General features: G+C 40.7%; 54 protein-coding genes, 3 tRNA genes, 2 rRNA genes, 1 other RNA gene and 2 other annotated features. Of the genes, 46 read left to right on the top strand and 14 right to left on the bottom strand.

The genetic code is table 11. The annotated features are described in order from the left end of the window. The first annotated feature begins 137 nt into the window (after window positions 1-137). Window positions 138-253 (top strand): 5S ribosomal RNA (gene rrf, locus N8M93_RS22140). A gap of 80 nt (window positions 254-333) precedes the next feature. Then, window positions 334-504 carry a hypothetical protein gene (locus N8M93_RS22135; protein WP_261134803.1) on the top strand — a complete coding sequence of 57 codons (171 nt, stop codon included), beginning with the start codon at window positions 334-336 and terminating at the stop codon, window positions 502-504. Window positions 505-828: 324 nt separating this feature from the next. On the opposite strand, the gene N8M93_RS22130 is transcribed toward N8M93_RS22135, so the two are convergent. After that, complete coding sequence (locus N8M93_RS22130; protein WP_261134802.1) at window positions 829-1,791, bottom strand: YaaC family protein; 963 nt, start codon at window positions 1,789-1,791, stop codon at window positions 829-831. 124 nt (window positions 1,792-1,915) lie between these two features. On the opposite strand from N8M93_RS22130, the gene guaB reads away from it, so the two are divergent. The 5 genes from guaB (at window position 1,916) to serS (ending at window position 8,525) form a co-directional block, all read left to right on the top strand. Then, window positions 1,916-3,373 (top strand): IMP dehydrogenase, encoded by a 1,458-nt coding sequence (guaB, locus tag N8M93_RS22125; RefSeq protein WP_261134801.1) that lies wholly within the window; start codon window positions 1,916-1,918, stop codon window positions 3,371-3,373. Window positions 3,374-3,544: 171 nt separating this feature from the next. Beyond that, window positions 3,545-4,891, top strand: coding sequence for a D-alanyl-D-alanine carboxypeptidase family protein (locus tag N8M93_RS22120; protein ID WP_261134800.1), 1,347 nt, complete (start codon window positions 3,545-3,547; stop codon window positions 4,889-4,891). A 271-nt stretch (window positions 4,892-5,162) separates the two neighbouring features. Beyond that, a complete protein-coding gene (pdxS, locus tag N8M93_RS22115; protein WP_261134799.1) occupies window positions 5,163-6,047 on the top strand; it encodes a pyridoxal 5'-phosphate synthase lyase subunit PdxS in 885 nt (294 codons plus the stop codon). A 24-nt stretch (window positions 6,048-6,071) separates the two neighbouring features. Next, the gene (gene pdxT / locus N8M93_RS22110) at window positions 6,072-6,665 is read left to right on the top strand and encodes a pyridoxal 5'-phosphate synthase glutaminase subunit PdxT (RefSeq protein ID WP_261134798.1); all 594 of its coding nucleotides are present in this window, start codon (window positions 6,072-6,074) and stop codon (window positions 6,663-6,665) included. Window positions 6,666-6,704: 39 nt separating this feature from the next. Then, window positions 6,705-6,929: a binding site (T-box leader), on the top strand. Window positions 6,930-7,247: 318 nt separating this feature from the next. Further along, entirely contained in the window at window positions 7,248-8,525 is a 1,278-nt protein-coding gene (gene serS / locus N8M93_RS22105) for a serine--tRNA ligase (RefSeq protein WP_261134797.1), read from the top strand. Between the two features lie 144 nt (window positions 8,526-8,669). Here the strand turns inward: serS and N8M93_RS22100 are convergent, their stop codons facing one another. Then, on the bottom strand, window positions 8,670-9,740 hold the full coding sequence (locus N8M93_RS22100; protein ID WP_261134796.1) for a transposase: 1,071 nt from the start codon (window positions 9,738-9,740) through the stop codon (window positions 8,670-8,672). A 428-nt stretch (window positions 9,741-10,168) separates the two neighbouring features. On the opposite strand from N8M93_RS22100, the gene N8M93_RS22095 reads away from it, so the two are divergent. Then, window positions 10,169-10,261, top strand: a tRNA-Ser gene (locus tag N8M93_RS22095). A 175-nt stretch (window positions 10,262-10,436) separates the two neighbouring features. On the opposite strand, the gene N8M93_RS22090 is transcribed toward N8M93_RS22095, so the two are convergent. Next, window positions 10,437-11,513, bottom strand: a complete 1,077-nt coding sequence (locus tag N8M93_RS22090; RefSeq protein ID WP_261134795.1) for a bifunctional 3-deoxy-7-phosphoheptulonate synthase/chorismate mutase — start codon at window positions 11,511-11,513, stop codon at window positions 10,437-10,439. A gap of 218 nt (window positions 11,514-11,731) precedes the next feature. Beyond that, window positions 11,732-11,950, top strand: a binding site (T-box leader). Between the two features lie 202 nt (window positions 11,951-12,152). On the opposite strand from N8M93_RS22090, the gene aroC reads away from it, so the two are divergent. From aroC to aroA, 4 genes are all read left to right on the top strand, one after another. After that, window positions 12,153-13,319 (top strand): chorismate synthase, encoded by a 1,167-nt coding sequence (aroC, locus tag N8M93_RS22085; RefSeq protein WP_261134794.1) that lies wholly within the window; start codon window positions 12,153-12,155, stop codon window positions 13,317-13,319. Window positions 13,320-13,492: 173 nt separating this feature from the next. Next, window positions 13,493-14,587 (top strand): histidinol-phosphate transaminase, encoded by a 1,095-nt coding sequence (gene hisC, locus N8M93_RS22080; protein WP_261134793.1) that lies wholly within the window; start codon window positions 13,493-13,495, stop codon window positions 14,585-14,587. A 13-nt stretch (window positions 14,588-14,600) separates the two neighbouring features. Continuing rightward, window positions 14,601-15,701, top strand: a complete 1,101-nt coding sequence (locus N8M93_RS22075; RefSeq protein WP_261134792.1) for a prephenate dehydrogenase — start codon at window positions 14,601-14,603, stop codon at window positions 15,699-15,701. Window positions 15,702-15,711: 10 nt separating this feature from the next. Continuing rightward, on the top strand, window positions 15,712-17,016 hold the full coding sequence (gene aroA / locus N8M93_RS22070; RefSeq protein ID WP_396125760.1) for a 3-phosphoshikimate 1-carboxyvinyltransferase: 1,305 nt from the start codon (window positions 15,712-15,714) through the stop codon (window positions 17,014-17,016). 31 nt (window positions 17,017-17,047) lie between these two features. On the opposite strand, the gene N8M93_RS22065 is transcribed toward aroA, so the two are convergent. The 3 genes from N8M93_RS22065 to N8M93_RS22055 all read right to left on the bottom strand — a co-directional run bounded on the left by N8M93_RS22065 (window position 17,048) and on the right by N8M93_RS22055 (window position 19,948). Continuing rightward, a complete protein-coding gene (locus tag N8M93_RS22065) occupies window positions 17,048-17,719 on the bottom strand; it encodes a deoxynucleoside kinase (protein WP_261134791.1) in 672 nt (223 codons plus the stop codon). Next, window positions 17,716-18,357 carry a deoxynucleoside kinase gene (locus N8M93_RS22060; protein WP_221569296.1) on the bottom strand — a complete coding sequence of 214 codons (642 nt, stop codon included), beginning with the start codon at window positions 18,355-18,357 and terminating at the stop codon, window positions 17,716-17,718. The genes N8M93_RS22065 and N8M93_RS22060 overlap by 4 nt, the downstream gene beginning before the upstream one ends. Before the next feature lie 196 nt (window positions 18,358-18,553). After that, on the bottom strand, window positions 18,554-19,948 hold the full coding sequence (locus tag N8M93_RS22055; RefSeq protein WP_261134790.1) for a PhoH family protein: 1,395 nt from the start codon (window positions 19,946-19,948) through the stop codon (window positions 18,554-18,556). A gap of 527 nt (window positions 19,949-20,475) precedes the next feature. Here N8M93_RS22055 and N8M93_RS22050 point away from each other — a divergent pair. From N8M93_RS22050 to N8M93_RS22035, 4 genes are all read left to right on the top strand, one after another. Beyond that, a tRNA-Arg gene (locus N8M93_RS22050) sits at window positions 20,476-20,551 on the top strand. 213 nt (window positions 20,552-20,764) lie between these two features. Next, a complete protein-coding gene (locus N8M93_RS22045; RefSeq protein WP_261134789.1) occupies window positions 20,765-22,285 on the top strand; it encodes a class I SAM-dependent DNA methyltransferase in 1,521 nt (506 codons plus the stop codon). After that, window positions 22,275-23,585: a restriction endonuclease subunit S gene (locus N8M93_RS22040; protein ID WP_261134788.1), complete on the top strand. Its 1,311-nt coding sequence runs from the start codon at window positions 22,275-22,277 to the stop codon at window positions 23,583-23,585. The genes N8M93_RS22045 and N8M93_RS22040 overlap by 11 nt, the downstream gene beginning before the upstream one ends. Continuing rightward, entirely contained in the window at window positions 23,572-26,682 is a 3,111-nt protein-coding gene (locus tag N8M93_RS22035) for a type I restriction endonuclease subunit R (protein ID WP_261134787.1), read from the top strand. The genes N8M93_RS22040 and N8M93_RS22035 overlap by 14 nt, the downstream gene beginning before the upstream one ends. A 25-nt stretch (window positions 26,683-26,707) precedes the next feature. Here the strand turns inward: N8M93_RS22035 and N8M93_RS22030 are convergent, their stop codons facing one another. Genes N8M93_RS22030 through N8M93_RS22020 form a run of 3 tightly spaced genes read right to left on the bottom strand, consistent with a single transcriptional unit; the run spans window position 26,708 to window position 28,798 of the window. Beyond that, the gene (locus N8M93_RS22030; protein ID WP_261134786.1) at window positions 26,708-27,337 is read right to left on the bottom strand and encodes a site-specific integrase; all 630 of its coding nucleotides are present in this window, start codon (window positions 27,335-27,337) and stop codon (window positions 26,708-26,710) included. Then, a complete protein-coding gene (locus tag N8M93_RS22025) occupies window positions 27,292-27,870 on the bottom strand; it encodes an N-terminal phage integrase SAM-like domain-containing protein (RefSeq protein ID WP_261134785.1) in 579 nt (192 codons plus the stop codon). Before N8M93_RS22025 ends, N8M93_RS22030 begins: the two co-directional genes overlap by 46 nt. Then, window positions 27,860-28,798, bottom strand: coding sequence for a hypothetical protein (locus N8M93_RS22020; protein ID WP_261134784.1), 939 nt, complete (start codon window positions 28,796-28,798; stop codon window positions 27,860-27,862). Before N8M93_RS22020 ends, N8M93_RS22025 begins: the two co-directional genes overlap by 11 nt. A gap of 105 nt (window positions 28,799-28,903) precedes the next feature. Here N8M93_RS22020 and N8M93_RS22015 point away from each other — a divergent pair, with 105 nt between their 5' ends. From N8M93_RS22015 to N8M93_RS21970, 11 genes are all read left to right on the top strand, one after another. After that, complete coding sequence (locus tag N8M93_RS22015) at window positions 28,904-29,128, top strand: hypothetical protein (protein WP_261134783.1); 225 nt, start codon at window positions 28,904-28,906, stop codon at window positions 29,126-29,128. Further along, the gene (locus tag N8M93_RS22010) at window positions 29,085-29,324 is read left to right on the top strand and encodes an excisionase family DNA-binding protein (RefSeq protein ID WP_314728321.1); all 240 of its coding nucleotides are present in this window, start codon (window positions 29,085-29,087) and stop codon (window positions 29,322-29,324) included. The genes N8M93_RS22015 and N8M93_RS22010 overlap by 44 nt, the downstream gene beginning before the upstream one ends. Window positions 29,325-29,556: 232 nt before the next feature. Further along, the gene (locus tag N8M93_RS22005; protein ID WP_261134782.1) at window positions 29,557-30,045 is read left to right on the top strand and encodes a hypothetical protein; all 489 of its coding nucleotides are present in this window, start codon (window positions 29,557-29,559) and stop codon (window positions 30,043-30,045) included. Beyond that, a complete protein-coding gene (locus N8M93_RS22000) occupies window positions 30,038-30,352 on the top strand; it encodes a replicative helicase loader/inhibitor (protein ID WP_261134781.1) in 315 nt (104 codons plus the stop codon). Before N8M93_RS22005 ends, N8M93_RS22000 begins: the two co-directional genes overlap by 8 nt. Continuing rightward, window positions 30,297-31,460, top strand: coding sequence for a DnaB-like helicase C-terminal domain-containing protein (locus N8M93_RS21995; RefSeq protein ID WP_261134780.1), 1,164 nt, complete (start codon window positions 30,297-30,299; stop codon window positions 31,458-31,460). The genes N8M93_RS22000 and N8M93_RS21995 overlap by 56 nt, the downstream gene beginning before the upstream one ends. After that, entirely contained in the window at window positions 31,435-31,578 is a 144-nt protein-coding gene (locus tag N8M93_RS22945) for a hypothetical protein (protein WP_396125759.1), read from the top strand. Before N8M93_RS21995 ends, N8M93_RS22945 begins: the two co-directional genes overlap by 26 nt. Next, complete coding sequence (locus N8M93_RS21990) at window positions 31,578-31,790, top strand: hypothetical protein (RefSeq protein ID WP_261134779.1); 213 nt, start codon at window positions 31,578-31,580, stop codon at window positions 31,788-31,790. The genes N8M93_RS22945 and N8M93_RS21990 overlap by 1 nt, the downstream gene beginning before the upstream one ends. Further along, on the top strand, window positions 31,787-32,134 hold the full coding sequence (locus N8M93_RS21985; protein ID WP_261134778.1) for a hypothetical protein: 348 nt from the start codon (window positions 31,787-31,789) through the stop codon (window positions 32,132-32,134). The genes N8M93_RS21990 and N8M93_RS21985 overlap by 4 nt, the downstream gene beginning before the upstream one ends. Then, window positions 32,134-32,502, top strand: a complete 369-nt coding sequence (locus N8M93_RS21980; RefSeq protein WP_261134777.1) for a hypothetical protein — start codon at window positions 32,134-32,136, stop codon at window positions 32,500-32,502. Before N8M93_RS21985 ends, N8M93_RS21980 begins: the two co-directional genes overlap by 1 nt. Window positions 32,503-32,504: 2 nt before the next feature. Beyond that, the gene (locus tag N8M93_RS21975; RefSeq protein ID WP_261134776.1) at window positions 32,505-32,753 is read left to right on the top strand and encodes a hypothetical protein; all 249 of its coding nucleotides are present in this window, start codon (window positions 32,505-32,507) and stop codon (window positions 32,751-32,753) included. Between the two features lie 532 nt (window positions 32,754-33,285). After that, the gene (locus N8M93_RS21970) at window positions 33,286-33,411 is read left to right on the top strand and encodes a hypothetical protein (protein WP_261134775.1); all 126 of its coding nucleotides are present in this window, start codon (window positions 33,286-33,288) and stop codon (window positions 33,409-33,411) included. 32 nt (window positions 33,412-33,443) lie between these two features. Here the strand turns inward: N8M93_RS21970 and N8M93_RS21965 are convergent, their stop codons facing one another. Together N8M93_RS21965 and N8M93_RS21960 are read right to left on the bottom strand one after the other, a co-directional pair. Beyond that, window positions 33,444-33,791 carry a hypothetical protein gene (locus N8M93_RS21965; RefSeq protein WP_261134774.1) on the bottom strand — a complete coding sequence of 116 codons (348 nt, stop codon included), beginning with the start codon at window positions 33,789-33,791 and terminating at the stop codon, window positions 33,444-33,446. After that, a complete protein-coding gene (locus N8M93_RS21960; RefSeq protein ID WP_261134773.1) occupies window positions 33,754-34,053 on the bottom strand; it encodes a hypothetical protein in 300 nt (99 codons plus the stop codon). The genes N8M93_RS21965 and N8M93_RS21960 overlap by 38 nt, the downstream gene beginning before the upstream one ends. Window positions 34,054-34,616: 563 nt before the next feature. Here N8M93_RS21960 and N8M93_RS21955 point away from each other — a divergent pair. Next, window positions 34,617-34,886, top strand: a complete 270-nt coding sequence (locus N8M93_RS21955) for a hypothetical protein (protein ID WP_261134772.1) — start codon at window positions 34,617-34,619, stop codon at window positions 34,884-34,886. A 59-nt stretch (window positions 34,887-34,945) separates the two neighbouring features. Here N8M93_RS21955 and N8M93_RS21950 read toward each other — a convergent pair whose 3' ends face one another. From N8M93_RS21950 to N8M93_RS21940, 3 genes are all read right to left on the bottom strand, one after another. Then, window positions 34,946-35,080, bottom strand: coding sequence for a hypothetical protein (locus tag N8M93_RS21950; protein ID WP_261134771.1), 135 nt, complete (start codon window positions 35,078-35,080; stop codon window positions 34,946-34,948). A gap of 196 nt (window positions 35,081-35,276) precedes the next feature. Next, on the bottom strand, window positions 35,277-35,471 hold the full coding sequence (locus tag N8M93_RS21945; protein ID WP_221569303.1) for an alpha/beta-type small acid-soluble spore protein: 195 nt from the start codon (window positions 35,469-35,471) through the stop codon (window positions 35,277-35,279). 277 nt (window positions 35,472-35,748) lie between these two features. After that, window positions 35,749-36,135: a hypothetical protein gene (locus tag N8M93_RS21940; RefSeq protein ID WP_261134770.1), complete on the bottom strand. Its 387-nt coding sequence runs from the start codon at window positions 36,133-36,135 to the stop codon at window positions 35,749-35,751. A gap of 138 nt (window positions 36,136-36,273) precedes the next feature. Between N8M93_RS21940 and N8M93_RS21935 the strand changes: the two genes are divergently transcribed. From N8M93_RS21935 to N8M93_RS21850, 18 genes are all read left to right on the top strand, one after another. Beyond that, complete coding sequence (locus tag N8M93_RS21935) at window positions 36,274-36,825, top strand: hypothetical protein (RefSeq protein WP_261134769.1); 552 nt, start codon at window positions 36,274-36,276, stop codon at window positions 36,823-36,825. 122 nt (window positions 36,826-36,947) lie between these two features. After that, complete coding sequence (locus tag N8M93_RS21930; protein WP_261134768.1) at window positions 36,948-37,502, top strand: hypothetical protein; 555 nt, start codon at window positions 36,948-36,950, stop codon at window positions 37,500-37,502. Window positions 37,503-37,688: 186 nt separating this feature from the next. Then, complete coding sequence (locus N8M93_RS21925; protein ID WP_261134767.1) at window positions 37,689-38,273, top strand: sigma-70 family RNA polymerase sigma factor; 585 nt, start codon at window positions 37,689-37,691, stop codon at window positions 38,271-38,273. Further along, window positions 38,263-38,907, top strand: coding sequence for a hypothetical protein (locus N8M93_RS21920; protein ID WP_261134766.1), 645 nt, complete (start codon window positions 38,263-38,265; stop codon window positions 38,905-38,907). The genes N8M93_RS21925 and N8M93_RS21920 overlap by 11 nt, the downstream gene beginning before the upstream one ends. A 45-nt stretch (window positions 38,908-38,952) precedes the next feature. Then, window positions 38,953-39,822: an ABC transporter permease subunit gene (locus N8M93_RS21915; protein ID WP_261134765.1), complete on the top strand. Its 870-nt coding sequence runs from the start codon at window positions 38,953-38,955 to the stop codon at window positions 39,820-39,822. Further along, the gene (locus N8M93_RS21910; protein ID WP_261134764.1) at window positions 39,823-40,869 is read left to right on the top strand and encodes an ABC transporter permease; all 1,047 of its coding nucleotides are present in this window, start codon (window positions 39,823-39,825) and stop codon (window positions 40,867-40,869) included. Window positions 40,870-41,144: 275 nt separating this feature from the next. Beyond that, entirely contained in the window at window positions 41,145-42,440 is a 1,296-nt protein-coding gene (locus N8M93_RS21905; RefSeq protein ID WP_261134763.1) for a homoserine dehydrogenase, read from the top strand. Then, on the top strand, window positions 42,440-43,504 hold the full coding sequence (gene thrC, locus N8M93_RS21900; protein ID WP_261134805.1) for a threonine synthase: 1,065 nt from the start codon (window positions 42,440-42,442) through the stop codon (window positions 43,502-43,504). The genes N8M93_RS21905 and thrC overlap by 1 nt, the downstream gene beginning before the upstream one ends. Further along, the gene (gene thrB, locus N8M93_RS21895; RefSeq protein WP_261134762.1) at window positions 43,501-44,412 is read left to right on the top strand and encodes a homoserine kinase; all 912 of its coding nucleotides are present in this window, start codon (window positions 43,501-43,503) and stop codon (window positions 44,410-44,412) included. Before thrC ends, thrB begins: the two co-directional genes overlap by 4 nt. A gap of 182 nt (window positions 44,413-44,594) precedes the next feature. After that, a complete protein-coding gene (gene tadA, locus N8M93_RS21890) occupies window positions 44,595-45,089 on the top strand; it encodes a tRNA adenosine(34) deaminase TadA (RefSeq protein WP_261134761.1) in 495 nt (164 codons plus the stop codon). A gap of 72 nt (window positions 45,090-45,161) precedes the next feature. Next, window positions 45,162-45,254 (top strand) — tRNA-Ser (locus N8M93_RS21885). A gap of 90 nt (window positions 45,255-45,344) precedes the next feature. After that, window positions 45,345-45,610: signal recognition particle sRNA large type (ffs, locus tag N8M93_RS21880), an RNA gene on the top strand. Between the two features lie 591 nt (window positions 45,611-46,201). Further along, window positions 46,202-47,932, top strand: a complete 1,731-nt coding sequence (gene dnaX / locus N8M93_RS21875) for a DNA polymerase III subunit gamma/tau (RefSeq protein WP_261134760.1) — start codon at window positions 46,202-46,204, stop codon at window positions 47,930-47,932. Between the two features lie 21 nt (window positions 47,933-47,953). Next, window positions 47,954-48,268, top strand: coding sequence for a YbaB/EbfC family nucleoid-associated protein (locus tag N8M93_RS21870; RefSeq protein WP_261134759.1), 315 nt, complete (start codon window positions 47,954-47,956; stop codon window positions 48,266-48,268). Window positions 48,269-48,513: 245 nt separating this feature from the next. Further along, entirely contained in the window at window positions 48,514-49,110 is a 597-nt protein-coding gene (gene recR, locus N8M93_RS21865; protein ID WP_261134758.1) for a recombination mediator RecR, read from the top strand. A gap of 21 nt (window positions 49,111-49,131) precedes the next feature. Continuing rightward, entirely contained in the window at window positions 49,132-49,353 is a 222-nt protein-coding gene (locus N8M93_RS21860) for a YaaL family protein (RefSeq protein ID WP_261134757.1), read from the top strand. A gap of 72 nt (window positions 49,354-49,425) precedes the next feature. Next, window positions 49,426-49,689 carry a pro-sigmaK processing inhibitor BofA family protein gene (locus tag N8M93_RS21855; RefSeq protein WP_261134756.1) on the top strand — a complete coding sequence of 88 codons (264 nt, stop codon included), beginning with the start codon at window positions 49,426-49,428 and terminating at the stop codon, window positions 49,687-49,689. 374 nt (window positions 49,690-50,063) lie between these two features. Then, a 16S ribosomal RNA gene (locus tag N8M93_RS21850) occupies window positions 50,064-50,130 on the top strand; the annotation flags it as partial.

The raw sequence follows: 50,130 nt of genomic DNA, 5'->3' as shown, positions 1-50,130 counted from the left end.
CTGGTGTGGAAGCGTGGCGACACGTGGAGCTGACAGATACTAATCGATCGAGGACTTAACCACATTTTACATCGAAGATGTTTTCAAGAAAGACATTATCTAGTTTTGAAGGAATGGTTTCCTTCAACTTCATACAGTCTGGTGACGACGGCGAAGAGGTCACACCCGTTCCCATGCCGAACACGGAAGTTAAGCTCTTCAGCGCCAATGGTAATTGGGGGCTTCCCCCTGTGAGAGTAGGACGTCGCCGGGCAATCAAGAGAGCAGCTGCAAAGCTGTTCTTTTTTGTGTTTCAGGAAGAAATGCAGAACTCAGGGAGTTTTCTCTAAGTACATGAAAGTCAAAAGCCAGTACGTTGTACTCAGAGAGCCGTTCGGAGAAAAAGAAAAACCGGATTTGATGTACTCAGAGAGCCGTTCCGAATACATGAAAAGGAGAAAAACCGGATTTGATGTACTCAGAGAGCCGTTCCGAATACATGAAAAGGAGAAAAACCGGATTTGATGTACTCAGAGAGCCGTTCTGAATACATGAAAAGGAGAAAAACTGGATTTGATGTACTCAGGAAGCCGTTCTGAATACATGAAAAGGGAGAAAACCGGATTTGATGTACTCAGAAAGGGGATTGAGGTACCTTAGAGTAATACAAGTGTGCCGGATATACAAAAAATGGGAGATCATACCGTTATTCGTACCTTCAAAAAGTTAAAATTTAAAAATATACGTTTTATAAACGATAATATTCATCCTTAAAAGATAAACTAGCAAAGCAATAATTCCATTAAAAGGAAGATTTTCACTCGAAAATCTTTTTCCCTATTAGTGCCCTTAATCTCCCACCCTTTTCTTATCCAGATACTCCATCAACAGCTTTGGTACTTTTATACGTGAGTTTGAGAGAAACCTTGATATGAAAGGAAAGTCATTACTGGAGTAGGTGTGGAACAAGTCACCCCACCATTCTGTTTCGTACCGGCAGATCATGCTCAAGTTATAAAGCAATAAGTAATGGACCATGACCTCATGTAGAGGTTTAAAACCTTCCCTTTTAGTTGGAATGAAGTAATTGCCATCTACACTCTTTTTGATCAAAGGATTCTCAATACCTTTTTCTCCAATTTTAATGACAAACATCGACCCAGTATAATTCACCTCGGTTTCTGTTGCAAATTGCTGTTTAAGGAACTGGATGAACCGTGTATCTGTCATATGTAATGGATCCAATATTTTGTCGGGAATCGACATTAATCCACAAGAAGTAATAGAAACCTGCAGTAACTCAGAGAATCCATTGATTTGTCGAAACAAGTCATCTATATCAGGAACGTGGCAAAGAAGTTCCTGCATCTGAAACTTGTCCCCTTCAACAGTCTCCAAATGGAATAGTTGTTTTGAAAAATGAGGAAACAATCCATTCCTTTGTACTTTGATCTCATCCTGTAAAAACAAATAATTTTGTTTTTTCCTTTTTCGAGTCGTGACACCATGTGCCAATAATGCCGTGGATTCGGGATAGTAAGGATCGACTGTCAACAGACAGCATTTGATCAATTGGACCATCCCATAATATAAAAGGACCGGCTGAAGTTCCAACGGTGAACTTTTACATAAATCGAAATATCGCTTCCCATGTGTTAGGTAATAAATAAAGCTATAACAGTTACGGTAACTCAATTCATCACTCGCCAAGTTTGAAGAAGAACGTTGATAACATCCTTTCAGATATCGCTGTGTGGATGAGGCACTTAGAAACTGATCGTAGCTTTTCCATTCATTTATTGACATCTCCATGAGTTCACATCCATATAGCGCAAATTTTAAGAAAAGTCGAACTTATTACTGCATTCTTGACAGTAGTTTACCCCATTGTTAATCTACAAATAATATTTTAAACGATAAAAGGAGAGTGGGACTTATGTGGGAAGAAAAATTTGCACGTGAAGGACTAACGTTTGATGATGTTTTGCTTGTTCCTGCTAAATCATCTGTACTTCCTAGAGATGTTTCAGTAAAAACGCAGCTTTCTGAAAACGTCAAATTGAATGTACCGATCATCAGTGCAGGGATGGATACAGTGACGGAATCAAAAATGGCGATTGCGATGGCACGTCAAGGTGGACTTGGAATCATCCATAAAAACATGTCGATTGAAGAACAGGCGGAGCATGTGGATCGTGTCAAACGTTCAGAATCTGGTGTCATCACCAATCCATTTTATCTCACTCCAGATCGCCAAGTGTTTGATGCAGAGCACCTGATGGGGAAATACCGTATTTCTGGGGTTCCAATCGTAGATGAAAATCGTAAGCTTGTCGGGATCATTACGAACCGTGACATGCGTTTCATCCAGGACTATTCGATTAAAATCAGTGATGTGATGACCCATGAGAACCTCGTCACAGCTCCTGTAGGAACGACATTGAAGGAAGCAGAGGAAATCCTTCAAGAGCACCGTATCGAAAAGCTCCCACTCGTTGATGAAAACGGTCTTTTGAAGGGGCTCATCACCATCAAGGATATTGAAAAAGTGATTGAATTTCCGAATTCCGCAAAAGATCAGCATGGAAGGCTTTTAGCCGGTGCTGCAGTCGGTGTGACAGCAGATGCGATGACGCGTGTAAAAAAGCTTGTAGAAGCTGGAGTCGATGCACTTGTCATCGACACTGCACATGGTCATTCCGAAGGTGTATTGCAAAAAGTGAAGGAAATTAAAGATGCTTATCCTGAGGTTACCATCATTGCAGGGAACGTGGCGACCGCTGAAGGTACTCGTGACTTGATCGAAGCTGGAGTCGACGTCGTTAAGGTCGGAATTGGGCCAGGATCTATCTGTACGACCCGAGTCGTTGCAGGAGTCGGTGTCCCTCAGGTCACAGCCGTTTACGAATGTGCGACAGAAGCAAGGAAACATGGAATCCCGATCATTGCCGATGGCGGAATCAAATTCTCAGGTGACCTTGTCAAAGCACTTGCGGCGGGCGGACATGCAGTCATGCTGGGAAGCTTGCTTGCAGGGGTCGATGAGAGTCCAGGTGAACGGGAAATTTATCAAGGACGCCAGTTCAAGGTTTACCGGGGGATGGGATCGATTGGTGCAATGGAGCGAGGAAGCCGCGACCGTTATTTCCAAGAAAATAACCAAAAGCTTGTACCAGAAGGAATTGAAGGACGGGTGCCTTATAAAGGACCGCTGGCGGATTCGATCCATCAACTTGTCGGCGGACTACGTTCAGGTATGGGATATTGCGGCACACCTTCAATTGATGACCTTCGAGAAAATGCAATGTTTACTCGCATTACAAATGCAGGGCTTCGAGAAAGTCATCCACACGATGTGCAGATTACGAAAGAAGCACCAAACTATTCTGTCTAACGAACTGTCATGACGTTAGTCACACAATTGTTATAAAAGATACGATGATTTTACTATTTTCGATTTTTTTCAGACAGTGGGTCTTCCACTGTCTATTTTTTTAGATTTTCTTATGGTACAATAACCTTTGTTGTATTTAGGGTTGGAGGTGCAAAAAGGTTGGTAAACCGAATGAAACGAACAGTCATCATAACGTTAGCTATGTTACTTGTAGTCACTGGAGTCGTTACATCAAATGCAAATACAGGTTATGCTGCTCCTGACTTGCAAATGGAGGCTGAATCTGCCATTCTGCTTGATGCAGAAACAGGAAAGATCTTGTTTGAAAAAAATGCAGATTTAATGTTGCCACCAGCAAGCATGACGAAAATGATGACGGAATACTTAGTTTTAGAAGCAATTGAAAATGGAGAAATCAGTTGGGATACGCCCGTTAAAATAAGTGATCGTGCACATAAAGTTTCTCAAGATTCAAGTTTGTCTAATGTCTGGCTCCGTAAAGATGCAGATCCGGATTACACAATTAAAGAACTATTCGAAGCTGCTGCTATTTATTCTGCAAATGGTGCTACAATGGCGATCGCAGAGACGGTTGCAGGTTCTGAAGCGAACTTCGTCGATATGATGAATGAAAAAGCGAAAGAACTAGGTTTGGAAAAATATGAATTCTACAATAGCACCGGACTGAATAACAGTGACCTGAAGGGTGAACACCCAAAAGGCGAGGCTGATTCTATGAATATGATGTCAGCTCGTGATACAGCGAAATTGGCTTATCATCTTTTGAACGATTATCCTGAAGTCCTTGATACGGCGAAAATACCTGAAAAAACCTTCAGAGAAGGTACAGACGATGCGAACCGTATGATCAACTGGAACTGGATGATTCCAGGTAATCCTCAGGGATACGGACTTGCATACCAAGGAATTGATGGATTGAAGACTGGTTCCACTGAACTTGCAGGTTACTCTTTTACTGGAACTGCACAAAGAAACGGGATGCGTCTGATTTCAGTTGTCATGAAAGCTGATTCATATAATTCACGTTTTGAAGAGACCAAGAAGCTTTTGGATTATGGGTTCAACAATTTTCAAAAACAAGAACTCGTAAAAGCAAATTATGAAGTGAAAGATAAAGCGACTTTACCTGTCACAAAAGGGAAAGAAAAAGAAGTGGAAGTCAAGGCGACTGACGCGCTCTCAGCAGTGATTGCCAATGGTGACGAAGAGAAATATAAACCAAAGGCGACATGGGATAAAAAAGCATTGAATGATAAAGGACAATTGACTGCACCTATCAAAAAAGGGGATCAAGTCGGGACGTTGTCACTCGCTTATTCTGGGAAAGATGACTATGGCTACATAAGTGAAGCTGCCAAGAAAAAAGCAAGTGTTCCGATTGTTGCCCAGGCAGATGTTGAAAAAGCAAACTGGTTTGTTCTGATGATGCGCGGCATCGGTGGTTTCTTCGGTGATATCTGGTCAAATGTCGTCAATGGGATCAAAGGATTGTTTTAACCAAAATGCATAAGAAGGGGCTGACTCTATCGGGTCAGTTCCTTTTCTATAACCTTTACTTGTTCATAAGATTTTCTTAAAGAGGGAAATTCTAAAAAAAAATCAACAAATATGAATAAGCGCCAATGATAAACAAACATTACCAATAGATTAAGTAAGTACAAACGTAGCGTCTTTATAGGCATGAGTGTTGAAAAGTGATACAATAGTGTAGGATTTAAGAATCAATGAAATACACCTAAATTACACCTACTGATAGGGGGAATTATACATGGTACAAACAGGTACTGATCGTGTAAAACGTGGAATGGCAGAAATGCAAAAAGGCGGCGTCATCATGGACGTTGTCAATGCAGAGCAAGCGAAAATCGCTGAAGAAGCAGGTGCGGTAGCCGTAATGGCGCTTGAACGTGTTCCTGCAGATATTCGTGCAGCTGGTGGAGTAGCGCGTATGGCAGATCCAACAATCGTTGAAGAAGTCATCAATGCGGTTTCGATCCCGGTGATGGCGAAAGCACGTATCGGACATATTGTCGAAGCGCGTGTACTCGAGGCACTTGGTGCAGACTATATTGATGAGAGTGAAGTTTTGACTCCTGCTGATGAAGTTTTCCACTTGAACAAGCGCGACTTCACTGTACCATTCGTATGTGGTGCACGTGACCTTGGGGAAGCAACCCGTCGTATCGGTGAAGGTGCTTCTATGCTTCGTACGAAAGGTGAGCCAGGAACAGGGAATATTGTCGAAGCTGTTCGTCATATGCGTCTGATCCAATCACAAGTCAAGAAAGTGGTCGGTATGAGTGAGGACGAGCTTATGACAGAAGCGAAAAATCTTGGAGCTCCATACGAAATCCTCCTTCAGATCAAAAAAGAGGGAAGACTTCCAGTCGTCAACTTCGCTGCAGGCGGTGTCGCATCTCCAGCAGACGCAGCATTGATGATGGAACTAGGCGCAGATGGCGTATTCGTAGGCTCTGGAATATTCAAGTCTGATAATCCTGAGAAGTTCGCTCGTGCGATTGTTGAAGCGACAACTCATTATCAAGATTATGATTTAATCGCTAAATTGTCTAAAGGTCTTGGAACGGCTATGAAAGGTGTCGAGATTTCTTCTCTTCAACCATCAGAGCGTATGCAAGACCGTGGATGGTAAGAAGCGTAAAGGAGACAGCATAGAATGGTCACAGTTGGTATTCTTGCCCTTCAAGGAGCAGTCCGTGAACATGCTCGATCACTTGAAGAGAGTGGGGCAAACGTTAAAATTATCAAACGTGTAGAGGATCTTAATGAGATCGACGGGCTTGTCGTACCTGGTGGAGAAAGTACGACGATGCGTCGATTGATCGATAAATATGAAATGTTCAAGCCTTTACAGGATTTCGCTAAATCTGGCAAACCGGTTTTCGGGACTTGTGCTGGATTGATTTTGATGGCAAAGGATATCATCGGTCAAGAGCATGGTCATCTTGAAGTGATGGACATGCGTGTTCACCGTAACGGATTCGGCCGTCAACGTGAAAGTTTTGAAGTACCATTGACAATCAAAGGGCTTAAAGGAGATGAAGACTATATCGGCGTCTTCATCCGCGCACCGTATATCGAATCTGTTGGACCGGATGTTGAAGTATTGGCAACTTTCCAGGATAAAATTGTTGCTGCTCGCCAGGGACGTTTTCTATCATGTGCTTTCCATCCTGAATTGACAGATGATCATAGAATGCACGGCTATTTTGTCGAAATGATAGAAGAGTTGAAGAAAACAGTTGCATAACATTTTGAAATAGTGTAAATTACTACTAACACATTTTCAGATCGAATGGTGACAGGAATTAGTAACATGGATTCTTTGTAAAGAGAGCCGATGGTTGGTGCAAATCGGTCAAAGAAACGTGTGAATCCATCCTTGAGTAAAATGCGGAACGGGTGAGAAACCTCAGTATGTATTTTCGGTTCGTAACCGTTACATTACTTGAGTGGTACTATCTTTTTGGTGGTACAACCAGGGTGGCAACGCGGGTTAACTCTCGTCCCTTCTTTTGATAAGGGACGGGAGTTTTTCTATTTCTAGACGGGTGATAATCTTCGCATTTCGTCGTTACATGATTTTTTTAGATCCTCATGTATTAGATATACACTCCGGTACTAAAAAAATCCTCGTGCCTCGAACTACTCGTTTCTAACCCGTCTAGTTAAGCGGAGATAAGCTGCGAATTTCTTTGTTACTTGCTTTTGGAGGTCGTATTTACAACCTACTCCTCCGGTCCTAAAAACCTGCGTGCCTTGTACTTCTTGTTTCTGATTCGTCTTGATGATAGTTGAATTACATTTTAATAAATAAAAGGAGGAATACATGATGTTGGATTTGAAATTTGTTCGTGAAAATTTTGATGAGGTGAAAGAAAAGCTTTCTACACGTGGCGAAGATATTTCTGGACTTGATCAGTTTCAGGAGCTTGATGAAAAGCGGCGAGAGTTGATCAACAAAACAGAACAGCTCAAAAGTGAACGTAACAATGTATCTAAAATGGTCGCTGAATTTAAACGTGAAAAAAAGGATGCTGATCAACTGATTAAAGAAATGCGTGAAGTTGGAGAAAAGATCAAGGCATTCGATGACGAGCTCCGTCAAGTTGAAGAAAAACTTCAAAGCATCATGCTAACTCTCCCGAACATCCCTCATGAATCTGCTCCTATTGGGAGTGATGAAGAGGATAATGTCGTTGACCGTGATTGGGGGGAGATCAGGAAGTTTGATTTTGAACCAAAACCTCACTGGGATGTTGCCGTTGATTTAGACATTGTGGACTTTGAAAGAGCAGCGAAAGTGACAGGCAGCCGTTTCGCTTTTTATAAAGGCCTTGGTGCTCGCCTTGAGCGTGCGTTGATCAATTTCATGATGGACTTGCATGAAGATCAGCACGGGTACACTGAAGTGTTACCGCCATATCTCGTCAACCGCGATAGTATGACTGGTACGGGTCAACTACCGAAATTTGAAGAAGATGCGTTCAAAATCCGTGAGGAGGATTACTTCTTGATTCCGACAGCGGAAGTCCCTGTGACGAATTTACACCGAGATGAGATTTTGACTTTAGAAGACCTTCCAAAAGCGTATGTAGCTTTCAGTGCGTGCTTCCGTTCAGAGGCGGGGTCTGCAGGACGTGATACGCGAGGTTTGATCCGTCATCACCAATTCAATAAGGTGGAACTTGTACACTTTGTAAAGCCTGAAAATTCTTATGAGCAACTTGAAACGCTGACAGGACACGCTGAAAAAGTGTTACAGCTCTTAAAGCTTCCTTATCGTGTGATGAGCATGTGCACTGGAGATTTAGGCTTTACGGCAGCAAAAAAGTACGACATCGAAGTTTGGATACCAAGCTATGAAACATATCGTGAAATCTCTTCTTGCAGTAATTTCGAAGATTTCCAAGCACGTCGTGCAAACATCCGTTTCCGGCGTGAACCGAAGGCGAAACCAGAATATGTGCATACATTGAATGGTTCTGGTCTAGCAATCGGACGTACTGTTGCTGCAATTTTAGAGAACTATCAGCAAGAAGATGGATCGGTCGAAATTCCAGAAGTCCTGCGTCCTTATATGGGAAATAAAACAGTCATTTCTAATTGACACTCCCACGGCTAAAGCCGCAAGCTGAACCTCCGGTCCAGTGGGATTCTCGAATGATTTTCCGTCCTCAGGCCATTTCTGTTTTGGACAACCTTCGAGATCAGGGTGTGCCATCACCCCTCCTAAGACAGGGCTTATAGCCTCTTAGGCTGATCGACTTTGACCATCGATCACAGGTGCATGACGAATATTCATCGCCCCCACCCGATCCCGGTGGGTGTGGTAGCCGCACCGGCATTTGTATGAACGGTCTTTACTTTTGTTTCGATTTCCGCATGATGGACAGGTTTGACTCGTGTATTTGGGATCGACATACTCGACTTTGATTCCTGCGAGCGTTGCTTTGTATTCGATGAAGGACGCTAAACGATAAAAGGACCAGGTGTGAAGGTTCTTTGCATTTTTACGGCTTGTTTTTGCCGTCTGGCGAATATTTGCCAACTTTTCTAATCGTATAATTGACACATTATGTTTGACTGCGAAATCGACAATTTGCCGACTCACCTTATGGTCCTGGTCCTTCATCCAGCGTTGCTCTTTATTATGGAGCTTTTTGATGGCAGTGAGCTTTTTCTTTCGTCCGAGCTTTTGTCGTTTGGATTTGAACTTTCTGCGAACGTACTTGTTTCGCCTTCCGCTGCCAAAAAACCGGGTCTTCTCGTCTTCGGTGACCGCAACAGCCGGGACTTTCAGACCGAGATCGACACCCATGATGTTGGTGCCCGTGTTTTGTTGGGTCGGGATCACTATCGAAAACTGAGCGATCCATTTGTGAGCTTTTTTCGTGATGCGGAGGGTTCCACGTTTGGGGGAAGCAAGTTTCGTGAGGATGTCTTGCGTGAAGGTAGCGTTAATGCGGATACGCTTGGATTTCCCGTCTACCATCAATGGTACTGAAACGGATCCCTCATCAAACGTATAGTTCTGATTGTTCCAAAGGATGCAGGGTTTCTTTAAGATGGGGATGATTCGATATTGGGATTTCTTTGCTTTCCGAAAGACACTTTTTGCATCCCGGATCGCCTGATTTTTGACAGCACTGGGGTGAGGAGCATTTACATACTTGGAGGTTTTCCGGGTCGGTTCTTTCGCCTGTACCATTTCCGCTACAAGCGCATTGATCGTGGCAATATACGTGGCGCTCGAGCGACTCATTAAATCACTTTGATGTTGATTAGGCAACAGTTTCACTTGGACCGTGACCGTCTGTGACATGTTTACCCCCTCGTTTTTTGTTCTTCGACATCCCGTTGTTTTGGTTCTTTTTGTGTGCCTATATCCACATTATACCAAACGTGCGTTCGTATCGAAAGAAGAAAAGAATGATTTATTCGCTTTCATCCCACCCCTAAAGGAGTGGGCTTTCCCGCTCATTAAAGCTGTAAAGGTACAACAAGAAACCAAGGGAGTTCAAAGGGAAATTTACCTCATCTTCAAAGTCTGCCATCTCTTGAGCTTTATTTTTGTTAAATAAGGAATCTGGTGTCCTCTAATTCTTCCTAACCTGAGCATTTTGACAAAATAAGGTCTCCTGTGTCCGCTATTTTTTTGAAATTCTTTCCTTTCACTTGTATTCAAAAAAAATGTCGATTTTATGGTTGACGAATCGAATTTTACGATGATATAATGGTTTTTGTCAGTGCGGAGGTATACCCAAGTCTGGCTGAAGGGAGCGGTCTTGAAAACCGCCAGGGGTGTAACAGCCCGCGGGGGTTCGAATCCCTCTACCTCCTCCATTTATTTAAAATCACAGCGCATATTACAACGGAGATTGTATGTGAATTTTGAAATTCGTTACTTGAATGGGTAACGAATTTTTTTATGTTTAAAAGGAAAAGTTAAACATCTCAGGTGCTTTTTAGCACAATAAAAAAACAGCGCTGAAATCAATTCAGCGCTGTTTTTGAAGTTTTATGCGTGGACAGGCTGGTTCGCCTTCAACTTATGCATGAACTCGATGAACTCTGGAATGTCCATCTGTTGGGCAGAATCCGATAGAGCGACTGCAGGATCCGGGTGAACTTCGGCCATGATCCCGTCCGTACCGATGGCAAGAGCGGCCTGGGCTGCAGGAAGTAACAAGTCTTTCCGACCTGTCGAGTGTGTAACGTCCACCATGACTGGTAGATGTGTTTCCTTTTTCAAAATCGGGACAGCAGAGATATCAAGTGTATTCCTTGTTGCCCGTTCGTACGTCCTGATGCCTCTTTCACAAAGGATGACATTCTCATTCCCTTTCGAGATGATGTACTCTGCCGCATACATGAACTCTTCAATCGTTGCAGACATGCCGCGTTTCAAGAGGACTGGTTTGTCGACTGAACCAGCAGCTTTCAATAAGTCGAAATTCTGCATGTTTCGTGCGCCGATCTGAATGACATCAACATAATCCAACGCCTGTTCAAGATCATTTGGATTCATGATTTCACTTACGACTGCGAGATTGAATTCATTAGCTACCTGACGCAGTATCTTTAGACCTTCGAAACCAAGCCCCTGGAAATCATATGGGGATGTACGTGGTTTGAAGGCTCCTCCTCGTAACAATGTCAGACCTTGATCTTTCATCGCTTTTGCTACCTGGCGTACCTGTTCATAGCTTTCAACGGCACATGGCCCAGCTACGAAACGTGGGTTCCCGTCTCCGATCAATTCACCTTTTACGTTGATGACGGTGTTTTCAGGCTTACGTTTCCTTGATACGAGCAGTGCTTTACGGTTATCTTCCTTTTGCAGTTCTAAGCTCGCCTTGAAAATGGTTTTGAAAATATGTTGAAGTGTGGATGTTTCAAATGGCCCATTGTTGTTTTCTGATACCAGGTTTAGAAGCCGGCGCTCTCTTACTGGATCAAATCGGTTAATACCCTGAGCTTCTTTAACTTTACCGATCTTTTGAACGATTTCTCCCCGTTCATTGAGAAGCTCTAAGATCTTCAAGTTCACATCCTCAATTTCTGCACGCAGTACCTCTAATTCATTCGACACCATTTCTCCACTCCTTTTGGGTTGATTTTCAGATTTTGAATATTGTTTACGACTTTAAAGGAAAGAATATAGTTATGTCAACAGGAAATTTACAGAAAATTTTTCGCTTTAAACCGCGAAAGTGTTGGTACCAATGATGTAAGCGTATCCAAAAAAATAGTTAGAAAATTTATGCTTTACAAAGTCCGCTTCCCGTGTTAAAACTTTATATAAACTAATATTCAAACGCAATGACAGGATTCAAGTAGTGTTGATCTCCCTGTAATAGAGAGCTGATGGCTGGTGTAAATCAGTACAAAGATGAACATGAATTTCACCCTCGAGCTTCTTTTTTGATCACTGATAAATGATGATTGAAAAAGACGGTAAGGCCGTTAACCGAATGAGTGACGGAATAATTCCGTAATGAGGGTGGTACCGCGACTACAATCGTCCCTGCTGATATAAAAGCAGGGGCGTTTTTTATACTTGAAGAAAGTATAAGTTCACAAGCTACTGGCTTCGGAAGCAATACACCGCACGAAGGAAAAGCAATTGCTTTTTCGAGGAACTAATGGCTCAGCCTACGCCGATGGCATGGCATTGCCAGGTTTTCTTTACTTTACACCAATAAATTGACTAGTGGAGAAAGGGGTGGATGGTATGAGATACCTCACAGCTGGTGAATCTCATGGACCTCAATTGACAACAATCATCGAAGGGGTGCCAGCAGGTTTATCATTACTGAAAGAAAACATCAATCATGAATTAGCGAGAAGGCAAAAAGGATATGGCAGAGGAAGACGAATGCAGATTGAGAAAGACCAAGTAAATATCTCAAGCGGTGTTCGTCATGGATATACACTAGGTTCACCGATTACCCTCACGGTCGAAAATCGTGATTTTCAACATTGGAAAAAAATCATGGGTGCAGATCCGATTGAAGATGAGGAGGATGTAAAGCGCCAGATATCAAGACCACGGCCAGGGCATGCTGATTTGAATGGTGCTATCAAATATGGACATCGCGATATGCGGAACGTTTTGGAGCGTTCGTCAGCAAGAGAAACAACGGTCAGGGTAGCAGCAGGGGCTGTTGCAAAGCGAATTCTTGCTGAGTTAGGTATAAAAGTTGCGGGACATGTCATGGAAATCGGCGGTGTAAAAGCAGATCGAGTTTCTTATGAATCCATCGAAGATTTACAAAAGATCACAGAAGACTCTCCAGTTCGATGCCTCGATTCAGAAGCTGGAGAGAAAATGATGCGAGCGATAGATGAAGCAAAAGAAAATGGAGATTCGATCGGCGGGATTGTAGAAGTGGTAGTTGAAGGCATGCCGATCGGCGTCGGAAGTTATGTCCATTATGACCGTAAGCTGGATGCGAAACTCGCAAGTGCTGTCATGAGCATCAATGCCTTTAAAGGTGTCGAGATCGGTATTGGATTTGAAGCTGCTGAAAAACCAGGAAGCCAGGTTCATGATGAAATCTTATGGAACGAAGCGGAAGGATATACGAGAGGAACGAACAATGCAGGTGGATTTGAAGGTGGTATGACAACCGGGATGCCTGTTGTTGTACGCGGTGTGATGAAGCCGATTCCGACGTTGTACAAGCCGTTGCAAAGCATTGATATCGAATCAAAAGAGCCATTTAAAGCAAGTATCGAACGATCAGACAGTTGTGCTGTTCCTGCAGCTAGTGTCGTTGCTGAAGCAGTCGTAGCCTGGGAACTGGCGGAAGCGATCGTTAGCCAATTCGGAAATGACCAGATCGAGAAAATCAAAGAAAATATAAAACGACATCAAGAACAGGCAAGGTTGTTTTAAACGAATCGGATCTGTAAAAAAACATTACTTTATCGGGAAAATGCGAGTCAAAAGAATAATTTTAACAAAAGGTTTTGTTGGGTTTGCGGATTTAGCGAAAATGCATGGAAGTGATGTCTAGCTGCCACAACAATGGGCTTGTGAATTAATAAATGAGCATAGGAGGAGATTTTATGAAAGTGAAAAAACAGATGTTATCACTAAAAGCTTATGATCCAGGCAAATCAATTGATAATGTGAAAAAGGAGCTTGGTCTCACTCGAATCGTAAACCTTGCTTCGAATGAGAATCCGTTTGGATGCTCTGAGAAAGTTGCAGAAGCTTTACAATCAATCTCCAATTATGCCCATTATCCGGACAGCCGGGCTGAAGAGTTGAGAGAAAAGGTAGCAAACCATCTGGGTGTCGAAGAAAATCAACTGCTGTTCAGCAGCGGTTTGGATGAAATGATCCAGATGATCAGCCGGTCACTCTTATCTCCAGCAACGAACGTAGTCATGGCTTCTTTTACTTTTCCGCAGTTCAGACACCATGCCGTAATTGAAAATGCAGAAATTCGTGACGTACCCCTGAAAGAAGGTCGTCATGATCTGGAGGGTATGCAACAAGCCGTGGATGGACAGACCAGTCTTGTATGGATCTGCAATCCGAATAATCCGACAGGAACATACGCCAATGAAACGGAACTCCGGTCGTTTTTAGAAGCGATTCCGAATGATACGATCGTCGTCCTTGATGAAGCTTATTATGAATACGTGACAGCTGAGGATTATCCCGATGCCATGAAACTGATCAAAGAATACGATAATTTACTCGTATTGCGGACTTTTTCAAAAGGTTATGGTCTCGCCGCTTTCCGTATCGGTTATGCAATCGGTCATGAGAAACTTATGAAAAATCTTGATATCGGAAGACTACCATTCAATACATCAAAATTTGCACAAATGGCTGCACAGGCGGCATTGGAAGATGGAAGTTTCGTTGATGAAAGTGTGAGACGAAACCGTGAAGGGCTCGAGCAGTTATATGCGTTTTGTAATGGATATAACGTTCCTTATTATCCTTCACAGGGGAACTTCATCTATATCGAACCTGAACAAAATCAAGAACAAATCTTTCAATATCTGATTCAACGAGGCTATATCGTACGACCGATCAAGGACGGAATCCGGATTACAGTCGGTAAAAAAGCAGATAATGAAGAACTGATCACCTTGTTGAAGGAATTTCTAGCTGACAGATCATCCAGTATAAAACTAACATCATAAGGAGTACGAGCCAGTGAAAAGACGAGTTTTGCTCGTCGGTGTCGGGTTGATAGGAGGATCGCTGGCACTGGCGATCAAAAAAGAACACCAGGTAAAGATAATTGGATATGATCCTAACGAAGAAAACTGTATGCTTGCGAAAAGGCTTGAGGTGATTGACGATTATACGTCAGAACTTCAAACGGAAGCAGAACAAGCAGATCTGATTATCCTTGCAGCTCCAGTTGAAGAAACAATCAAGCTGCTTGATGAGTTCAGACATTACCAATTCAAACAGAATGTCATCATAACGGACGTAGGCAGCACAAAAGTGAATATCGTCAAAAAAGCAGAGCAGTTATATGATAAAGGGGTTACGTTCATTGGTGGGCATCCGATGGCTGGTTCCCACAAGTCTGGTGTCGGAAGTGCCAAGGTCCATCTTTTTGAAAATGCGTTTTATGTACTGACGGTTTTTAAAAAGACGACAGTGGGCCAGGTCAATAAACTAAAAGACTGGCTCAAAGGGACCAAGGCTAATTTTCAAATGATGGAACCGGAAGAGCATGATCTCGTCACCGGGATCATCAGCCATTTTCCGCATGTGATGGCGGCAAGCCTCGTACGTCAGGTGAAAAGTCATGCACATCGGAACGAACATGTGACCAGGCTGGCAGCAGGGGGTTTCAAAGACATAACCAGAATCGCCTCAAGCAGCCCTTCCATGTGGCGTGACATCGTCCGGCATAATCGTCAGATCCTTTTATCCCTGTTAGACGAATGGGGAAAGGAAATGGAAAGTGTAAAACGGTTAGTCGCTCGCGGTGACGGCGATGAAATCTATGATTATTTCTTAAGTGCTAAAAAATATAGGGATGCAATGCCGACTGGATCGAAAGGTGCGATTCTTGCATTCCATGACCTTTATATTGATGTTGCCGATCACGTCGGTGTGATATCAGATGTAACAACTCTATTAGCAAAAGAAAAAATCAGCATCACCAATATCCGGATCATTGAAGCACGTGAAGATGTATATGGGGTGTTGAGGCTCAGCTTCAGGTCGGATGAAGACCGGCAGCAGGCGAAAGCTTGTTTAGAGGACCATCAATATCAAACGTATACGACGATGTAGGAGGATTCAGATGAAAACGTTAAGTAGCCTGAATGGAGCAGGATTGACAGGATCAATTCGAGTACCAGGAGATAAATCGATTTCACATCGTGCAGTCATGTTCGGCGCCATTGCCCATGGAAGGACAGTTGTTGATGGATTTTTACCTGGTGAAGATTGTTTGAGCACCATCGATTGCTTCCGTAAATTGGGAGTAAAGATCCACCAGGAGAAGGAGCATGTTGAGGTTGATGGTAAGGGCATTGAAGGACTTAAAGAACCGGAAGACATATTGGATGTCGGAAATTCAGGTACAACTTGTCGTCTGTTATTAGGAGTTCTAGCTAATACACCATTCCATTCTTGTGTGATCGGAGATGATTCGATTGCAAAGCGGCCGATGAGCAGGGTTACGAACCCGTTACAAGAGATGGGAACGAAAATCGATGGACGAAACGATGGGAACTATACGCCGATCAGTATCCGGGGCGGACATCTGAAAGCAATCGACTATGTTTCACCTGTAGGCAGTGCCCAGGTGAAATCTGCTGTATTATTAGCTGGGTTACAAGCGGATGGGACGACAACATTGACAGAGCCTCATCATTCCAGGGATCATACGGAACGGATGCTTAGAGCATTCGGCTGCGAGGTTGAGGTCAACGATTTGACGGTTTCTTTAAAAGGTAAACAGTCTCTCGAAGCGACACATATTAAAGTGCCCGGAGACATTTCCTCAGCTGCTTTTTATCTCGTGGCGGGAGCAATTGTTCCGGATAGTGAAATCACGATTGAAAAAGTAGGAATCAATCCCACGAGGACGGGGGTCCTTGATGTATTGGAAAAAATGGGTGCCGATATCATCATAACCAATCAAGATACACAAACGAGCGAGCCTTCCGCGGATATTCAAATCAAGTCTTCCTCGTTAAATGGAATCGAAATAAGTGGTGAGTTGATTCCTCGATTGATCGATGAAATCCCGATCATCGCCCTTGCAGCTACACAGGCTGAGGGTACGACTATAATCAAGGATGCAGCTGAGCTGAAAGTCAAAGAGACGAACCGGATCGATACTGTCGTCAATGAATTGAAAAAGCTTGGTGCACAGATCGAAGCGACCGATGATGGTATGATCATCCAGGGAAAAACAGAATTGAGTGGTAATACCGTAGACAGTCATGGGGACCACCGAATCGGTATGATGCTTGCGATTGCATCTTGTATTGCAAACGGAGAAACCGTGCTCGAAAACAGTGGAGCGGTCAATGTTTCGTACCCATCCTTTTTTGAGCAATTAGAGCAACTGAGTCAATCAACCAAAGAGAAAAGCTGATCCCTTAACGGAATCAGCTTTTTCCTTTATATTATATGTGCTGCAAATTTCGGTTTTGGTTGATTGTTTCTCCAATACGTTTAAGGATCGGTTCGACAGATGAGGGATCTTTAAGAAGATCGTAGTCGTTGATGTTCACTTTCAACACTGGGCATGTTGTAAAATTGTTGATCCAATTTTCATAGCGCTCATGCATTTCTTCCCAATAGGCGATCGGTGTCTGTTGTTCCATTGGACGTCCGCGGAGCTTGATCCGATCGATGATATCCTGGAGGCTGCCTTCTATATAGATCAATACGTCAGGATGAGGGAAGTAAGGCGTCATCACCATTGCTTCGAAAAGGCTGGTATATGTTTCATAATCGATGTTTGTCATCGTACCTTTTTCGTGGTGCATCTTAGCGAAAATCCCTGTATCTTCATAGATGGAGCGGTCCTGGACAAATCCGCCGCCCTGCTCGAACATTCTTTTTTGTTCTTTGAACCTTTCTGCCAAAAAATAGATTTGCAAATGGAAACTCCAACGTTCGAAGTCTTGATAGAACTTGTCCAAATAAGGGTTCGTATCAACTTTTTCCATGGATGTTTGAAAACCCAGGTTATCAGCAATCGTATTCGTCATCGTCGATTTTCCGACACCGACAGTACCGGCTACAGTGATGACGGCGTTTTTTGGGATGTTATATTTCTCGAGGGCGTTCATTGCTTCACTTCCTTCTTATGAAAAGTCTCTTCGACCACCTTCAAAATATCTGAAAGCTGGTCTTGATTCTGGACAAAATCGATTTTGTCACCGTCGATTGTCACCACAGGTATTTCAGGGTGAAGCTTTTGGAACTGATACATAAAGATTTCATAATCAGAAGATAGCTGTTTCAGATAATCTGGGCTGATGTTCTTCTCTATGTCTCTCCCTCTAAGTGAAATACGCTTCAACAAGGTTTCCAGGCTTGCTTTTATATAAATGACCATATTCGGAGCAGGCATATCCTTCGTGATGATTTCGAAAATCTGCATGTATTTCTGGAAGTGTACTTCTTTCAACGTACGCATGGCGAAGATTCGGTTTTTAAAAATATGATAATCGGATACGACCGGTTTTTCATGCTTTAAATACAACTCTTCAATATCTTCAAGTTGTTTGAAACGGTTGCAGAGAAAAAACATTTCTGTCTGAAAGCTCCACTCTTCGATATCATCGTAAAACTTACCGAGAAATGGATTCTCTTCAACGATTTCTTTAAGAAGATGATAATTAAATTCCTCACTGATCGCTTTGGCTAAAGATGTTTTACCGACACCGATAGGACCTTCTACTGCGATGAAGGGAGTTTTATCCATAAAAGTGCCTCCTATGTACGAAATAGACAAATACAATTGTAGCACATACCGTCATATATCGACAGGTCGTAAACGAAAAAAATAGACTCATAAAAAGCGTCTGATTCCTTCTGAGAGAATGTCAGGTTTTGTCGGGTCAAATGTTATTTTCCCCTTCAATAGATGGCATATCAGACACTTCCTGAGTCATGCGAGATTATAAATAGCGAGCTGCTTTTTCAGCCAGATTCGAGCGTTCTGTACGTGAAAGTCGGATAATACCAATTTCATCTTCACGTTTCAGCCGTTCAATCGTATACGTCAATCCATTGTTTACAGAATCAAGGTAAGGATGATCGATTTGATCAGGATCGCCGACAAGGACGATTTTGGTTCCTTTACCGACCCGGCTGACGATCGTCTTCACTTCATGCTTCGTTAGGTTCTGTGCCTCGTCAATGATGATAAATTGGTTCGGGATGCTTCGGCCCCTGATATATGTCAGGGCTTCGACTTCCATGTTAAGTTGTTCAATTTCTTTTTCGATTTTCGGTATGCCATTTTTATCATTTTTCTTATTCGAATCCGGGTCGATATTGAAGAGCTGCTCCAGGTTATCGAAGATCGGCTGCATCCAGGGACGTAGCTTTTCATCTTTTTCCCCTGGAAGATACCCGATATCTTTTCCCATTGGAACGATTGGGCGTGCTACTGTAATTCTGGAATAATGTTTCATATCCTGTGTTTCATGCAGAGCGGCCGCCAGAGCAAGTAATGTTTTACCCGTTCCTGCTTTACCGATTGCACAGACCATTTCTACCTTCGGATCTAGCAGTAATTCTAAAAACATCCGTTGCTCCACATTTTTTGGCCGCAAACCCCAGATGAAGGATTCATCATCGGTAAAATAGAATGGGCAGCATATAAGCTTGTTCCTTTTTCTAAGGACCCGTCCTACTGCAGATTGGTTGGTCCCTGCATTACTTTTCATCAATAAGAAATCTTGTGGATTCACTTCAGTTTGAAGATATTCGGATAACTGTTCAAGAGGAAGTTCATGATTCGCATGGAACGCATTGATGAATTCAGGTGGAACCTGAAGTTCGTGGTAGCCTTTATGAATCGTGAGGGAGCTTTCAACGAGACGGTCGTTTTCGTATAATTGCGCCATGAAATTTGGCGTATTGTGTGACTTCTTTAAGGCATCGGCTTTTGCAATCAATAAAATGTCATTAGAAACCAGAACGATATCACGCTGTGGTTGCTCGAGAGCAATATTCACTGCAACAGCAAGAATTCGATTATCATTCGAATCCTCATTGAAGATGCTCTTGATGTTTTCAAAAGAGCGATGATTCAATTCAATGACGAGAGTCCCGCCATGGTCAAGCGGAAACGGCTCATGTAAACGGTCTTTGTATTTTTCACGTAACGTCTTATACTGCCGGCCGAATTCCCGAGCATTTCGGCCCACCTCATCTTGCAGCCGTTTTTTTGAATCGATTTCTTCAACGACTACAGCTGGGATGACAACATCATTTCCTGCATACTTAAAGATGGAAGCAGGGTCATGTAAAATAACATTCGTGTCCAAGATATAGATCTTGTTCAAGGATCCAACCCCTCTCGAGAATGACTAGTATACGCAACATAATTACATATTCGATTTTATACCTATCTTTACCTTTTCTATCGGTAAAACTCATGGAAATGAATAGCACGAGCGTTTATCAGGTTAAATCACCAAAACTTGGTCTTATGCGATACCAGCTTTCTTTATATAATATGAGGCAAATCACTTTTCGGTATAGATTCCAACAAACATTTATGTGTAAGATTTTAACAATTGGCAGGGACCGATGAAAAAGGTGCAGAGCAGGTATGTAATCATTTATATGTCCACATTGCCTTTTTCATAAGTGAACAGAGAAAATGATCAAAATAAATATAAGTGATTGTTGATTTCTTTGATATTCGCTCCCTTCCATCAACCTTAATCAAAGCAAAAACGAATAAAGTGATTGTAAACGCTGGTGCTCAACAGCTAAATTCAGGATAGAAATCTTGGGACGAGAACTTGTATATCAGGGATAAACCTTGTATACTATATTTCAGCTATCTTACTAAGACAAAGCTTTTGGCCCCGTAGCTCAGTGGATAGAGCGTCGGTTTCCTAAACCGTGCGTCGCAGGTTCGATCCCTGCCGGGGCCGCCATACATACATTGATACATAAGGGTTTATCTGTATTACTCTGTAATATCTATACAAGTGAAACAGGTTAATTGGGGACATTTTGGGGACGGAATACAAAATATATGATTTTTATGGAATTAATTTCAGGATTAATTCCTTTTTTATTATCCATTTATAATACAATTTTTGTTAAACTTGGTTTAGACAATACACAAATAATAAGGGGAAGATAGGATGAGTACTGCAAATATTGGTTTCGAGGAAAAGCTTTGGTTGATGGCGGATAAGTTAAGGGGAAGCATGGATGCTTCTGAATATAAAAACGTTGTATTAGGATTACTGTTTTTAAAATATGTTTCTGATGCGTTTGAAGAAAAGTTTGTAGAGCTATCTAAAGATGAATATGCAGATCCTGAAGATCAAGATGAATATTTAGCTGAAAACATATTCTGGGTACCAAAAGAAGCTCGATGGTCTTACATAAAAGAAAATGCAAAAATTCCTGAAATTGGTCAGATAATCGACCAGGCAATGATTTCAATTGAAAAAGAAAATGATTCCCTTCGAGGTGTCCTTCCAAAGGACTTCGCACGACCAGCACTTGATAAAACACGTTTAGGTGAAACAATTGATCTGTTCTCTTTTAAGGTAGGAGATCAAGAAAGTAGAGCTAAAGATGTTTTAGGGCGTGTATATGAATACTTTTTGAGTAAATTCGCTAGTGCTGAAGGGAAAAATGGTGGAGAATTCTATACACCTACATCTATTGTCAAACTACTTGTTGAAATGCTTGAACCATATAAAGGCCGTGTATATGACCCTTGTTGTGGATCTGGTGGTATGTTCGTACAAAGTGAAAGGTTTGTTGAGGAACATCAAGGACGACTTGGGGATATAGCAGTGTATGGACAGGAGTCAAACCCCACTACTTGGCGGTTATGTAAAATGAATCTTGCAATACGCGGAATTGATGGGAACATTGGAGACCATAATGCAGATACTTTCCATAGTGATTTGCACAAAAATCTAAAAGCTGATTATATTCTTGCAAATCCACCATTCAATGTGAGCGATTGGGGTGGAGAGAAGTTGCGTGATGATGTACGTTGGCATTATGGAGTACCACCTGTGGGGAATGCAAACTATGCCTGGATACAACACATGGTATCTAAACTTGCTCCGTCTGGAACTGCTGGATTTGTTCTGGCAAATGGTTCAATGTCTACTAGTACATCTACCGAATTAGAGATTAGGCGTAATTTGATTGAAAATGATTTAGTGGAATGTATAGTTACTTTACCAGGTCAACTTTTCTATTCAACTCAAATTCCAGTAAGTTTATGGTTCATTACTAAAAATAAAGCCGCAAGTAGACAGCGTGACCGTAAAGAAGAAATTTTATTTATTGATGGTCGTAAGTTAGGTTATATGGCTGATCGTACTCATAAAGAATTTACAGCTGAGGATATAAAAAAGATAACTAATATATATCATGCATGGCGTGGAATAAATGAACTAAAATATAAAGATGAAAATGGCTTCTGTAAAGCAGCCTCATTAAAAGAAGTTAAAGATAATGAATATATTTTGACACCAGGACGCTATGTTGGATTAGAAGATATACAGGAAGATCAAGAACCATTTGAAGAAAAGATGTTAAAATTAACCTCTGAACTATCTGAACAATTTTCAAATTCAAAAGTACTACAGGAAGAAATTCGTCGTAAACTGGGGGAGATTGGATATGAAATCTAATTGGCCCGAAGTAAAAATAGAAGAACTTCTAGCAGATAAAAAAAATGCAATTGCAATGGGTCCATTTGGTTCACGAATAAAGACTGAAAATTTTGTTGCAAGTGGTATTCCTATAATTAAAGGACAGAATTTAACAAAAGGATGGCTTAATGAAGAAGAGTTTAGTTACTTAACCAAGGATAAAGCAGAAGAACTAAAGAGTAGTGCTGTAGAAAGAGGGGATTTAGTTTTTACACATCGAGGAACTTTGGGACAAGTTGGATATATACATGAAAATTCAAAATTCCCTATATATATTGTTTCTCAAAGTCAAATGAAACTTAGTGTGAACCCCCAAAAAGTGCTTCCGTTGTTTTTGTACTATTTCTTTAAATCCAAATTAGGACAACATAGATTATTATTAAATAAGTCACAAACAGGTGTCCCTGCAATTGCGAGACCTACTAGTTCATTAAAAAAAATAGAGGTGCCCTTACCACCTTTAGAAGTTCAGGTTGGTATTGTAAATATTCTTAAAAAACTTGAAGAGAAAATTAATAATAATAATTTAATCATACCTAATCTGGAAAAACTTGTTCAAATTCTTTTCAAGCGTTGGTTTATTGAATATGAATTCCCAAATCAGAATGGAGAACCCTATAATTCAAGTGGAGGCAATCTTAGAAATAGTGAATTAGGTTTAATTCCTGCAACATGGGAAGTAGTACCTGTTTCAAATATAGCTTCTATTTTAAGTGGAGGAACTCCAAAAACCAGAATAAGTGAATATTGGGATGGGAATATACCATTTTATACACCTAAAGATTCGAGTAGTAATTATTATGTGAATGTTACTGAAAAAATGATTACGGAAAGCGGTTTAAACAAGTGTAACAGCAAACTATACCATAAAAACACTATTTTTATAACAGCTAGAGGTACAGTTGGAAAGCTAAATTTGGCAGCAAGCGACATGGCAATGAATCAATCTTGTTATGCATTAATTCATAATGAAAAATATCAGTATTACTTATTTCTAGTTATGAAAAATTTAGTTCGTCAAATAGTACATAGTTCAAATGGAGCCGTCTTCAATGCCATTACAAAACGAGATTTCAATACTTTCAAAATTGCGGACGCACCTAAAAAAGTAATAGAAAAATTCGAAAAAATCGTTAAGCCTATATTTGAAGAAATTGCTACATTACAATTAGAAAATAACAAATTAATAAATTTACGAGACACTCTCCTTCCACAGCTTTTTTCTGGAGAAGTAACAATCCCCGATGAAAGTGAGGAGTTGCAACATGTACAGCTTTAATGAAGATGAATTAGAACATGCTACTCTTGATTGGCTTAAAGAGCTGGGATATGAAATAGCAAATGGCACTGACATTTCACATGAAGGTGCTTCACCTGAGAGAAAGGATTATTCAACTGTTTTTTTAATGGGGCGTTTAATTGACGCCCTTTATAGTATCAACAAAAACATTAATTCCAAAGAAATAGAAAAAGCAATACAGAAAATCACAATACCACAGCATCCTAACCTTTTAATCAATAATCGAACTTTTCATAAGCTAATTACAGATGGTGTTGACATTGAAGTTAGAGAAGAGGATGGACGCAATACAACTAAAAAGTTGTGGTTATTTGATTTTAAACATCCAGAGAATAATGATTTTCTCGCAGTTAATCAATTTACTGTAGTAGAAGGATCATCAAATAAACGACCTGATGTTATTCTTTTTGTAAATGGTCTTCCACTTGTGGTATTTGAATTGAAAAGCTCTACAGATGAAAAGGTTGGAATATCACAAGGGTACAATCAACTTCAAACTTATAAGAAAGCTATACCTTCTCTTTTTCATTTCAATGCTTTCATGGTAACTAGTGATGGCATAAATGCACGAGCAGGCACACTTACATCAAACGAAGAGCGTTTTATGATGTGGCGTACAATAGACGGTAAATCGACAGCCTCTCCAACTATCCCGCAACTAGAAGTCCTCATAAAAGGAATGTGTCATCCCAATATTTTACTCAATTTAATACGTCATTTCATTTTATTTCAAACTGATGGAGAAACGACAATAAAAATTTTAGCAGCTTACCATCAATATCACGCAGTTAATAAAGCAATTGATGAAGCAAAGCGTGCAGCAAGTGAAACCGGGGACCGTAAAATCGGTGTTATTTGGCATACTCAAGGATCAGGTAAAAGTCTTTCAATGGTTTTTTATACAGGAAAACTTGTATTAGAAATGAATAACCCGACAGTTGTTGTACTAACAGATCGTAACGACTTGGATGATCAGTTATATGCAACCTTTAGTCAATCTAGTGATTTGCTTAGACAATCACCGAAACAAGCGGAAAAGCGGAGCGACTTGAAAGAGCTTTTATCTGTTGAATCGGGAGGTATTATATTTACTACAATGCAGAAGTTTGCGCCAGAAGAAGGTAATGAACAAATGGGCGCATTAACTGACCGTCGGAATGTAATTGTAATGGCGGATGAAGCACACCGTTCACAATATGGATTTCAAGCTCAAATGAAACGTTCTTCTGTAGAGACATCTGAAGCCAATGTAAAATATGGTTTTGCAAAACATTTACGTGATGCATTACCTAATGCATCTTATGTTGGATTTACAGGTACCCCAGTTGAAGCAACCGATAAGAACACACCTGCTGTTTTTGGTAACTACATAGATATATATGACATGACTCAAGCAGTAGAAGATGGAGCAACTGTAAAGATCTTTTATGAAAGTCGAATAGTGAAACTTGATCTTCCAGAAGGTCTTCAAATTGACAGTGAATATGATGAAATAACAGAGTACCAGGAGACTGATGAGCGAGAGAAGTTAAAAACAAAGTGGTCCAGGTTAGAAGCATTAGCAGGAGCGAATGAACGACTTAAACGAGTTGCTAAAGACGTCGTAAATCATTTTGAAAAAAGACAAGAGGCGATGTACGGAAAGGGTATGCTTGTAGTCATGTCCCGTCGTATTGCAATTGATCTATACAAGGAGATTATTGCTTTACGACCTGAATGGCATTCTGATGACGATGATAAAGGTGTTATCAAGATTGTAATGACGGGGTCCTCGAGTGATCCGGAAGAATGGCAAGGATACATTGGGAATAAACGACGTCGAGAATATCTAGCGAAACGAATGAAAGATACCAATGACGAATTGAAATTGGTTATTGTTAGGGATATGTGGTTGACTGGATTTGATGTTCCTTCAATGCATACCATGTATATCGACAAGCCAATGAAAGGTCATAATCTGATGCAGGCAATCGCACGGGTAAACCGTGTCTTTCGTGATAAACCAGGTGGGCTAATCGTAGACTATATTGGTATTGCTGATAGTTTAAAAGAAGCTTTGAAACAATATACCGAAAGTGATCGTGATCAGGCAGGGGTAGATACCTCAGTTGCACTAGACCTAGTATATGAAAAGTATGAACTCATTCAGTCAATGCTGTATCGACATGATTATAGTCACTTCAATTCTGATAGACCAACCGAGCGGATGAAAGCTATCATTGAAACAGTAGACTTTGTAATTGGTTTAGGTGAAGAGGAAAAGAAAAATTTTTTACGACTTGTGACTGAAATATCCAAAGCGTTTGCTCTTTGTTCCACTGAACCAGAAGCTCAAGAGTTGAATGCGGAAATCGGCTTCTTTAAAGCGGTTAAGTCCGGAATCGTAAAACTATTACCAGAAGAAAAGAAAAAGAAGACTGGGTCACAACTTGATTCGCAAATTAATCAGTTGATATCAAAGTCTGTTATATCCGATGAGGTAGTTGATATTTATAGTTCGTTAGGGCTTGAGAACCCTGATATTTCAATTTTATCTGATCAGTTTTTAGCAGATGTGAAAGCATTGCCACAGAAAAACCTAGCGGTAGAATTACTTAATCGGTTACTTCAAGGAAAAGTGAAAAATGTGCAGCGCACAAACCTTGTTCAAGCTCGGAAGTTTTCTGATTTATTGTCCAATGCAATAAATAAATACAACAAGCGGGCGATAGAGACATCTAAGGTTATTGAAGAACTTATCGAGCTTGCTAAGGAAATGAACGAATCGTACAAGCGAGGAGAAGAAACGGGCTTGATTCGAGAAGAAGTTGCGTTTTATGATGCTCTTGCTTCGCATGAAACAGCAGAAGAGGTCATGGGGGATGAAGTACTTAAAGCTATAGCTCATGAACTATCAAAGGCAATCAAGGCTAATATGAGTATTGATTGGAACTTACGAGAATCTGCTCGTGCTAAAATGCGCATTACCGTCAGGAGACTACTTAAAAAGTACGGGTATCCACCAGATCTTCAAAAGATGGCAGTTGAAACAGTCGTAAAACAAGCCGAACTAATGGCATCAAATGAAAGTATATAAAGAAGGAGCCTTTAAAAGGGCTCCTTTAACTTTCTTGAATAAAAATATCGTCCAGCTTATTTGCAGCTTCTTCATCAGAACTTTTAAGCGCATGACCATAGATGTCCATTGTGGTAGATATATTACTATGTCCTAGACGGTTACTTATCGTTTTCACATGCACACCTTTTCCTATGAGTAATGTAGCAGCAGTATGTCTTAAACCATGGAAAGGGAGAGGTGTAAGGTTATTTCTCTTCAAGAACTTTGGGAACCAATTATTTATGGTGTTTGGATGCATTGGCATACCATTCCATGTTGTGAACAACCTGTCGGATTGGTGCCATTCATCCCTAACTTTCATACTTTCTTCTTTTTGATGTATCTTATATGTACGTAACAAAGATGTGATAGAAGAGGGAATCGATATTGTTCTTACAGAAGATTCGTTTTTGGGTGGTTTGGTAAAAACTCCTTTCCCTTTTACATAAAGGCTCGATTGTTTAACCTCTATAGTTTTTTTATCAAAATCGACATGAGACCATTCAAGCCCGAGTAATTCTCCTTTTCTAAGGCCAGTAGCTATGGCGAGATTGATTAAGACGTTATATTTCAGCGGTTCATCTTTTATTACTTTGAGAAGTTCAGCAGTCTGAGCTTCATCATAGTATTCCATTTGGCTTCTTCGGACTTTTGGGGCTTAACCCTAGATGTAGGGTTAAGTGTTATCAACTGCCATTCTACCGCATCCTGGAGCATTGCTGAAATCAGTCTATGATGATGCGTGATAGTCTGAGTTGATAATCCACCAGGTTTACCATCAGCCCGTACTCCATTTTCCCCAAGGCTTTTATAAAACTCAAGAAGATGAAGCGGTTTTATGTTCTCCAATTTCAGGTGCCCCATTGCAGGAATAATACGAGTTTCCAAGAAATCCCGATACCTTTTAAGTGTAGTAGGAGAAAGCTCTTTTTCCCCGTAATCTCGCATCCAACGTTCGGCGTATAAACTGAATGTAAGTTTTGAAGGATCGAGATAATGTCCCGACTCAATTTCGGCAATAAATTTTGCAAGCTCTTTTTCAGCTTCACGTTTAGTTTTCCCTTTTACTGTTTTTGTTTTCTTGATTCTTTTACCTGAATGGTCAAGCCCATTACTGACAACCAACCTCCAAGAATTTTTCCCTCTTTTCTCGATACTACCTGCCATTTAGCTTATCCTCCTTTGTTAATCGTTCTTTCAATTGTTTCATAATTCTTTTTTCACCAGTCACCCCTTTTTCTTGTAGTGAGTTAATTATATTTTCAATGATGTTTAAATCGTAAGAGTTAAATTCATCTAGTAATACATTTTTAATTCTCCGCTGCTCATGTTCATGCCTTAATTGTGCATTCTTACATTTATCACTACAGTATTTAGCTTCAGGGTTTTCGCTTATGAAAAATTTCCCACAACGGTTTTTTTGGCAGACTCTAATGCCACGTCCTGATATTTTCTCAAGCTGTATACGAAAATAAATAGCGCTAAGCAAGGAATTTACCGCAAACGATTGGACCCATCTTTTTTCAGACTTAACTATGGACATTCCGTTAAACCTAATTCCTTTCAAATATTCTTGAAGTTCGAGTTCTAAAATTGCTTCTTTATCATCACTTTTTACTTCTCCCATCTCTATCTCTTCAATAGTAGATAGGATTTCTTTAAAATCCTCTATAGCTTTAATAAAAATTGAAAGAGGCTCTCGATATTTTTGATTACCTATCTTATTCGGTTGGACAAACCATTTAGATAACTCGACTTCTTTAAATCTTGGTATAAAGCCGATATCAGGTAGTCCTGGAGCCATACAATATTTTTCGAACTTCCACAAGCCTAGTAACCCAAAACGATTTACAAAATTTAGTATGGAATTTTCATCAGATGTATCTAATCTTGCAAGAGCAACATGGGGGCAACTTAAATCATGTTCAGATCCTTTTTGGGGACGTTTAGGTAAGATTTCTTCCGAAAATGGATCGTATTTCCAATCCTCAATCGATCCTGTTGAAACAATAACTTTTTCACCTTTTTCTTGTTGAATTTCATATTTGTACCTGAACCAAGTAGCATACGGTTGTAGTACTTGCCTTAGAGGCATAAAAAACACTCCCTTTAAAAATGTAATCCCTTTATAAGCTTTCTTGGATTACATTTCAATATTACCATAATAGAGAAAACAACAACAAGGGAAAGGAGCAATTAAATGTTAGCGAATAGAGATATTCGAGAAACAATGAAGCACAAAGGTATTTTTCACTGGCAAGTTGCTTATGAGCTCGGCTTGAATGATGGTAATTTTTCAAGACTTCTGAGAAAAGAGTTAAATGACAAAAAAAAGGAACAAATCCTGAAAGCAATTAAAAAAATTCAAAAGAAAGGCGTTGATGAAAATGGAGAGACAAACATTAACAGCCAAACAAGCGGCTGAATACGTAAATGTGTCGTACTGGCTAATTCTTGAAATGGCCAAAAGAAAAAGAATACCCCATTACCGGGTTGGTAAACGAGTATTATTCAGTAAAGAAGGGCTTTCCGAATGGATTAAAGCCCAGGAATCAAGCTCTATAGAGGGTAATGATCAATCCCAGTTTTCAAGTACAGGATTGAGAAAACTCCAAAGGTAAGGCGGTAAATATGCAAGGATGGATTAGCCTACACCGAAAAATCTTGCAAAACCCTTTATTTCTCGAGGGAAGGAAGTTCTCTAAATTTGAAGCATGGATCGATTTGCTTTTGTTAGCAAATCACAAGGACAAAAAATTCCTTCTTGGTAATGAGATGATTACCGTAAAAAGGGGCAGTTTGATTACATCTGAACTGAAGCTCATGCAGAGGTGGAGGTGGTCCAAAACGAAATTGAGATCCTACCTTATGCTTCTTGAAGAGGAGTCGATGATTCGTAAGGTATCGGATACAAAAAAGACCACGATCATCATATGTAACTACAACGATTATCAGGAAGGAAAAACCAGTAATAAACCAAAAAGCGACTTCAATAGTGATACAACCAATAATGAAAAAAATGATCAAATAAAATTTATATACGATTATTGGAATTTCAAAAATATCATCGTTCATAGATCGATGACTACAAAAATGAATTCCTGTTTGAAGAAAGCTTTGATGGAGTATACAACAGACGATCTTACGAAAGCAATCGACAATTACAAAGTTATCTTGGAAAACGCAGCTTATTTCTTTGACTATAAATGGACTTTGCAGGATTTCATGAAACCAAATAACTTTATACGTTTCATGGATGAAGCAGAACCATTTTATTCATTCAAAAAACAACAATATCAAAATGAAAAAATTAATTGGGAGGCATTTGAAACCAATGAATAAAAAACAAACCATAGAGGTTTTTAAAACAATAAGAGACGTATTCCCATCATTCGAAGTAACTCAAAGAAAAATCGATCTATGGACGAGTTTATTAAAGAATGACAATCCAGCCCTGGTTATGAGGAACACAGAAAACCATTTGAAGAATGAAAAGTTCCCTCCGGCTATTGCACACATAAGTGCTCCTAAGTCGTATGAAATGGAAAAGAAAGCATATCAGTTGAAAGTGAAAAAATGGGAGGAGGAGGCCCGTGGAGAATCTTCAAGCAGAAAAATCAGTACTATCGAGTCTTCTAAAGAAAGGTAGTCTGATAAAAGAAACCACCTTAGAACCCCCACATTTTACAGACCCTGTTCACAAGCAGATCTTTGAAGCTATGATCAAGCTCCATGATGCAGATGAACCAATTGATGTTGTATCTGTATATACCCAAATAGGATCGGATATCGTCCTGTTTGGGGGTACAGCATACCTTTCTGAATTAGCACACTTTGACTGCCACATCAAAAACTTTCATTATTATGAACGATATGTAATGGATTCTTATCGGGTAAGGGAAGCGAAATCTACGATTACAAAAATTCAAGAAGAGATTACCAGTGGGAAGGATTTATCGAAGTTGGAAGCATATATTAGTGAAATTTCAGCGTTATTCGAAAACACTACTATTGTTTCGTTTGATTTAGATGATTCCATCCTCAAAGTTTCTGAAGATCTTATTACAAAAAGACAAGGACTATCTGGCATCGAATCGGGATTCGATCCCTTAAATACAATTCTTGACGGTTGGCAACTTCAGGAGCTGAATATCTTAGCTGCAAGACCCTCAGTGGGAAAAACATCATTCGCATTATGTACTGCCTATGCAGCTGCGAAGTCTGATCACTTTGTCAATGTCTTTTCTCTGGAAATGAATGCTGACTTGATTGTGAAAAGACTACTTTCAATGATTGGTGGGATCGATTCATTGAAACTAAAAAATGCTCCTGAACGATTTAATGCAGAGGATTGGAGACGATTCGAACAGGCTCAAACAACAATGTTGAAAAATAACATAAGCATCTTTGACCGACCTTCACCGACATTAGTAGATATCAGGGGGGAGATAATCCGTAACATTGATAAGTATCCCGATAAGAAACACCTGGTAGTAATCGATTATTTGACCTTGATAAAAACGAAAGGAAGAAATAATCGTACTCAAGAGGTTGGTGAGTTGAGTCGAGGATTAAAGGAAATTGCTCGAGAATTTAATTGCAGTGTTTTATTACTGTCCCAGCTTAACCGAAGTGTTGAATACCGTCAGAATAAAAGACCGATGTTGTCAGATATTCGAGAAAGTGGAGAAATTGAACAAGATGCTGATGTGATTATATTTCTGTATCGAGATGACTATTACCCTTCAGGAAGATAACTCGAATATTATCGAAGCAATCGTAGCTAAAAATCGGAACGGACCGTTAGGGACAGTTGAGCTGTTCTTTGAGAGGGAAACAAATTTGTTCAAGGATATCCTAGAAGGGCACGTGTAATGAAAATAAGAGACCTCTATGCAGACGGAATTGTTTATAACGAAGAAACGTTACTGATTGTGCTAGATTATTTTATTTACGAAGAAAAATCTTTACACATGCAAGATGATCTTACTAAATTTGAGCACTTATTATCCACAGCGAGCAGAAAAATAAATGAAAAAATTAAAGTATATAAAAAAAATCGTTATAAAAAGGAGAATGGAAGATGACAAAATATCTAGATTTTATGTTCCGGCAATTTAAGGGGAAAATTATAAAGGTTGAGCATAATGGAACGGACGGTATGTTGATCTGTAATGTTATCAGAAATGCCTATATCGAGGTGAGTGATTCAGATGTTCTATGTATATACGAATCGGGGAAAGACACTGGTGGGGTCTTCCTTGGCCTAAATGAAGTGGAGGGGTGGGATTGCCTAGAAGATATCAAACATGAAATGTATACATTGGAGGAAGAGTTTCCTCTCGAAGCTTATAGATTAGATCATGAGCAAGGTTCACATACCGAGATATTCATATACTCAAATCCAAGCATGATAGGATGTGATAGCTAATGAGACTTTCTTCGAAGAAGGAAAGGGCTATAATGGCCCTTCTCTCATCACCTACGATAAAACACGCAGCGCATATTGCAAATGTAGGTGAAGCGACGATTTTCAGATGGTTAAAGTTACCTGAATTTGAAACTGCATATCGAGAAGCTAGAAAAGAAGTTTTGAATCAAGCAACTGCACGTTTGCAGAATATTACTTCTGAAGCAGTTGATACATTGCAAAAGCTTATGAATGATGATGAAACACCTCCAGTAAACCGAATCAGTGCAGCAAAAATCATCCTCGATTTGTCGTATAAGTCCTTTGAAATCGATGAACTGACTAACCGACTAATTAGGTTAGAAAATGAAGTGAAGAAAGGGGGATAACATTGCTAAAAAGAAGAGTCGAGAAGCTTGAACAACAGATGAAGCAATCTAATCAGTCGCTTATACTTGTCCAAAGGGACTTGCAAAATGGAACAGTATGGGTGCCTTCTTTAGAGATTGAGGGGACAGAGGAACAAGTGAAACGGATATTAGATGAACAAACAAAACCTGGTGATACCATTGTTTATATGAACATTCCACGAAAGAAACCATTAGAACTAGATGTATCTGAAATTGAATACCTTGATTAAACTACTCATTTTTTATGAGTAGTTTTTTGTGGGTGTGCCAGGCATGCATATGTTCTATAGGGTTCAAGTCCCGAAGGCAGTAGTAGCAGTTAGCTTAAGACAAGGGTGTCTAGGGCGACCCAGAAGCTGAAGGAAGTCGGCGGCAAAACTCCGCTCTTAGGAACTTACCCTGGGAGGTCTGACAGATAAGAGTGAAGGACACTGTAAGCATTCGTGTGAACGTCTGTTGAACTGTCAGAAGGCAGCAGAAGCCATAGTACCAAACCAAATGAGAAGGGCTGAAACCCAAAGGTATGTGGAATAACCTCAATTTGCTTATCCCTTAATGAAACAGATGACCAAGAGGAACTCCTTGAAAGGATAACCGGTGAATTCTGGTGAAAACAGCAGGAATGTTGAAAGAAGATGAGGAACGGAGAGACAGAAAAGTATAACGGACAATGAAGAGGAAACCATTGTCCGTCAGACTTTAGGAACCGCTGTATACGGATCCGTACATACGGTGGTGTGCAATCAAAGGGGGTGGCAGTAAATGAGGCGGGTACATGGAGATGAAGTTTATGCACTGACCAGTGCTGCCAGTAGCATACGGGTACACTATGCAACCTATCCAGTAGCTGAACTGATTTCGCTGATATCCTACTGTTCAGTAGCCTGATAAGAAAAAACGCAAACTCATATGAGTTTGCGTTACTGTTCGATATTTTGAGCTTCTTTTACTTTTTCTATAACCGTTGTGTAACCAGCTGGGCTAAAATTTCCTTTAAGTGGGTTAGTTAATTGATCCCTTTGAATAGTGTAAATTTTGTTTGTTCGGACATATACAGTCCTGTTCTTAATAGTAACGGGGACATCAAAGTTTGATTTTGCATTTTGCGAAGTACACTTAAGAATGATAATTTCATCATGAACATCCCTGTGTTTACTAAGTACTAGACAAGGGGAATCTCTTAAAAAACCATCTCCAGTAGTCCATTTAGCCCAAAAAAACTCACCGTGCTCAGCGTTCTTGATCGCTTCCTGAACCTTCTTCTGCAAGCGTTTCCCTATAGAGTTCCTTGAGGTCATCTTCATACCATTCCCTTAACTCTTCTTCTTTTTCCATCATGTCTTCAGCATCAGAAGGAGTTAATTGAATTGGTCGCACTTGATCAATACCTAACATCTTTTCAATTTCTTCAATGCTTGGCTCACGTCTAGCAACCACTTGAACCGCCCCTTTAAGTGTGGCTTTGGTAATATTACCGATCCTTTGGTTTTTAAATGACGGGTTAACAGTTCTAAATTTGGTCATCGTCATAGCGCCAATCATCCTCCTTCCTAAGCACAAGTTCGTATTACAAACTTTACCATAAGAATTGAGGACAATCAACAAGAACCTTATAACTTATGTTTACAACAGGTTCTCCAAACTTATGTGTGTTTAATCACTTCAGTATATAAAATTATGCTCTTTTCCATCTACTTGTTAATAAAGTACCCTGTATTATTGGAAACAAATCGTAACCTTAAGTAATGACCTTAATTTACCAAAGGGGTTTTAGAAGTTATAAACGGTGGGGACAAGTTGGGGACAAATTCGCAAAAATCCTTTTAAAACTCTCAATAAAAATCATAAAAATTCTTGATTATGGGCAAATATAACGATATATCACTTAATATAACAACAACCTTACAAGGGTTTCCTAAACCGTGCGTCGCAGGTTCGATTCCTGCCGGGGCCGCCATTAAGATAAATATAAATACTGATAGAAGAACGCATTCCAGTACACAAGGGAAGGCGTTTTATTTTTTTATTTCATATGGAAAACTTTACCTTAACATGATAGAGTGAAATAAAGTTTTCAAAGCTAAGGAGTACCTATGGGGTTGATTCTAAAACGTTGCTATTTATTCGTCATACTTTCTTGTATCACATTTTCTACGTTAAATATTATTGGATATCTGATCATCTATGAAGTGTACGGTTACAATGGTCCTCTATATGCAGTACAAAAAGGAGATCTGTTTTTCAAAAGAGTGGTTGAACTGTACACACATAAAGAAAAAATCTTAGTGAGTTTAGTGATCATCACATTCATAATTTCCTTCTTCGTACAAATCGTACGTCACAAAAAGAAGAAGACATCTTAAAGTATTCGAGTATTTCAAATAGACATAATTTCAAATTATTCACAGGACAAGGGAGAATTTCACCTTGTCTTATTATTTTCTTGTATCGAATAAAGGTACACTCCGGGCACAACAGGTGTTGGAACTTTGACCATTACGATTCCACCTGGAGATGATGCTTTATTGATCGGAACACCGATAGTCTTAGAAGTCATCAATTTTAATCCTTCAACTACTACCACAATTTCGAAGTGATGGAATATTGTTTAAAATGGCTCTTTTCTAAAAGATTGTTTTTTTGAACGACTTTAAAGAGCAACAACGAAAACAGCCTGAAAATAAAAAGGATCTCCCTTATGATAAGGAAGACCCTTTTGCCCAAGAGGAGGCGCTAGCAAGATAGACGTGAGATTAACGTCCGCCTAATTGAGCTTGCGCTTGTTGAACTAGACGCTTAGTGATCTCTCCACCTACAGAACCGTTTTGGCGAGAGCTAGTGTCTGGTCCAAGTTGTACACCAAATTCTGAAGCGATTTCAGTTTTCATAGCGTTGATCGCTGCTTGTGCTCCAGGAACAACTAGTTGTTGGTTGTTGTTTTGTGCCATGTCAATTCACCTCTATTCTACTAGGAGTAAGTGGAGGTATTTACCACTTGAGTTTAGTATGAATAGAGGTGATTTTTTTATTCAAAGCAATTTGAGGTAAATTAAGGAAAAACAAGGCGGATAAAGGGTTCAGGTGGCTTTAAGACACATGAACTTTTTTGTATTCTTGCTACAATTATTTTGTTCCACATGAAACAATACTATCAATGCTATTCCACTTTAACTTTGAATGCAATATACTGATCGCCTCGATCTTTCCACCTTGCAAGTACATCGACTACATAAATTCCGGGTTCAGAAGGCACTTTGAAATCATATTTGTTGCTGAACTTATCGTATTCAGTTCCTCTTTTAAAAATATAACATTGATGTCGCTTGGTTTTTCTTCATAGTTGATTTTAACCAAGCTGTCTTTCGGTACAGTTGTAGGATTTGTATCACTTGTCAACTCTTCAGCTCCGGCTGTATCGGCACATACCCCTTGTCCGTCTGACTGCCAACAGAAAGACCCTTTTTTATGCAGGATTTCTTTTTCTCCAATTAAAACAACAGCCTCTGGCGGGTTTAATTCTGCTTGATCCGAAATAAAAAATAAATTTCCCCTGCACCCTGATAATCCTAGACAAACTAAGAGAAGAATGAAGTTTTTGACTAATGGTTTCATAGCACACCTCTTTTCTCTATAGACGTTTCAGAGTCCTGACCCGTTTCCTGATAATTTTGAATAGATTAACTAATTTACAAACAATTCCAATTCCGTTACACTATCACATGCTAGTAAACTACATAAGGGGGATAAATGATGAAGAAACTTTTAGCTTTTTCAATGCTCTTTTTAATTATGTTCGCTTCGGCTTGCGGAAACGATGATTCAGCAAACGGAACAAAAAATGAGGGTGGAGAAAAAATTGATAAAAATGAATTGAAATCTCACCTATTGGATTTCCAACTTGAAGTGATCAATGTCTTGAAAGAAAATCATAAACCGTTTGCAGAATTTGAATCAGTCAAAGCACAAATGAACGACCCGGAAGTCGCTGAGGAAGAGAAACTATCAGAAGAGGAAGCTCAAGCTGCTCTGAAAACTGCACAAGAGGCTGGTCCAAAAGCTGCGGAAGCAATTCGAGGAATGGAAATTCCCGAAGAGCTATCTCAATACAAAGAAGATCTTCAAACTGCACTTGAAGATGCTGCCCAGTCTTATGAAAAGCGTGCAGAAAATGCATCACTTGAAGTGACTGAAAATGGGCAAGCAGAAGCAGAGGAATTGTTCGCAAGCTTCGAAAAGAAATTCGGTAAACCATTTGAAGAACTCGATCTATTAGCACCTGTCTTCAAGTCTGAATTAGAATAGTTATATCCATTTGACCATCTATCTGTTGATAGGTGGTTTTATTTTATATCCTAAACCTTTTGTTTAATAATGACAGGGATAAGGAATGAACTTTGTAGATAAGTTGATTGGAGGTGAAGATGATGAATAAGAAATTCTGGCTTCTTCTCTTGAGTTGTTTTGTCAGTGCCCTCATATTATCTGCATGTTCAAGTGAAGAAGGAAACAATACTGGAAATTCAGAAGATAATGAAATCCAAGTAGATGAGAAGAAGGTGAAAGCATCACTCGAAGACTTTCAAAAAGAGGTAAGTTCGTTAATCAATGAATACGATGATGATTTTGAAGAATTCGCCCAGACTGTTGAAGAGAAAACAGAAAATGTAAGCAATGAAGAATTGCAAGCTTTGAAAAATGAAGCTTCTCAATCCAGCCAGAAGTTGGCAGAAGAACTTAGGAACATGAACATACCTGCAGAGCTTGAATCTTATAGTGAAGATTTGAATCAGTCCCTTGATAATCTGGCTGATCGATTTGACGCCCGAAGTGACGACCTCGATAATGAAGATACAAATGCAGCGTTAGTTAAAGCGAAAACGGCATCGGAGAACATTTTGACAGAATTTAAAGGAGCACTTGGTTCAATCTACGAATCACTTGGTCTTGAAAAACCAGAATTCATCAATGAAACAGAATAAACCTGAACGAGAAAAGTTGCTGCAATCTGTCTGCAGCAGCTTTTTTTATGTGCAATTCAAATTAGGCTATAAGTAGTATGCTACACTCTAAGTAACAGCGAATGTAAAAATGTTCAAAAAATTATCAACCGATCAAGTGTTTATTCGTCTATATAAGGAAAGGTCGATTTAGGGGGAGGGTCAAAAGTGGAAAACTTCCGTAAGGTTCTGCAAGAAAAGCAAACGTTCAGTTTAGAAAGCCTTCGTTTACATAAAGAAGAGATAATGGAAGAGGTTGTTGATTACTTCGGAGACCGTTTGACCCGTGTGGCTTATACATATGTAAAGGACTGGGGGAAAGCAGAGGATATCGTACAAGAAGTATTCATTACCTGTTATTCGAAGCTTGAAACCTTTCGCGGGGAAGGTTCATTGAAGAATTGGCTATATAAGATCACTGTGAATCGATGTAAAGATCATTTGAAAAGCTGGGCTCACCGAAATATATGGTTCGCGAATCCATTCACTTTTTTCAAACAAGAAAGTAACGATCAAACTCCGGAACTCCGCCTTATCGTAGAGGATGAATATAAACAACTAGCTGATTCGATCTTACAATTACCGCTTAAATATCGTGAATTGATCATTTTATTTTATCAAGAAGAAATGTCTCTAAACGAAATAAGCGAACTGCTCCATATAAAGACTTCCACATTAAAGTCTCGATTGTTCCAGGCGAGGAAATTACTACGCGTACAATTTGAGAAAGGGGAGGAAGCGGATGGAAGATAAGCTGAAAAATCTACATAAGATCATGGAAAAATCTGTGTATCAAAAGAAACGATTTTCAGAAGAAAAAAAGCAGAATATCATGAAACGTATTCGTGAGCAGCAAAAACCGTCATTCATCCAAACATATATGTGGATGATGAAGCCTGCGTTAAGTATATCCGTTTGTCTTTTTCTGCTGGTCTTTTCAATCAGTTTCATTTTGCAACCGCCCCAACAAAAAGATCGAAGTGAAGGTGATCTCCTTCAACAAATGGACACAGGTAGAGAAGTGACAAGTCTACCCTTATTGAATCGCGTTTCACATATCGCAAAAGAAGAAAATAAAACGATTGAATATGTTTCTGTTTCAAAGAATGAAAAATATGTACTGTTAAATATCAAGGTTATTCCAAATGCAAGTGAATCCGATATAAAAAAAACCGTTGAAAAGATGTTCTACAAGGGATCTGAACTGTATCAACATAAAGAAGAATTGAACAAAATCGGTGCTCCGTGGAATGATTATACGGTCGATATCACAATCGTCGAGAATTTCGACCACAAAGGAATCTATGATCATACACAAACTCAACAATCATTATTACGCGGAGTCAAATCCACAAATCAAGATCATATAACGTGGGTGGGTGAATAGAGAGATTTTTTAGATTTTCTGGGTGGGGAGAAAAGAGGGGTTTATATGAGATTCATTGGCAACCAGATGTTGCGTTTCATATGTATCGTCATCGGAATCGTACTGATGGCCGGTTTGCCGACGCTTTTACCTTCAGGGGGATCGTTCCACTTGAATTGGCTAGCGTATTTCCAAAGCATCAGTGAGGTCATTTCCGGTATTTTCAATATACATGATGTTACCTATAACACCGATGGTACTGACCGAAAATTATTACCGCAGCTTATTCACATCGGCACATATTCTGTGACCGTAGTTGTGGGTGCGATTTTACTTGCCCTTATCATGGCAGCCTTCTTGACGTTCATCACGATGCTGCTCCCGGCAAAATGGATTAAAAAAATAAAAGTTGGAACATTCATCCTTGAATCCCTTCCAGATATCCTGATTATCATAATGTGCCAGCTGACCGTCGTTTGGTTGTATAAAAAGACCGGACTATTACTATTTGAAATTGCCTCATTACCTGGCGAACCCATTTATATATTGCCGATTTTTTGTCTTGCCATTTTACCGATGATTCAATACTTCAAAGTCATGATTTCAATTGTGGAAGGGGAATTGGAGAAGCAATATGTCGAATTGGCAAAGGCTAAAGGAGTCCTCCCGAAAAAGATATTGATCATCCATGTATTACGAAATGCATTGGCGAGCATATTGAATTACTCGAAAACAGTAATTTGGTTCATGCTTTCGAACTTGCTGATCCTTGAATATATTTTCAATATCAATGGCATCATGCGTTTTTTATTGGATTACTTGAATCCGATCATTTTCGCATGGAGTTTGCTGGCGACTTTCATTCCGATCTTTTTATTGTTCGCATTAGGTCAGTGGCTGCTTGAACGATTTACGAATGAAAAGGTCGTGATGTAGATGCTCAAAAGACTCTTTAAGAATGGCTATTTCCTGATCGGCTTCATCTTCATTATTGGTTTATGCACGATCAGTTTGCTACATACGTTCGTATGGGATAATCAGATTACACAAACACAAATACGTTACGAAGATGGAAGAGCGGTAGAAGGTTCACCGGTCGCGCCAAGATTAGATATTCCACTGGGAACGAATGTACAAGGGTTCCACATGACTCACTTGATTTCGGCAGGAGCGAAATATACGATCGGTTTCGCTGTATTGATCGCATTCATCCGGTTACTGACCTCTATGGTTTTCGGTATTTTGTATGGGGCTTATTTTTTCAGGTTCAGGAAGTATGTGACCTGGGTCGTGGACGTGTTCAACTATGTACCGGTCACGTTGCTTGCGTTATTCATATTGACCCCATTCCTGGTTGAAATTCCTACTGGATTTGATTATACGTTTTGGGAACGTGTTTGGATCGAGGTGATCATTCTCGCTCTCATAGCGGTCCCTCCGACGTCGATTCTGATCGGGAATGAGATGGGAAGGATCTATAATCACGAGTTCATCGATGGAGCTAGGATAATCGGCGGGAGCAGGCTCCATATTCTCTGGAAACATGTGAGACCACATATCCAACCGCAACTATGGATCATCTTCATGCAACAACTTGTACAAACGATGCTTGTTTTAGCTCACCTTGGATTCTTCAAAGTATTCTTTGGAGGAACCAATATGAGTTTCGATCCGCTATATCGTGATCCACCTCAGTCGATTTCATATGAGTGGTCTGGTTTGATTGGGGACGGGATGAGGCACTTGACTGTTAGTCCGTGGATTGTACTTGTTCCAATCATTTTCTTTGCACTGACGATCCTTGCAATGAATTTCATGCTAGAAGGAATCAAAACGGTTACGGAAAACTGGAGGGTCGACCATAAGCCAGTAAAATCTGAAACCGGAATGGTGAATCTAGTTTCAGAAGAGAAACAGTTTACCCCATTGAAAAAGCAAGGTGCCGTCCAACTACGGGAATTGAGACTCGAAGGTAAGGAATAACAAGATTATGAAGGCTGTTTGAAACGATTTTCCGTTTCAGCAGCTTTTTTGTTTAAGCTGGTTTAACCTCTAGGCAAGTATTTATCCAACGGTAAGCTTTATTAAGAGGAATTTCACAAAAATACAAAAAAAGTTTTTGTTGATGTAGAGCCAAAGAAAACCCTTACATTAAAAAAGCCAAAAATCAACTATTGTCATAGGTCGGAATCTCCAATATAATGTCCTCTAACGAAAGACAAATGTATTTACTAGAAAAACACGGAAAGGTTGGTTGGATGGAATCAATATCTGTAGGGTTATTAGGATTAGGAACAGTCGGATCCGGGGTCGTAAAAGTCATTGAAAGTCATCAAGATAAACTTATGCATCAAATCGGCTGTCCGGTACAAATCAAAAAAGCTCTCGTAAAAGAGATCAATAAAGTGAGAGATGTAGATATTGATACCTCCATTCTCACGTTAGACCCAGAAGAAGTTCTTTTAGATCCGGAAATTGATATTGTCGTTGAAGTGATGGGAAATATCGAAGAGACGAAAGAACATTTAGTGAAAGCCATCACTCATAAAAAACATGTTGTGACAGCTAACAAAGACTTGATGGCTGTCTACGGGCCAGAACTCCTATCGCTTGCATCTGAAAATCAATGTGATCTGTTCTACGAAGCAAGTGTCGCAGGAGGTATTCCAATTTTACGAGGATTAGTGGATGGCCTGGCATCGGACCGGATCACGAAAATGATGGGGATCGTGAATGGGACAACCAACTTCATTTTGACGAAGATGACTAAAGAAGGACGATCATTTGATGATGTCCTCGCTGAAGCACAAGCATTAGGGTTTGCAGAAGCCGATCCTACTGCTGATGTCGGTGGACTGGATTCTGCCCGTAAAATGGCGATTCTCTCAACATTAGGATTCTCCATGAACATCGACTTGGATGATGTCAAATTGAAGGGCATCACTGAAGTCACGGAAGAGGATCTCCAATATGCAAAGCAATTCGGGTATATCATGAAATTAATCGGATATGCTCATCGAGAAGGGAACCGGGTAGAGGTGAGCGTTGAACCTGCATTGTTGGAAGAATCCCATCCATTAGCCTCAGTGAATGATGAATATAATGCGGTTTACGTATACGGAGAAGCGGTTGGTGAAACGATGTTCTACGGACCAGGAGCTGGAAGTCTTCCTACGGCTACTGCAGTCGTATCTGACCTTGTTGGTGTGATGAAGAACATGCGCCTCGGTGTAAACGGTAAAAGCGCAGTGAGTCCTCAATTCTTGAAGCAGCTGAAAGATGACGAGGAAATCTATTCCAAGCATTTCCTCCGTCTTCATGTAGAGGATGAGGTCGGTGTGTTATCGAGTATCACTTCAGTGTTTTCACAAAACGGAGCAAGCTTTGAAAAAGTACTGCAAAATCCTCTTGGGGAGGAGAAAAAAGCCGAAATCGTCCTGGTGACTCATAAAACATCATTGAAGAGTTTAGAAAAAATCCTTGTGGAGCTGCGTGATTTGAAAGGTGTTCAATATGTGAAAAGCACGTATCGTGTTGAAGGAGGAGATGCTTGATGAAACGATGGGGCGGTCTGTTATCAGAATTCCGAACCTTTTTACCTGTAACTGAAGAAACACCTGAATTGACTTTGAATGAAGGCAATACGCCCCTCATCAAGCTTGATACACTCTCAAAAGAGCTCGGTGTTGAACTTTTCGCAAAAGTAGAAGGGACAAATCCGACTGGTTCATTTAAAGATCGTGGGATGGTCCTGGCGGTTGCGAAAGCGAAGGAAGCAGGAAGTGATACAGTTATATGTGCTTCGACAGGGAATACATCAGCTTCAGCAGCAGCATATGCTGCCAGGGCTGGAATGAAGTGTATCGTCGTCATACCAGATGGGAAAATCGCCCAGGGTAAGCTCGCACAAGCGGTTATGTATGGTGCAGAAATCGTTTCAATTGAAGGAAATTTTGATGAGGCGTTAAAAATCGTACGTGAACTGAGTGAAAAAGAAGCCATGACGCTCGTAAACTCGGTTAATCCATATCGACTTGAAGGACAGAAGACCGCAGCTTTCGAGGTGTGTGAGCAGCTAGGTGGAGCCCCTGACATTTTAGCGATCCCCGTCGGCAATGCAGGGAACATATCTGCCTATTGGAAAGGTTTTAAAGAATACCATCAATCAAATCACTCAGGACTACCGAAAATGCTCGGTTATGAAGCAGAGGGAGCAGCTGCGATCGTCCATGACCGTGTTTTCCCTCAACCCGAAACTCTTGCAACTGCAATCAGGATCGGTAACCCTGCCAGCTGGAAACTTGCTCTTTCAGCAGTAGAAGAATCAATAGGAGAAATTGATGAAGTAAGTGATACAGAAATCGTTGAAGCCTATCAATTACTTGCCAAAAAGGAGGGCATATTTGCGGAACCGGCTTCCTGTGCATCACTTGCCGGCATTCGGAAACTCCACGCTCAAGGAAAGCTTGATCCCGCTCAGAGGGTCGTACTCGTATTGACAGGTAACGGACTGAAAGATCCAGTTACGGCGATGACAGAGAGCCCAGTACAACCTGTCAAACTGCCAAAAGATCCAGTGGTCGTCACAGAATATATCAAGGGGACTGTACAATCATGAAGAATTGGCGGATCAAAGTTCCAGCAAGTACAGCCAATCTAGGCCCAGGCTTTGATTCGGTCGGCTTAGCTCTTGACCGCTATCTGACATTGACTGTCTCTTCGCATCATCTATGGGAGGTAAAGGCTCTCTCACCTTCCTTAGAAGAATTTCCGAGCGATGAAACGAACTTCATCGTTCGAACAGCATTAGACACGGCCAATGCATATGGAATCGAACTTCCTTCGTGTCTAGTTGAAGTGAAAAGTGATATCCCTTTGACAAGAGGCCTAGGTTCGAGTGCAGCGGCCATTGTCGCAGGGATCGAGTTAGCTGACACGATTGGAGATTTAGGTATCCCGAAAAAGAAAAAGCTTGAACTGGCAGCAAAATATGAAGGTCATGCTGATAATGTGGGGGCATCCCTTTATGGCGGGCTCGTCATCGCCTGTGAGACGGACGATGGCATTGAACTCCAACACATTGATGATTTACCTATCTCTGTCGTAACCGTCACGCCGAAAGAAGAACTGAAAACAGAAGAAGCCCGTGAAGTGCTCCCTGAGAATATTAGTTTTTCGGAATCGGTCAAAGCAGGCGCAGTATCAAACGTCTTGATCGCAGCTCTATTGAAACAGGATTGGAAAGCTGCTGGCAGAATGATGAAAGGTGATTTCTATCATCAGCCTTATCGTAAACAGCTTCTTCCGCATTATGAAAAAGTCGAACAAATCGCCGATAAGAATGGCGCTTTTGGTGTCGCCTTGAGTGGGGCAGGACCGACGATTGCCTGTTTTGTCGAGGAGGAAAAAGCCAACTGGCTGTATTATAAATTGCATCAAGCCTTACCACATATGCTTGTCCAGAACCTGAGTATCGATGATAAAGGTGCTACCATCAAATCCTATGCACACGATGCAGCCTTATAATTCGATGGAAAAGCTTCAATTGTATTAGCTTTGAAGTTGTTTTTTCGAAATTCACTCTACTGTTGTGACACCGCAGGAGTGTCGTGAAAATCGTTTACAGTAAACTTGGCAAAGCCATTGTATTAATGATAAGTGTTAAGGTAATGTTGTGTATATAACCTTTGGTATTAAGGAGATACACAATGTACCAATCGATAGATGAAATGTTTATGAAAAAAGCAATCGAAATGGCACAAAAGGCTGCTTCTATCGGAGAAGTCCCGATCGGTGCAGTGGTTGTAAAAGATGAAGAAATCATTGCATCAGGATTTAACCTGAGAGAAACCGAACAGCGATCTGTCGCCCATGCTGAATTGATCGCGATTGATGAAGCGTGTAAAGCGCTAGGAACATGGCGTTTGGAAGGGTGCACATTGTATGTAACGCTTGAACCTTGTCCGATGTGCTCAGGAGCAATTGTCCTTTCAAGGGTTGAACGAGTTGTGTATGGAGCTAGTGATCCAAAAGGCGGCTGCGCAGGAACCTTAATGAACCTATTGGACGAGCCAAGGTTCAATCACCAGGCGATTGTCACGTCAGGTGTATTGGAAGAGGAATGCAGGGAGATGCTTTCGTCATTTTTTCGCGAATTGCGCCAAAGAAAAAAGCAAGAGAAAAAGTCGGATCCCTTTACTTGATGACTTGGTTGAATCGTGATATAGTGTTTCTTGCTGCCGTAATAAACGGTAAGCATTATCTGCTGTATTCATGGAGGCGTACCCAAGTCTGGCTGAAGGGGACTGACTCGAAATCAGTTAGGGCGTTTGTGCGTCGCGGGGGTTCAAATCCTCTCGCCTCCTCCATTCAAATATTTTACAGTTGATTTTAAAGGCAATCGGGCGTATACTAAATAGTGCGCATTTTGATTGCGCCTAACAATGTTATCAACTTTGCCGTGCTAGGTGGGAAGGTAGCGGTGTCCTGTACTCGCAATCCGCTATAGCGAGACTGAATCCCTTTCCGAGGTTAGCTGACGTAAGGCCTGCCGTTCGTAAGTGGTGTTGACATCCGGGTCCTGCGCAACGGAGCCCCATGAACCCTGTCAGGTCCGGAAGGAAGCAGCAGTAAGTGGGTCCTCTCCGTGTGCCGCGGGGTTGCCTGGATCGAGCTAACTGCGAATGTAACGCTTAGGAAGGCTTAATCGACGAAAGGTGCACGGCGTTAAATTTACATATCAACACTCATCCTTTTTGGGGTGGGTGTTTTTTTTTATTTGATAAATAGGTCCTGGTGTTTTTCATTACATTTGACTCTAATCACCTTGCGCAAGTTGATTGGAGAGCATGGTGCGAGACTCCTCGAAAATGAAAATCGCATTTTCTTCGTGCGATGTAACGCTGCCGAAGCTTTCCTTGTCCTGTGGGACCAGCGTGCCTACTACCTGAATAATCTCCTCGCAAGGCATGCGACGAGGAAGCTCGCTTCGACAGGACTTTCTTGTAGACACAGGAGCACAAATGTTTCCTTGAAAAGGAGACTCCTGAGGTCGCAAGGCGACGAGTGGGCTCACCGCAAGCCCGGGGAAAGCGAGCATCCTGGAGCGGAAATCAACGACTTTCAAGAGCAACAAAGTTTACGAAAACAGCCTCATATTTAAAGAAAGTATAAAATACTTTCATAAGTGCAGCTAAAGCTCAGCCTGTGCCAAAGGCTTGACTTTGCCAAGCTTTCTTTATTTCTGCTTTGAAAAACCGGGATGGAATCGTTATAATGAGAAGGATGATTATTATCGAAAAAGGAGGGCGTGCGGATGGCTTATCAAGCTTTATATAGATTATATCGACCACAACAATTTCAAGATATGGTCGGCCAGGAACATATTACGAAGACCTTGCAAAATGCATTAGTACAGCAAAAGCTATCCCATGCCTATTTATTCAGTGGTCCCCGGGGAACTGGTAAAACGAGTGCTGCCAAAATCATTGCGAAAGCAGTCAATTGTGAAAAGGCTCCAGTCGCTGAACCGTGTAATGAATGTGATGCATGCATTGGCATCACTAAGGGCTCCGTCTCTGACGTCATTGAAATCGATGCAGCTTCGAACAATGGGGTTGATGAAATTCGTGATATCAGAGATAAAGTGAAATATGCCCCAAGTGCGGTCCAGTACAAGGTTTATATCATTGATGAAGTACATATGCTTACGATTGGCGCCTTCAATGCCTTGTTAAAAACGCTTGAGGAACCACCGGCGCATGTCATCTTCATACTCGCGACGACCGAGCCGCATAAGATTCCACTGACGATCATTTCAAGGTGTCAACGGTTCGATTTCAGAAGGATCACTAGTCATTCGATCGTCTCAAGAATGAAGACAGTCATTGATTCGCAAAGTGTACAAGTAGAGGATGAGGCTCTTCATCTGGTAGCTCGAGCAGCCGAGGGTGGTATGAGGGATGCTCTGAGCATTTTGGATCAAGCAGTATCCTATAGTGAAGATACTGTCACCACCGATGATGTTTTGGCTGTAACAGGATCCGTTTCACAATCACTTTTATCAGAAATGACGAAAGCATTTCAAGAGAATAATGTAATCGATGCACTCAAGCATATTGATCATTTGATGGAAAACGGAAAAGATCCAATCCGATTCATTAACGATCTGATCTTTTATTACCGGGATATGCTGCTTTATCAAGCGGCTCCCAATTTAGAAGAAGTGCTTGACCGGGCGCAGGTCGACCAGGAATTTGCCGATCTTGCACAAAACATTCCAGGTGAGTGGATCTATCGGGTCATCGATGTTTTGAACAAAGCACAGCAAGAAATGAAATGGACGAATCACCCTCGGATCCACTTAGAGTTGGCGATCGTGAAGCTCTGTCAGGAAGAAGAGCAGCCGGCATCACATGGTCTCTCGAACGATGTTGGACCGCTTGTCAATCGGATTGAACAGCTTGAAAAAGAACTGCGTACGCTGAAAGAACAGGGAATCACAAGTTCCTCTCCAGCGAACCAGGCTGAACCTGAGGCTTCAAAGCGAACATTCCAATCAAGGACGCCGAAATCGAAAGCGTCTACTGGCCGGATTAAAGAAATGCTAAAAGGCGCCTCCAAAAAGGATCTCCAGGTTTTCAGAGGAAAATGGGGTGACATCATGGAGCGAATCAAGTCAAGGATGGTCAATGCCCATGCGTGGATGATCAACGCTACTCCAGTCGCGTGTTCGAATGACTCATTTTTGCTAGCCTTTCAACATGAACTCCACAGCCAAATGGCAGTGAAGGATAATATCCGGGAATGCGTCGAATCCGTCGTGTTTGAAACAATGGGTCACCAAATGACAATGATGACGATCCTTGAGGAAGACTGGGAGAACGTCAAACAATCGTACATCCAATCCCAGCGGAAATCCGAGTCTGATGAGTCAGAAGGATCTGACGCACAGACGGATCAAGAACCACAGCAACAGAAAGAAGACCCGATCGTTGATGAAGCTATCAAGCTCGTCGGTTCTGAATTTGTAGAAATAGAAGAATGATTTATATAAGGAGGAAGTAAAATGAAGGGCAATATGAATAACATGATGAAGCAAATGCAGAAAATGCAGAAACAAATGATGAAAGCACAGGAAGAATTGAAGGATAAAACAGTTGATGGAACAGCTGGCGGTGGAATGGTAACAGTAACCGCAAATGGTCATAAGGAGATCCTTGATGTCGTCATTAAAGAAGAAGCCGTTGACCCGGATGATGTCGAAATGCTACAAGACCTTATCTTAGCGGCTACCAATGATGTATTGAAAAAAGTTGATGAAGTTGTAAACAAAGACATGGGTCAATTCACAAAAGGAATGAACCTGCCAGGGATGTTTTAAAGATCTAAAGAAAACTTGGCAAAGCCAAGCCTTAGGCGTAGGCTGAGCCATTTAGTTACACTTTCACTGAAAAAGTTTTTTTACTTTCTTCAAGTGCGATAAAGGGGCTGACCAATATGAAAAGCGTCAGCCTCTTTTTACACTTATATCACTAAGAGCCCAAACCGTTCTCTAAAGGATGACCACTGGATTAGCCGACGATAGTAATTACAGGCGGGTCGTCCCTTTCACTAGGAGGAATTGCAGTGCATTATCCTGAACCGATTTCAAAATTGATCGATAGTTTCATGAAGCTTCCAGGTATCGGTCCCAAAACGGCAGTACGGCTAGCTTTTTTTGTTTTAGAAATGAAAGAAGACGACGTATTTGAATTTGGAAAAGCATTAGTCAATGCAAAACGGGATCTAACCTATTGTTCGAATTGCCATCACATTACCGATCGTGATCCTTGTATGATTTGTGAAGATACAAATCGGGATCAAACGACAATTTGTGTCGTTCATGATTCCAAAGATGTCATCGCAATGGAAAAAATGAAAGAATACCGTGGGCTATACCATGTTCTGCACGGCGCGATCTCCCCGGTGGAAGGTATCGGTCCTGAAGACATAAAAGTAGCAGAACTTATCAAACGTCTGCAAGATGACACGGTTCAAGAACTGATCATGGCGACGGACCCGAATATCGAAGGTGAAGCGACAGCTATGTATATCAGCCGTCTGGTAAAACCGACCGGCATCAAAATAACGCGTATTGCACATGGTCTTCCTGTGGGAGGAGATCTGGAATATGCAGATGAAGTCACATTATCTCGCGCACTGGAAGGTCGTAGAGAAATCTAATCCACGGAGGCGAGCAGCATCGTGTTCTTCAGTCGAAAAGGACGACTACGTAAAGAAGCTAATGAACGTCTGTTAAATTCAATCGAAGCGATCCGGACAGAATGGCTGACAAAGAAAGATCTGATCGAAAACAGTGTAGAACCATCAGAACAAGTTTTATATGAAGTGAAGTTAGCCAAAGCCAAGTATTTCTTTTTACTTCGTGAAGCAAAAATCCGGAATATCAGAACGAGAAGTTTTTAACAGCTTCCCGTTCTTTTTTTGTCCTCTTAAACATAATCATGATTATGAGACAACCTGTAAGGAGGATATTGTATGGATCCGTTCTGGGTATTTGCCATCGTTTGCGGTTTGATTATATTGTTATTATTCATCGGCGCTCCGTTAAAACCATTACGATGGATCGGACAAGGGGTCATCAAGCTAGTGATCGGAGCGTTGTTGTTATTTTTCCTCAATGCATTCGGAACGGCTATCGACCTTCATATTCCGATCAACATAGCGACGGCTTCTGTGTCAGGTTTTTTAGGGATACCTGGTTTGATTGCACTGGTAGCAATTCAGAAAATCATACTATAGAAGGGTGTTTTTTATTACTATAAAACTATGAAAGAGCCGGCTGAAACCTGGTTCTTTTTTCTTGGTTTAAAAATGCTTGCATCGGGAATGACATAGTGATATAGTTGTTCTTGCTGCTCTTGAAAAAGCATTATATATCTATGAAAAAAAGCTTTGACAAGTTAGGCGTATGATGATATTATATTAAGAGTCGCAACAAGACATCATAACTAAACAATCTTCGATAAAAGGCAGCGATTTCTGTCGCTATCATCGAAGCCAGCCTATTTACAGGCGAAACAGCTCTTTGAAAACTGAACAAAAGCCAAGCGTGAAAACGGGTCTTTTTAAAAAGAACCCTGAATCAATTTACATTTAATGAGCAATCAAACACTTTATTGGAGAGTTTGATCCTGGCTCAGGACGAACGCTGGCGGCGTGCCTAATACATGCAAGTCGAGC

It is taken from the genome of Bacillus sp. Marseille-Q3570, assembly GCF_946151055.1.
Lineage (GTDB): Bacteria > Bacillota > Bacilli > Bacillales > Fictibacillaceae > Pseudalkalibacillus.
The sequence above is the reverse complement of the archived record's forward strand: the minus strand, read 5'-3'. Positions and strand labels throughout refer to the sequence as shown.

Bases quoted from the DNA above. Each gene is read 5' to 3' on its own strand.
- N8M93_RS21955 (WP_261134772.1), top strand. From the start codon at position 34,617: ATGGGGTTGATTCTAAAACGTTGCTATTTATTCGTCATACTTTCTTGT.
- tadA (WP_261134761.1), top strand. From the start codon at position 44,595: ATGTACCAATCGATAGATGAAATGTTTATGAAAAAAGCAATCGAAATG.
- N8M93_RS21920 (WP_261134766.1), top strand. From the start codon at position 38,263: ATGGAAGATAAGCTGAAAAATCTACATAAGATCATGGAAAAATCTGTG.
- N8M93_RS22035 (WP_261134787.1), top strand. From the start codon at position 23,572: ATGTACAGCTTTAATGAAGATGAATTAGAACATGCTACTCTTGATTGG.
- dnaX (WP_261134760.1), top strand. From the start codon at position 46,202: ATGGCTTATCAAGCTTTATATAGATTATATCGACCACAACAATTTCAA.
- pdxS (WP_261134799.1), top strand. From the start codon at position 5,163: ATGGTACAAACAGGTACTGATCGTGTAAAACGTGGAATGGCAGAAATG.
- N8M93_RS22025 (WP_261134785.1), bottom strand. From the start codon at position 27,870: ATGGCAGGTAGTATCGAGAAAAGAGGGAAAAATTCTTGGAGGTTGGTT.
- N8M93_RS21990 (WP_261134779.1), top strand. From the start codon at position 31,578: ATGAAAATAAGAGACCTCTATGCAGACGGAATTGTTTATAACGAAGAA.
- guaB (WP_261134801.1), top strand. From the start codon at position 1,916: ATGTGGGAAGAAAAATTTGCACGTGAAGGACTAACGTTTGATGATGTT.
- N8M93_RS21855 (WP_261134756.1), top strand. From the start codon at position 49,426: ATGGATCCGTTCTGGGTATTTGCCATCGTTTGCGGTTTGATTATATTG.
- N8M93_RS21870 (WP_261134759.1), top strand. From the start codon at position 47,954: ATGAAGGGCAATATGAATAACATGATGAAGCAAATGCAGAAAATGCAG.
- N8M93_RS21970 (WP_261134775.1), top strand. From the start codon at position 33,286: ATGAGGCGGGTACATGGAGATGAAGTTTATGCACTGACCAGTGCTGCC.
- N8M93_RS22045 (WP_261134789.1), top strand. From the start codon at position 20,765: ATGAGTACTGCAAATATTGGTTTCGAGGAAAAGCTTTGGTTGATGGCG.
- N8M93_RS22020 (WP_261134784.1), bottom strand. From the start codon at position 28,798: ATGCCTCTAAGGCAAGTACTACAACCGTATGCTACTTGGTTCAGGTAC.
- N8M93_RS21950 (WP_261134771.1), bottom strand. From the start codon at position 35,080: ATGACTTCTAAGACTATCGGTGTTCCGATCAATAAAGCATCATCTCCA.
- serS (WP_261134797.1), top strand. From the start codon at position 7,248: ATGTTGGATTTGAAATTTGTTCGTGAAAATTTTGATGAGGTGAAAGAA.
- N8M93_RS21905 (WP_261134763.1), top strand. From the start codon at position 41,145: ATGGAATCAATATCTGTAGGGTTATTAGGATTAGGAACAGTCGGATCC.
- N8M93_RS21915 (WP_261134765.1), top strand. From the start codon at position 38,953: ATGAGATTCATTGGCAACCAGATGTTGCGTTTCATATGTATCGTCATC.
- N8M93_RS22100 (WP_261134796.1), bottom strand. From the start codon at position 9,740: ATGTCACAGACGGTCACGGTCCAAGTGAAACTGTTGCCTAATCAACAT.
- N8M93_RS22010 (WP_314728321.1), top strand. From the start codon at position 29,085: ATGAAAATGGAGAGACAAACATTAACAGCCAAACAAGCGGCTGAATAC.
- N8M93_RS22130 (WP_261134802.1), bottom strand. From the start codon at position 1,791: ATGGAGATGTCAATAAATGAATGGAAAAGCTACGATCAGTTTCTAAGT.
- N8M93_RS22040 (WP_261134788.1), top strand. From the start codon at position 22,275: ATGAAATCTAATTGGCCCGAAGTAAAAATAGAAGAACTTCTAGCAGAT.
- N8M93_RS21940 (WP_261134770.1), bottom strand. From the start codon at position 36,135: ATGAAACCATTAGTCAAAAACTTCATTCTTCTCTTAGTTTGTCTAGGA.
- thrC (WP_261134805.1), top strand. From the start codon at position 42,440: ATGAAACGATGGGGCGGTCTGTTATCAGAATTCCGAACCTTTTTACCT.
- N8M93_RS22015 (WP_261134783.1), top strand. From the start codon at position 28,904: ATGTTAGCGAATAGAGATATTCGAGAAACAATGAAGCACAAAGGTATT.
- N8M93_RS22065 (WP_261134791.1), bottom strand. From the start codon at position 17,719: ATGAACGCCCTCGAGAAATATAACATCCCAAAAAACGCCGTCATCACT.
- aroC (WP_261134794.1), top strand. From the start codon at position 12,153: ATGAGATACCTCACAGCTGGTGAATCTCATGGACCTCAATTGACAACA.
- hisC (WP_261134793.1), top strand. From the start codon at position 13,493: ATGAAAGTGAAAAAACAGATGTTATCACTAAAAGCTTATGATCCAGGC.
- N8M93_RS22000 (WP_261134781.1), top strand. From the start codon at position 30,038: ATGAATAAAAAACAAACCATAGAGGTTTTTAAAACAATAAGAGACGTA.
- N8M93_RS21960 (WP_261134773.1), bottom strand. From the start codon at position 34,053: ATGACGATGACCAAATTTAGAACTGTTAACCCGTCATTTAAAAACCAA.
- N8M93_RS21945 (WP_221569303.1), bottom strand. From the start codon at position 35,471: ATGGCACAAAACAACAACCAACAACTAGTTGTTCCTGGAGCACAAGCA.
- aroA (WP_396125760.1), top strand. From the start codon at position 15,712: ATGAAAACGTTAAGTAGCCTGAATGGAGCAGGATTGACAGGATCAATT.
- pdxT (WP_261134798.1), top strand. From the start codon at position 6,072: ATGGTCACAGTTGGTATTCTTGCCCTTCAAGGAGCAGTCCGTGAACAT.
- thrB (WP_261134762.1), top strand. From the start codon at position 43,501: ATGAAGAATTGGCGGATCAAAGTTCCAGCAAGTACAGCCAATCTAGGC.
- N8M93_RS22945 (WP_396125759.1), top strand. From the start codon at position 31,435: ATGACTATTACCCTTCAGGAAGATAACTCGAATATTATCGAAGCAATC.
- N8M93_RS21935 (WP_261134769.1), top strand. From the start codon at position 36,274: ATGAAGAAACTTTTAGCTTTTTCAATGCTCTTTTTAATTATGTTCGCT.
- N8M93_RS22060 (WP_221569296.1), bottom strand. From the start codon at position 18,357: ATGGATAAAACTCCCTTCATCGCAGTAGAAGGTCCTATCGGTGTCGGT.
- N8M93_RS21980 (WP_261134777.1), top strand. From the start codon at position 32,134: ATGAGACTTTCTTCGAAGAAGGAAAGGGCTATAATGGCCCTTCTCTCA.
- N8M93_RS22030 (WP_261134786.1), bottom strand. From the start codon at position 27,337: ATGGAATACTATGATGAAGCTCAGACTGCTGAACTTCTCAAAGTAATA.
- N8M93_RS21930 (WP_261134768.1), top strand. From the start codon at position 36,948: ATGAATAAGAAATTCTGGCTTCTTCTCTTGAGTTGTTTTGTCAGTGCC.
- N8M93_RS22120 (WP_261134800.1), top strand. From the start codon at position 3,545: ATGAAACGAACAGTCATCATAACGTTAGCTATGTTACTTGTAGTCACT.
- N8M93_RS22135 (WP_261134803.1), top strand. From the start codon at position 334: ATGAAAGTCAAAAGCCAGTACGTTGTACTCAGAGAGCCGTTCGGAGAA.
- N8M93_RS22090 (WP_261134795.1), bottom strand. From the start codon at position 11,513: ATGGTGTCGAATGAATTAGAGGTACTGCGTGCAGAAATTGAGGATGTG.
- N8M93_RS21985 (WP_261134778.1), top strand. From the start codon at position 31,787: ATGACAAAATATCTAGATTTTATGTTCCGGCAATTTAAGGGGAAAATT.
- N8M93_RS21910 (WP_261134764.1), top strand. From the start codon at position 39,823: ATGCTCAAAAGACTCTTTAAGAATGGCTATTTCCTGATCGGCTTCATC.